Annotated in this window: 53 protein-coding genes, 1 tRNA gene and 1 pseudogene (1 of these 55 running past the window's edge); 18 read left to right on the top strand and 37 right to left on the bottom strand. The window is 61.4% G+C overall.

Annotation, left to right across the window (positions count from 1 at the left end):
* The 6 genes from QZZ60_RS00795 to QZZ60_RS00770 form a co-directional block, all read right to left on the bottom strand.
* On the bottom strand, positions 1-1593 hold the 5' portion of the coding sequence (locus QZZ60_RS00795; RefSeq protein WP_295636439.1) for a proline--tRNA ligase. 147 nt of this gene lie to the left of the window's left edge; 1593 of the gene's 1740 nt are visible here — the first part of the coding sequence; the start codon lies at positions 1591-1593; its stop codon lies off the left edge, out of view.
* Positions 1594-1603: 10 nt separating this feature from the next.
* Positions 1604-2692, bottom strand: coding sequence for a flavodoxin-dependent (E)-4-hydroxy-3-methylbut-2-enyl-diphosphate synthase (ispG, locus tag QZZ60_RS00790; protein WP_295636436.1), 1089 nt, complete (start codon positions 2690-2692; stop codon positions 1604-1606).
* Positions 2689-3738 carry an EamA family transporter RarD gene (gene rarD / locus QZZ60_RS00785; protein ID WP_295636434.1) on the bottom strand — a complete coding sequence of 350 codons (1050 nt, stop codon included), beginning with the start codon at positions 3736-3738 and terminating at the stop codon, positions 2689-2691. The genes ispG and rarD overlap by 4 nt, the downstream gene beginning before the upstream one ends.
* A 97-nt stretch (positions 3739-3835) precedes the next feature.
* Positions 3836-4390 (bottom strand): hypothetical protein, encoded by a 555-nt coding sequence (locus QZZ60_RS00780; RefSeq protein ID WP_295636431.1) that lies wholly within the window; start codon positions 4388-4390, stop codon positions 3836-3838.
* A 59-nt stretch (positions 4391-4449) separates the two neighbouring features.
* Entirely contained in the window at positions 4450-4938 is a 489-nt protein-coding gene (locus QZZ60_RS00775; protein WP_295636428.1) for a glycine zipper 2TM domain-containing protein, read from the bottom strand.
* Positions 4939-5131: 193 nt separating this feature from the next.
* On the bottom strand, positions 5132-5395 hold the full coding sequence (locus QZZ60_RS00770) for an RNA-binding protein (RefSeq protein ID WP_294445761.1): 264 nt from the start codon (positions 5393-5395) through the stop codon (positions 5132-5134).
* 65 nt (positions 5396-5460) lie between these two features.
* Here QZZ60_RS00770 and QZZ60_RS00765 point away from each other — a divergent pair, with 65 nt between their 5' ends.
* Entirely contained in the window at positions 5461-5760 is a 300-nt protein-coding gene (locus QZZ60_RS00765; RefSeq protein WP_295636425.1) for a hypothetical protein, read from the top strand.
* Positions 5761-5928: 168 nt separating this feature from the next.
* Here QZZ60_RS00765 and mutL read toward each other — a convergent pair whose 3' ends face one another.
* The 12 genes from mutL to QZZ60_RS00705 form a co-directional block, all read right to left on the bottom strand.
* Positions 5929-8064: a DNA mismatch repair endonuclease MutL gene (mutL, locus tag QZZ60_RS00760; protein ID WP_295636422.1), complete on the bottom strand. Its 2136-nt coding sequence runs from the start codon at positions 8062-8064 to the stop codon at positions 5929-5931.
* 250 nt (positions 8065-8314) lie between these two features.
* Positions 8315-8998 (bottom strand): 3'-5' exonuclease, encoded by a 684-nt coding sequence (locus tag QZZ60_RS00755; RefSeq protein ID WP_295636419.1) that lies wholly within the window; start codon positions 8996-8998, stop codon positions 8315-8317.
* A gap of 342 nt (positions 8999-9340) precedes the next feature.
* Positions 9341-10756, bottom strand: coding sequence for a tRNA uridine-5-carboxymethylaminomethyl(34) synthesis GTPase MnmE (gene mnmE, locus QZZ60_RS00750; protein ID WP_295636416.1), 1416 nt, complete (start codon positions 10754-10756; stop codon positions 9341-9343).
* Entirely contained in the window at positions 10753-11343 is a 591-nt protein-coding gene (locus tag QZZ60_RS00745; protein ID WP_295636413.1) for a tetratricopeptide repeat protein, read from the bottom strand. Before QZZ60_RS00745 ends, mnmE begins: the two co-directional genes overlap by 4 nt.
* The gene (locus tag QZZ60_RS00740) at positions 11336-11470 is read right to left on the bottom strand and encodes a CcmD family protein (protein WP_294445751.1); all 135 of its coding nucleotides are present in this window, start codon (positions 11468-11470) and stop codon (positions 11336-11338) included. Before QZZ60_RS00740 ends, QZZ60_RS00745 begins: the two co-directional genes overlap by 8 nt.
* Positions 11471-11499: 29 nt before the next feature.
* Positions 11500-12198: a cytochrome c biogenesis protein CcsA gene (gene ccsA, locus QZZ60_RS00735; RefSeq protein WP_295636409.1), complete on the bottom strand. Its 699-nt coding sequence runs from the start codon at positions 12196-12198 to the stop codon at positions 11500-11502.
* Positions 12198-12878, bottom strand: a complete 681-nt coding sequence (locus tag QZZ60_RS00730) for a heme exporter protein CcmB (protein WP_295636406.1) — start codon at positions 12876-12878, stop codon at positions 12198-12200. Before QZZ60_RS00730 ends, ccsA begins: the two co-directional genes overlap by 1 nt.
* Positions 12875-13516 carry an ABC transporter ATP-binding protein gene (locus QZZ60_RS00725; protein WP_295636403.1) on the bottom strand — a complete coding sequence of 214 codons (642 nt, stop codon included), beginning with the start codon at positions 13514-13516 and terminating at the stop codon, positions 12875-12877. Before QZZ60_RS00725 ends, QZZ60_RS00730 begins: the two co-directional genes overlap by 4 nt.
* Entirely contained in the window at positions 13516-15432 is a 1917-nt protein-coding gene (locus QZZ60_RS00720) for a cytochrome c-type biogenesis CcmF C-terminal domain-containing protein (RefSeq protein WP_295636399.1), read from the bottom strand. Before QZZ60_RS00720 ends, QZZ60_RS00725 begins: the two co-directional genes overlap by 1 nt.
* Positions 15433-15516: 84 nt before the next feature.
* Positions 15517-15927, bottom strand: coding sequence for a cytochrome c maturation protein CcmE (locus tag QZZ60_RS00715; RefSeq protein WP_295636396.1), 411 nt, complete (start codon positions 15925-15927; stop codon positions 15517-15519).
* A gap of 163 nt (positions 15928-16090) precedes the next feature.
* Positions 16091-17146 carry a hemolysin family protein gene (locus QZZ60_RS00710; protein ID WP_295636393.1) on the bottom strand — a complete coding sequence of 352 codons (1056 nt, stop codon included), beginning with the start codon at positions 17144-17146 and terminating at the stop codon, positions 16091-16093.
* A gap of 96 nt (positions 17147-17242) precedes the next feature.
* Positions 17243-17638 (bottom strand): helix-turn-helix domain-containing protein, encoded by a 396-nt coding sequence (locus QZZ60_RS00705; RefSeq protein ID WP_295636390.1) that lies wholly within the window; start codon positions 17636-17638, stop codon positions 17243-17245.
* 139 nt (positions 17639-17777) lie between these two features.
* Here QZZ60_RS00705 and QZZ60_RS00700 point away from each other — a divergent pair, with 139 nt between their 5' ends.
* From QZZ60_RS00700 to QZZ60_RS00690, 3 genes are all read left to right on the top strand, one after another.
* The gene (locus tag QZZ60_RS00700; RefSeq protein WP_295636387.1) at positions 17778-17987 is read left to right on the top strand and encodes a heavy metal-associated domain-containing protein; all 210 of its coding nucleotides are present in this window, start codon (positions 17778-17780) and stop codon (positions 17985-17987) included.
* 367 nt (positions 17988-18354) lie between these two features.
* Complete coding sequence (locus tag QZZ60_RS00695) at positions 18355-20646, top strand: heavy metal translocating P-type ATPase (protein ID WP_295636384.1); 2292 nt, start codon at positions 18355-18357, stop codon at positions 20644-20646.
* A gap of 120 nt (positions 20647-20766) precedes the next feature.
* Complete coding sequence (locus tag QZZ60_RS00690; protein WP_295636381.1) at positions 20767-21675, top strand: AraC family transcriptional regulator; 909 nt, start codon at positions 20767-20769, stop codon at positions 21673-21675.
* Here the strand turns inward: QZZ60_RS00690 and QZZ60_RS00685 are convergent.
* The 12 genes from QZZ60_RS00685 to argJ all read right to left on the bottom strand — a co-directional run bounded on the left by QZZ60_RS00685 (position 21663) and on the right by argJ (position 34102).
* Positions 21663-22514: an aldo/keto reductase gene (locus QZZ60_RS00685; RefSeq protein ID WP_295636379.1), complete on the bottom strand. Its 852-nt coding sequence runs from the start codon at positions 22512-22514 to the stop codon at positions 21663-21665. The two genes, QZZ60_RS00690 and QZZ60_RS00685, sit on opposite strands and share 13 nt — an antisense overlap.
* A gap of 190 nt (positions 22515-22704) precedes the next feature.
* Positions 22705-25140 carry an endopeptidase La gene (gene lon / locus QZZ60_RS00680; RefSeq protein ID WP_295636376.1) on the bottom strand — a complete coding sequence of 812 codons (2436 nt, stop codon included), beginning with the start codon at positions 25138-25140 and terminating at the stop codon, positions 22705-22707.
* A 179-nt stretch (positions 25141-25319) separates the two neighbouring features.
* The gene (gene clpX, locus QZZ60_RS00675; protein ID WP_295636374.1) at positions 25320-26561 is read right to left on the bottom strand and encodes an ATP-dependent Clp protease ATP-binding subunit ClpX; all 1242 of its coding nucleotides are present in this window, start codon (positions 26559-26561) and stop codon (positions 25320-25322) included.
* On the bottom strand, positions 26558-27169 hold the full coding sequence (locus tag QZZ60_RS00670) for an ATP-dependent Clp protease proteolytic subunit (protein ID WP_295636371.1): 612 nt from the start codon (positions 27167-27169) through the stop codon (positions 26558-26560). The genes clpX and QZZ60_RS00670 overlap by 4 nt, the downstream gene beginning before the upstream one ends.
* Positions 27170-27238: 69 nt before the next feature.
* A complete protein-coding gene (tig, locus tag QZZ60_RS00665) occupies positions 27239-28555 on the bottom strand; it encodes a trigger factor (protein WP_295636369.1) in 1317 nt (438 codons plus the stop codon).
* A gap of 68 nt (positions 28556-28623) precedes the next feature.
* A tRNA-Leu gene (locus QZZ60_RS00660) sits at positions 28624-28708 on the bottom strand.
* 290 nt (positions 28709-28998) lie between these two features.
* On the bottom strand, positions 28999-29361 hold the full coding sequence (locus tag QZZ60_RS00655) for a DVU0772 family protein (RefSeq protein WP_295636366.1): 363 nt from the start codon (positions 29359-29361) through the stop codon (positions 28999-29001).
* 414 nt (positions 29362-29775) lie between these two features.
* Positions 29776-30651, bottom strand: coding sequence for a 4-hydroxy-tetrahydrodipicolinate synthase (dapA, locus tag QZZ60_RS00650; RefSeq protein ID WP_295636364.1), 876 nt, complete (start codon positions 30649-30651; stop codon positions 29776-29778).
* A gap of 63 nt (positions 30652-30714) precedes the next feature.
* Positions 30715-31551, bottom strand: a complete 837-nt coding sequence (dapF, locus tag QZZ60_RS00645) for a diaminopimelate epimerase (protein ID WP_295636361.1) — start codon at positions 31549-31551, stop codon at positions 30715-30717.
* A gap of 47 nt (positions 31552-31598) precedes the next feature.
* Positions 31599-32600: a bifunctional oligoribonuclease/PAP phosphatase NrnA gene (locus tag QZZ60_RS00640; protein ID WP_295636358.1), complete on the bottom strand. Its 1002-nt coding sequence runs from the start codon at positions 32598-32600 to the stop codon at positions 31599-31601.
* Positions 32590-32880 (bottom strand): DUF503 domain-containing protein, encoded by a 291-nt coding sequence (locus QZZ60_RS00635; protein WP_294445729.1) that lies wholly within the window; start codon positions 32878-32880, stop codon positions 32590-32592. Before QZZ60_RS00635 ends, QZZ60_RS00640 begins: the two co-directional genes overlap by 11 nt.
* A gap of 13 nt (positions 32881-32893) precedes the next feature.
* Complete coding sequence (gene argJ, locus QZZ60_RS00630; protein ID WP_295636354.1) at positions 32894-34102, bottom strand: bifunctional glutamate N-acetyltransferase/amino-acid acetyltransferase ArgJ; 1209 nt, start codon at positions 34100-34102, stop codon at positions 32894-32896.
* Positions 34103-34309: 207 nt separating this feature from the next.
* On the opposite strand from argJ, the gene lepB reads away from it, so the two are divergent.
* The 7 genes from lepB (at position 34310) to lpxC (ending at position 40524) form a co-directional block, all read left to right on the top strand.
* Complete coding sequence (gene lepB / locus QZZ60_RS00625) at positions 34310-34924, top strand: signal peptidase I (RefSeq protein WP_295636351.1); 615 nt, start codon at positions 34310-34312, stop codon at positions 34922-34924.
* A gap of 95 nt (positions 34925-35019) precedes the next feature.
* Entirely contained in the window at positions 35020-35625 is a 606-nt protein-coding gene (recR, locus tag QZZ60_RS00620) for a recombination mediator RecR (protein WP_295636347.1), read from the top strand.
* Positions 35626-35691: 66 nt separating this feature from the next.
* The gene (locus QZZ60_RS00615; protein ID WP_294445723.1) at positions 35692-35898 is read left to right on the top strand and encodes a dual CXXC motif small (seleno)protein; all 207 of its coding nucleotides are present in this window, start codon (positions 35692-35694) and stop codon (positions 35896-35898) included.
* 52 nt (positions 35899-35950) lie between these two features.
* Positions 35951-38056: a sulfatase-like hydrolase/transferase gene (locus tag QZZ60_RS00610; RefSeq protein WP_295636341.1), complete on the top strand. Its 2106-nt coding sequence runs from the start codon at positions 35951-35953 to the stop codon at positions 38054-38056.
* Positions 38057-38059: 3 nt separating this feature from the next.
* Complete coding sequence (gene rnhA, locus QZZ60_RS00605) at positions 38060-38542, top strand: ribonuclease HI (RefSeq protein WP_295636338.1); 483 nt, start codon at positions 38060-38062, stop codon at positions 38540-38542.
* Positions 38543-38753: 211 nt separating this feature from the next.
* Complete coding sequence (gene prmC / locus QZZ60_RS00600; protein ID WP_295636336.1) at positions 38754-39608, top strand: peptide chain release factor N(5)-glutamine methyltransferase; 855 nt, start codon at positions 38754-38756, stop codon at positions 39606-39608.
* 64 nt (positions 39609-39672) lie between these two features.
* Positions 39673-40524, top strand: coding sequence for a UDP-3-O-acyl-N-acetylglucosamine deacetylase (gene lpxC / locus QZZ60_RS00595; protein ID WP_295636334.1), 852 nt, complete (start codon positions 39673-39675; stop codon positions 40522-40524).
* A gap of 219 nt (positions 40525-40743) precedes the next feature.
* On the opposite strand, the gene QZZ60_RS00590 is transcribed toward lpxC, so the two are convergent.
* Together QZZ60_RS00590 and QZZ60_RS00585 are read right to left on the bottom strand one after the other, a co-directional pair.
* Entirely contained in the window at positions 40744-41229 is a 486-nt protein-coding gene (locus tag QZZ60_RS00590) for a ferritin (protein ID WP_295636331.1), read from the bottom strand.
* A 130-nt stretch (positions 41230-41359) separates the two neighbouring features.
* Positions 41360-42190: an SDR family oxidoreductase gene (locus tag QZZ60_RS00585; protein WP_295636329.1), complete on the bottom strand. Its 831-nt coding sequence runs from the start codon at positions 42188-42190 to the stop codon at positions 41360-41362.
* Positions 42191-42415: 225 nt separating this feature from the next.
* On the opposite strand from QZZ60_RS00585, the gene QZZ60_RS00580 reads away from it, so the two are divergent.
* Positions 42416-43594 (top strand): MFS transporter, encoded by a 1179-nt coding sequence (locus QZZ60_RS00580; protein ID WP_295636327.1) that lies wholly within the window; start codon positions 42416-42418, stop codon positions 43592-43594.
* 1 nt (position 43595) lies between these two features.
* Positions 43596-45323, top strand: a complete 1728-nt coding sequence (gene ade / locus QZZ60_RS00575) for an adenine deaminase (protein WP_295636324.1) — start codon at positions 43596-43598, stop codon at positions 45321-45323.
* 146 nt (positions 45324-45469) lie between these two features.
* Here ade and QZZ60_RS00570 read toward each other — a convergent pair whose 3' ends face one another.
* The gene (locus QZZ60_RS00570; protein ID WP_295636321.1) at positions 45470-46414 is read right to left on the bottom strand and encodes a carbohydrate kinase family protein; all 945 of its coding nucleotides are present in this window, start codon (positions 46412-46414) and stop codon (positions 45470-45472) included.
* 544 nt (positions 46415-46958) lie between these two features.
* Between QZZ60_RS00570 and nth the strand changes: the two genes are divergently transcribed.
* From nth to QZZ60_RS00545, 5 genes are all read left to right on the top strand, one after another.
* Positions 46959-47633, top strand: coding sequence for an endonuclease III (gene nth / locus QZZ60_RS00565; protein WP_295636319.1), 675 nt, complete (start codon positions 46959-46961; stop codon positions 47631-47633).
* A 69-nt stretch (positions 47634-47702) separates the two neighbouring features.
* Complete coding sequence (locus QZZ60_RS00560; protein WP_295636317.1) at positions 47703-48416, top strand: hypothetical protein; 714 nt, start codon at positions 47703-47705, stop codon at positions 48414-48416.
* 18 nt (positions 48417-48434) lie between these two features.
* A complete protein-coding gene (locus QZZ60_RS00555; protein ID WP_295636314.1) occupies positions 48435-49235 on the top strand; it encodes an amino acid ABC transporter permease in 801 nt (266 codons plus the stop codon).
* On the top strand, positions 49232-50041 hold the full coding sequence (locus QZZ60_RS00550; protein WP_295636311.1) for a transporter substrate-binding domain-containing protein: 810 nt from the start codon (positions 49232-49234) through the stop codon (positions 50039-50041). Before QZZ60_RS00555 ends, QZZ60_RS00550 begins: the two co-directional genes overlap by 4 nt.
* Entirely contained in the window at positions 50020-50943 is a 924-nt protein-coding gene (locus tag QZZ60_RS00545) for an amino acid ABC transporter permease (RefSeq protein ID WP_295636309.1), read from the top strand. The genes QZZ60_RS00550 and QZZ60_RS00545 overlap by 22 nt, the downstream gene beginning before the upstream one ends.
* A gap of 358 nt (positions 50944-51301) precedes the next feature.
* Here the strand turns inward: QZZ60_RS00545 and QZZ60_RS00540 are convergent, their stop codons facing one another.
* The 4 genes and pseudogenes from QZZ60_RS00540 to dsrA form a co-directional block, all read right to left on the bottom strand.
* Positions 51302-52687: a cobyrinate a,c-diamide synthase gene (locus QZZ60_RS00540; RefSeq protein WP_295636306.1), complete on the bottom strand. Its 1386-nt coding sequence runs from the start codon at positions 52685-52687 to the stop codon at positions 51302-51304.
* A 139-nt stretch (positions 52688-52826) separates the two neighbouring features.
* On the bottom strand, positions 52827-53054 hold the full coding sequence (locus tag QZZ60_RS00535) for a dissimilatory sulfite reductase D family protein (RefSeq protein ID WP_273525181.1): 228 nt from the start codon (positions 53052-53054) through the stop codon (positions 52827-52829).
* A gap of 84 nt (positions 53055-53138) precedes the next feature.
* Positions 53139-54281, bottom strand: a pseudogene (dsrB, locus tag QZZ60_RS00530) (dissimilatory-type sulfite reductase subunit beta); the annotation flags it as partial.
* Between the two features lie 18 nt (positions 54282-54299).
* Positions 54300-55406: dissimilatory-type sulfite reductase subunit alpha (gene dsrA / locus QZZ60_RS00525; protein WP_295636303.1), on the bottom strand; the 1107-nt coding region annotated here is incomplete at its 5' end.

Genomic DNA, 55406 nt, shown 5'->3' with positions numbered 1-55406 from the left:
CTGGATGGGCAGACCGATGAGATCGGCGTCCTTGAACTTCACGCCGGGGCGTTCCTCGCGGTCGTCGTACAGCGTTTCCATGCCGCGGGCGGTGAGGAAGGCGTCGATGGCGTCGCATTTGGCGGCCACTTCGGCATTCTTCGGATCGAGGCAGACGATGTGCGCGTCGAAGGGAGCGAGCTGCGGCGGGAACATGATGCCGTGCTCGTCGAAGTTCTGTTCGATGCAGGCGGCCACCACACGGGACACGCCGATGCCGTAGCAGCCCATGATCATGAGCTTTTCCTTGCCGTTTTCGTCAAGGAACACGGCGTGCAGCGCTTCGCTGTACTTGGTGCCGAGCTTGAAGATGTGGCCCACTTCGATGCCGCGCTTGATTTCCAGAGGACGACCGCAGCAGGGGCAGGGATCGCCGGCCACGGCGTTGCGCAGATCCGCCCATTCGATGGGCAGAGCGACGTCGCGCACAAGGCTTACGTGGCGCACATGGGCGTCGGCCTTGTTGGCTCCGGCAATCCAGTCGTTGGCGGCCATGAGTTCCTTGTCGGCGTAGATCTTTTCCACGCCCCTGAGTCCGACGGGACCGGCAAAGCCCACGGGCGCGCCGGTCATGGCCTGCACCTGTTCGGGCGTGGCGAACTGGATGTCGTCGGCATCGATGAGGTGGGTGAGCTTGATTTCGTTGAGTTCGCGGTCGCCGCGCAGAAGCACGGCCACGGGCTTTCCGTCGGCCATGAAGAGCAGGGTCTTGATGAGCTTGTCCGCAGGCACGCCGAGGAAGGCGCACACTTCCTCAATGGTGTGCTGGCCGGGCGTGGCCACTTCTTCCATGGAGGGGCAGGGCGTTTCGTCCTGCGTGAAGGTCGTGCTGATGGGCGCACGCTCCACGTTGGCGGCCCAGGTGCACTCGGGCCAGTTGGTGCAGGCGGCAATGGCGTCTTCGCCGGTTTCGGCAAGCACCATGAATTCATGGGAGAAGTTGCCGCCGATGGCGCCGGAATCGGCTTCCACGGGACGGAAGTCGAGGCCCATGCTGCTGAATATCTTGTGATACGCTTCCTTCATGGAAGCGTAGCTTCTGTTCGCGCCCTCGTCGTCCACGTCGAAGGAGTAGCCGTCCTTCATGAGAAATTCGCGGCCGCGCATGAGGCCGAAGCGGGGACGCACCTCGTCGCGGAACTTGGTCTGAATCTGATAAAGATTCAGGGGAAGCTGACGGTAGGATTTCACTTCGCCGCGCAGAAGGTCGGTCATGACCTCTTCATGGGTGGGGCCGAGGCAGTAGTCGCGGTCGTGCCTGTCCTGAAAGCGCAGAAGCTCCTTGCCGTACTTCTTCCAGCGGCCGGATTCCTGCCAGAGTTCGGCGGGCTGCACCATGGGAAGCAGCACTTCGATGGCTCCCGCGGCGTTCATTTCGCGGCGGACGATGTCCTTGGCCTTTTCCAGGGTGCGGAGACCGAGCGGCAGCCAGGTGTAGATGCCGCTCGTGAGCTTGCGAATCATGCCCGCGCGCACCAGCAGCTTGTGGCTGATGACTTCGGCGTCGGCGGGGGCTTCCTTCAGGGTGGGGATGTAGTAACGGCTCCAGCGCATAGAGGATCCTTCAGTCGTTAGAGGTAAGAAGTTTGTCGAGTTCTTCAAGAAAGGCCTTGAGCAGCGCTTCCTGACCGTTCACGGAACGCAGGATGCTGCCTTTGCGGAAAATGACGCCCTTGTCGCGTCCGCCGGCCAGACCGATGTCGGCTTCGCGGGCTTCTCCCGGGCCGTTGACCACGCAGCCCATGACGGCGATCTTGAGATGGCTTTTGGCCGCCGCAGGATGGGACTGCACGTATTCTTCCACCTTTTCGGCCATGCCGATGAGGTCTATTTCCGTGCGGCCGCAGGTGGGACAGGAAACGATTTCCGGTCCGCGGCTGCGAAGGCCCGTGGCACGCAGGATTTCCCAGGCCACGGCCACTTCCCGCACGGGGTCGGCCGTGAGAGAGACGCGTATGGTATCGCCTATGCCCTCAAAAAGCAAAAGGCCGAGACCCACCGCGGATTTCACCGTGCCGCGCATGGGCGTGCCCGCCTCGGTGACGCCGAGATGCAGGGGGTAGTCGGTCCGCTCTGCCATGAGGCGGTAGGCGGCTATGGTGTCGGGCACGGAGGAGGACTTGAGCGACACCTTGATGTCGTGGAAACCGCGTTTTTCCAGCATGCGCACATGGGAGAGCGCGCTTTCCACCAGAGCTTCGGGCGTGGGACCGCCGTAGCGCGCAAGGAGATCCTTTTCCACGGAACCGCTGTTCACGCCCACGCGTATGACGGCGCCGTTCGCCTTTGCGGCCGCGGCAAGACTGTCCACGGGGCCTTCGCCGCCGATGTTGCCGGGGTTGATGCGGAGCCCCTTGAGCCCCGCGTCGAGAGCGGCAAGAGCCAGACGGTAGTCGAAGTGGATGTCGGCCACGAGCGGCACGGGAGAGTGGTCCACAATGGTGCCGAGCGCGGAGGCTGCCTTTTCGTCGGGCACGGCGAGGCGCACGATTTCGCAGCCTGCGGCATGAAGCCTTTGTATCTGTTCCAGCGTGGCCGCGGCGTCGCGCGTGTCGGTATTGGTCATGCTCTGCACCACGACGGGCGCGCCGCCGCCGATGAGCACGTTGCCGAGCCTCAGCTGCCGGGTGTGATTTCTGTGGGGAGCGTTCATGATTTCTCCTTGAAGGTGCGCAGATGGTGTAGCGCGTCCCAGGTGTAGATGACAAGAGCCAGCCAGATGACGGGGAAGGATATCATGTCGGAAGGCTTCATGCTTTCACCGAGCACGGTGATGGCCAGAAGGAAGGATATGGAAGGGCTGACGTACTGAAGTATGCCGATGGTGGCCAGAGTGACGCGGCGCGCGGCATAGCCGAACATGAGAAGCGGAAGCCCCGTGAAGGCGATGGTGCAGATGAGAAGCACCGGCCGCAGCGGGCCGTATCCCATGATGCCGAAACCCGGCTCCGTGAAACCGAGCCAGAGCAGCGCGGCGGGCATGAGCATGAGGGCCTGAAGGAAGAGGCTGGGGGCCGAAGCCATGCGAAGAGTCTTCTGCACATAGCCGTACAGGGCGAAGGAGAGCGCGAGAATGAATCCGATCCAGGGAATGTGTCCGTAGGCGAGGATGCTGGCCGCCACGCCCACGAAGGCCAGAGCGATGGCCGCAGCCTGCGGGCGAGAGAGCGTTTCGCCGAGGAAAAGCCGCCCCATGAGCACGTTGAGAAGGGGCGTGATGAAATAGCCGAGCGAAGACTCCACGATGCGGCCGCTTGTGACGGCCAGCAGATAGACGCTCCAGTTGAGACCGAGCAGCAGCGCGGCGGCGAAAAGCGGCAGCAGAAGCCTTTTGTTTTCGAGCGCCGTTCTGACCGCATGGAGCTGACGGGTCGCGAGAAGCACGAGACCGAGGAAAACCACGGTCCATATCATGCGGTGCGACATGATGGAAATGGGATTCAGACCGCCGAGCAGCGGCCAGAAAAGTACGGCGACGCCCCAGAGCAGGTGGGCGAAAAGTCCCGCTCCGGTACCGGCGCAGGAGCCGGAACACTCTTTGGGCAGGAGGGAGGGCAGGTGTGGATGCATCATGGCGGAGAGGGAGAGCGGACGCCCGGAAGAGAGGAAGAAGACGCCCCGCGCGGCGGCTGCGGCTTCGCTGCAATCAGCAAGTCCGCTCCCCCGTCTGACGGCGGAAGAGCGGACTGCAAAAGACAAAGACTGTGGCCCGCGGAAACGAGCGGGAGACTGCTCCGTCAGGGAACCGGCATCATGCGGAACTCCGGACGGAAAGGCAGAGGCTTCGGGCTGCTCGCTAGCGGTTGAAGGAACGGGCGTAGAGTTCCACGATGGCGCGGCGGCCGTTGGCTTCGAGGAAGCGGGTGCCGGTGGCGGTGAAGCGGGAATGCTTGATGATGGGATTTTCCTTCTTCACCCAGTCGTCGTTGATCCAGCGGAACCAGGCGTCGCGCTTCTGGTCGAAGACCAGCAGAGGCTTGTTGCACAGCTTGGCGAATTCGGCGCCCCAGCCCGTGCCGCCCTTGACGGTCTTGTCGTCCTGAATTTCACCGACGACCAGCACTTCGCTGCCGCTGCTCACCTGCCAGCAGATGGACTGGAGGACTTTGCGGAACAGGGGAGCGCGGGTGTACTCGCGGCCCATGAGGCGGGAAACATAGGTCATGCTGACGTCCTTGAGCGCCAGTTCGTCCTGAGTGAGCACGCGAACGCCGCGCGTGCGCTCTATCTGATGGCCTTCAAAGCTGTAGTTGACCTCTTCGATGCCCCAGGCTTCGGCCTGAGCGCCAAAGAACTGTTCCGCGCCGGCCGCGCCGCCGCTGAAAAGAACGCACTGTTTCGGATCAAGCATCTGGTCCTCCCAGAGTAGATAGTGTTGCTGAAAAGGGTAAACATGGATCCTGCGGAGGATCAGTATTCAGGTTCGACGCGACGGGTGCCGTTGGCCCCCACGACGATGCGCACGCGCTGTCCGGGAGTGATGTAGGGGTCCTTGCCCTGAACGATGACTTCTTCGCTGCCGTTGTCGTAGCGCACGGTGATCTGAAGGCCGGTCTGATGGGACGTGAGATCTCCCGCTCCTGCCCCGGCCGCGCCGCCCAGAAGTGCGCCGCCCACGGTGGCCAGAGTGCGGCCGGAGCCGCTGCCTATGGTGCTGCCGATGACGCCGCCGGCGATGGCGCCCACAAGTGCCCCGGCCGTCTGCCGGGAACTGGAATTGCTGTTGATGTTCACTTCCCTCACTTCCGTGGCCGTGGCCCGGTACACGGTGAAGGACTGACGGGCTTCTCCGGCATTGTAGTCGTAACCGCCGAGCTGCGGCCCGCAACCCGGAAGAGCGGGCAGGGCGATGGCCATGACTGCGGCCAGAACAAGGGCTGACGATTTACGAAAAGGCATAAGGGGTCTCCTGTAAAGACAAGGTGGAAACAAGAGTGCTTCCATCATAACCAGCTTGCGGGGAATGTCCAGTTAAGAACACGTCGCAGCCTTGCCGGCAAAGGCCCGGAAGGTATTCACCTCTCCTTCGTGCGTTAAATAAAAGACCCCGGCAAGCCGGGGCGGAAAAAGGCTGACCTGGCAGCCTCAGTGACTAGTAGCGGGGGCGGGGAGCACGGGGCTTCGCTTCGTTCACGCGCAGGGTGCGGCCGCCGAAGTTGGTGTTGTCCAGAGCTTCAATGGCAGCGGCAGCGGCGGGATCTTCCATCTCGACAAAACCAAAACCACGGGCACGCCCCGTTTCACGGTCGCTCACCAGCTTCACGGAGAGCACGTTGCCGTAGGCGGCAAAAAGATTCTGAACCTGCTCTTCGGTGGCGGACCAGGGAAGATTCCCGACATAAATAGACTTGGCCATGAGAAAAACCTCACACAAAAGAAATCTAAAACCCACACCCTGCTCCGGCAAACCGATTGCCCAGAGTGTCTCTCCTGTCTATCAGCTATGCACCAACGGGAAAAGCAAGTCAATGCGTATTTGGTATTTTTTTCTCATTTTATCAGCATAAATTTTTGGGATCTCTTGCAGAATTGCCATTAAATGCAGAAAAATCCGCGCTTCAGAAGCAGAAGGCGCCGTATGTTTTCCCTGCGGCATCCGCTCTTTCCGGCATGGCGGAGAAGAGGGGGACGTCTGATGAAGCCCCGGGCGTCGACAGAATTGCCGAAGCAGACAAAAAATTAAAAATATCTATACTTAATGAAGTGTTATGTGCTTTCTGAACAAGGATTGTGAAGAGGAGTATAATGAGCGCATTTGTCCGTGAAGGGGGAGAGCTCTCGCGCAAGGCGCCGGTGGCTCTGCGTCGGCCCGCTCTCCTTCGGAGCCGACGCAGGGAAAGTCCGACATTTCGACGGCCCGTTCGCTGATGCCGCAGGAATTCCGCTTCGTCAGGCCTGTCTGCGCTTGAACAGCTTTTCGAGATCCGCCTTTTCCAGCGTGACGGCGCAGGGACGACCGTGCGGGCAGAAATCCGGCGATTCGGTGCGAAGCCACTGGCGCACAAGAGTCATGGCGTCGTCTCTCGTGAGGTGCTGGCCTGCGCGTATGGCCGTGGCGCAGGCGTGATGAATCCAGGTTCCTTCCAGATCGTCCACGCGGCCGGAGAGCGCCTCGCGCAGAAACGCGGAGGCCTCGGAACGATCCATTTCCGGGGGAATGCTCTGCACAAGGCAGCGTCGTCCCCGGCAGGACGTTTCAAAACCGAGACGAAGCAGCGTGTCCTTGAGTTCCAGCAGTCTTTCCGCCTCCGCGGGATGGAGATCCATTTCCAGAGGCACGAGAAGAGGCTGCGCCACGCCGCGTGAACCGCCCGAACGGAATTTTTCGTAGAAAATGCGTTCGTGCATGGCGTGCTGATCGAGCAGAAGCAGCGTGTCGTCGTTCTGAGAGAGCACGAGGTAGGTTCTGGCGACCTGGCCGAGATAGCGGAAGCCGCGCAGGGGAGAATCCTCGACGGGCGCATCGTTTTTTTTCTCCGGCATGGGCAGTTCGAGGGATTCGGGAGTCCTTTTCGGCTCAGGGACGGACGGCGCTTCGGAAGTCGGAGCGGCATCCGTTTCTTCGGGAGCCGCCGCGGCGGGAGCGGTGATCTTCGAAGCCGGTGCGTCGGCTTCGGGAAGGAAGTCTTCTTCCGGCATGACGGAGCGCATTTTTCCCTGCCCTTCGTCGAAGTCGCTTTCCCTGTGATCCGGCAGGGGAGGAATGTTCGAAGGCCGGGGAGAATGCACGGCGTGGCCGGACGTTTCGCGGGGATGGTCCGGATTGGGACGTCCGGTGAAGAAGTCGCGTTCCGGCGTGCTGCGTTCGCGCAGGCCTGCCGGGGAAAAGTCGTCATCCCGGTCGGACGGCAGGGGAGCCGGCATTTTTTGGGGCTTCGCCATGACGCGTACGGCGTCTGCCTCGCCCCAGAATCCCAGCGGATGAACGGGGCGTTCTCTGTTGGACCTGGAGACGGCGTCGTGTTCCGTCGCCTCCGCCCTGTGCTCCGCAAAGCGCTCCGAGGCCAGAGGCACGCCCGCAAGCGCGCTGCCGACGGCGCGCAGCACCGCGGAGAACACCGCCTGTTCATCGCGGAAGCGCACTTCGTTTTTGGCGGGATGAACGTTCACGTCCACCTCTTCCGGCGGCATGTCGAGGAAAAGCACGGTCTGCGGGTAGTCCCGGCTGGTGAGCCTTCCCTGATACACCTGACGCACGGCCCGCATGAGCAGTCGGTCGTTCACGGCGCGACCGTTGACGAAAAAGAGCATCCTGTCGGCGCGCGGCTGCGATGAGCGGGGGTCGGAGGTGAGGCCGTGAAGACGCATGCCGCCCGTGGTGACGTCGAAGGGGCGAAGCGCGTCCACGATGGCGGGCGGCCAGAGCAGCGCCATGCGGCGCGCAAGCGTCTGCCCTGCCTCAAAGCGCGCGATTTCCCGGGTACCGGCCTTGAGCGTGAAGGAGGCGTCCGTTCTTGCGAGCGCCATTCGCGTAAAGAGTTCCAGGGTCTTCTTCTGTTCCGTGGCCGGACTTTTAAGGAATTTCAGCCGGGCGGGAACGTTGGAGAAAAGTTCTGAGACCTCGACCACGGTGCCGTGATTGAGGGCCGCAGGAGAGACGCCCTTTATGGTGCCGTAGAGCACGCTGATGCAGTGGGCATCGCCTGTGGAACCGTCGTCTTCCAGAGGGGCGGAGATCATGCGGAAGCGCGACACGGACGCGATGCTGGGCAGCGCCTCGCCGCGGAAACCGTAGGAGCGTATGTTCATGAGATCGCCTATGTCGGCGATCTTGCTGGTGGCATGACGGGTCACGGCCAGTTCGAGCTGGTCTCCGGGCATTCCCCGGCCGTCGTCGGTTACGCGGATGAGCGTCTGGCCGCCGTTTTCAAGCTCCACGAGAACGCTGGAAGCCCCGGCGTCCAGGCTGTTTTCCACAAGCTCCTTGACCACGCTGGCCGGTCGTTCCACCACTTCGCCCGCGGCGATCTGGTTGGAAAGTTCGGGAGGAAGAAGACGTATCGTTTTTCTGGCTGAATCGTTCATGGGGTTCCCCGGCTGAGGTGACGGCGCGGCACAGTGTCCGGAAGTATTTTCCGGCGAATTTTCAGGAAGTCAAGAAGAGGCTCCGCCAGAAGGCTTCTTCGTCGGGAGGCCTCATTTTTGCGGGTGCGGCTCGAAAAAGGCGTCACGAAACCGCTCTATCCGGCGGCGAAGGGAGTTTTTTCGGAGCGAAGAGCGTCGATTGTCGCTGCCGCCTGCGGTCGGAGGAACACGGAAAAGAGAAGGAAAGGCGTCAGGAACCGGCTTTCCTGCTCCGTCTGCGGACGGGACGCGGTGCGCTGGCGCTCTGACGCAGCATATGAAAATAGAGCTCCCGCCCCACCCAGGCGTCGGTGGCGGCATATTTTATCTGCTGCTGCGTAAGCTCGTGGTTTTCCCAGTTGGAACACTGGGCGCTCTTGCTGATGCGGAATCCCAGAAGATTGGCGGAGAGGGTGCGCAGCCCCTGCGCCTGGATGCCGCGGGCCCGGGCCATGGCTGCAAGGTCCACCACGCCGTCGGCCTGAAAGGGATGGATGCGGGCAAGGGCCTTCATGTCGTCGTGAATGGCCACGCCCACCTTCAGCACGCGCGGCGAGGCGAGCAGCTCGGCGATCTCGTCGCAGAAGGCGACGCGGGTGAGCTGGATGAGATAGGCCGTGTCCGCCGTGGCAAGCTGGATGAGGGCGGGACTGCACGTCTTGCCCTTGGTGAAGGTGGGACGCGTTTCGGTGTCGAAGCCGAGCACGTGTTCCGTCCGCAGGTCTTCCAGCGCAGAGGCAAGCGCCTCCTCGGTCTGCACGAGCACGATGGGACCTTCCCACGCGCGAAGAGGAAGAAGATTGATTTCCTCCTTGCTCAGGGACGGCTGAAGAACGACAGGCGAGAGGGCCTGCTTTTGCTGAGTATGTGGTGCTGGCGCGGTGATGACGGACATGAATGATAACCTTCTCGTCAAGAACTAGCATGGAACGCGGCCGCGGGCAAGCCGTTCGTTCCGGCTCCGGGCAAGGGGCGCAAGGGGACGGCGGCATTCGTTCGGATGGGGGCGGGGCTGAACGAAGAACGGAGCGGGAGTCGATTGTTCATCGGCGGAGGAAAAGACCGGACATGCCGGGAGGTTCCGTTCTGCGGGACGTGCATGGGGAGAGAGAGGGGCCGCCGCTCCCCGGGACCTTGTCGCGTTTTTTCCGTGAAAAGGCGCAGAAGCCGCGCCATGAAAAAGCGCTGCCGAAAAAGCTTCGGCAGCGCATAAGGCATGAAGGAGTTGACCGGCCGCTCACTTTCCGATGCAGAAGCTCGAGAAAATGGCGTTCAGCGTGTCTTCCGTGCTGTTCAGGCCGGTGATGTCGGCAAGGTGAGCGCAGGCCGTTTCCAGATGAATGCTGCAAAGATCGGGCGGAACGGACAGGGCGATGGCCTGCCTGAGTTCGTCCAGGGCTTGCAGCGCGCGGCGAAGCTGACTTGCCTGACGGAGGTTGGGCGCGATGTCGCCTTCTTCCGGCGTTTCGTTTCCGAGGCAGAGCGCGCGCACGGCGGCGGAAAGTTCGTCGATGCCCTCGCCCCGTCTTGCCGAAACGCTCATGAGACGCGCGCCGTGGAAGGAGGTCGTCTTTTCGGGCTGCGGTACGAGGTCGGCCTTGTTCCAGATGACGAGGCAGCGTTCCGGTCCGAGTTCCTCCACAAGCCTGCCTTCCGCGTCGAAGACCGAAAGGGGATCGCCGGAAGCGGAGGAAATGCGCGTGCCGTCCAGCACCACAAGAACGCAGCGTGCGCTTTTGGCAAGCTCTTTGCCGCGGCGCATGCCTTCAAGCTCTATGCTGTCCTCGCTGTGCTCGCGAAGTCCTGCGGTGTCCACGAGACGCACGGGCAGACCGGAAAGCGACGTTTCTTCTTCCAGATAGTCGCGGGTGGTTCCCGGCTTTTCCGTGACGATGGCGCGTTCTCGGCCGAGAAAGGCGTTCATGAGGCTGGACTTGCCCGCATTCACCTGTCCGGCAAGCACCACCAGGGCGCCCTCGCGCCAGCAGCGGGCCCGTTCGTATCCGGCAAGAAGGGCGCGTATGCCTGCGGCCACTTCTTCGGTGATGGCGTCGAATTCCTGAGGCGGCAGACATTCTCCTTCCTCGTCCGGAAAGTCGATGGCGAGGCAGATGCGCTGACGCAGGTATTCCAGCCTTCCCCGCAGCTCTTCCACTCTGCGGCCGAGCAGCCCGTCCAGCTTGGCCGCGGCAAGGTGCACGCCTTCCTTCGAGGGCGCGGCGATGAGCTCGGCCACGGCTTCGGCCTGGGAAAGATCCATGCGTCCGTTCAGAAAGGCGCGCCTTGTGAACTCTCCGCGTTCCGCCATGCGCGCCCCGCGCGAAAGAGCGGATTCAAGCAGTGCGGAGAGCACGGCCGGTCCGCCGTGTCCCTGAATTTCGGCGCAGTCTTCGCCGGTAAAGGAGTGCGGTCCCTTGAAGAATACCACAAGGGCGTCGTCGGCCTCGCATCCCTCGGCGTCGAGCACATGACCGTGATGCAGCATGCGCGGCGCAAAGTCATGAAACGAAGGACTCGACGGCCGGAACATGGACAGAAGAATGTCGTGCGACGCAGGGCCGGAAAGACGTATGATGCCCACGCCGCCGGCTCCGGGAGCCGTGGCCACGGCCGCAATGGTGTCGGTCACGTCTTTTTTTTCGTCACCGCTCATTTGTCGAGCTCCGCCCGGATCATGGAGGCAAGAGCCGGATCTTCGCAGATGCGCGCCGCCGTTTCGTAGTTGGCGCGGGCCTTGTCTTCCTGCTTCAGATGATAGCGGTAGATGACGGCGAGGCTGTAGCGGGTGGCGGCGTCGTCCTTGAGAGAGATGGAGCGTTCAAGCTGCGCTGCGGCTTCCGCCCAGTTGCCCTCGCGGGAGAGCAGCACGCCCAGAAGGTAGGGCGGACGGTGATCGGAAGGAGCGGCCACGAGGGCCCGCTGCGCCATTTCCCTGGCGCCGTCGTTGTTGCCCTGTTCGGCAAACAGGCTCGAGAGCTGCAGAAGCGTGTCCACGTCGTTGGGGTTGTCCTTCATTTTCTGCATGAGCCCCATGATGGCCTGTGCCTGCGGGGAGTCTGCTCCCTGCTCCATCATGCTGCGCATGGCGTCGCCGCCGGAAGCGTTCTGCATGGCGGAGGCGGGAGCCTTCTGCCGGATGAGCGGATGATCACCCATGCGCCAGGCCACGGAAAGAACGAACATGGCGGCGAGCCCGAGGGAAAGCGCGCCGAGAACGATGCGGCGGGAGGAATCAGTCATGGTCGGCCTCCCACTGGGAAAGACGGCGTTCAAGTCTTTTCTGCGAGGCGGCCAGGAAGGCCGCATAGAGCCCGAGTCCTATCCAGAGCGCGGCGTTGGCCGCCATGAGCCAGGTAACTGCAGTCATGGTATGTCTCCTCGCCTTTCGGCGTGGTATCAGTGTTGTTCCTTTTCATCCTCTGCCATCATGCGCTCGAACATGAGCACGTCGAGCCTGCGCCCGAGCAGCATCTGCCGGTAGCGCAGCAGGAGCATGGCAAGCCACACGAGACCGAAGCTCAGCACGCAGGCAATGACGGCCACGGCCATTTCCGGTTCCAGCCCGCCTCCTTCCGAGGCGAACACCGCGGGGTGGATGGATCTCCACAGTCTTGCCGAAAGAAAGACCAGCGGAACGTCGAGAAAGCCCGCAATGGCCACCACGGACGAGAGCGCGGCCCTGCGGCTTTCCGGCATGGGCATGGAGCGCACGGCCATGAAGCCAGCGTAGATGAACCACAGGATGAGCGCCGTGGTCAGGCGGGGATCCCATGTCCACCATACCCCCCAGGAGTGACGCCCCCAGATGGAGCCCGTGACGAGCGTGAGGGTGCACAGAAGCATGCCGGTTTCCACGGCCGAGGCGCAGAGCAGGTCGTACTTCGGGGCGCGGGTTTTCAGATACAGAATGCCTGCCGCGCAGGAGAGCGCGAAGCTGATGAGGCCCCACCAGGCAAGCGGCAGATGGATGTAGAATATTTTCTGGGCCAGTCCCATGACCTGTTCCTCGGGCGCGTACACAAAGACGAGCCACTGACAGACGGCCATGGCCAGGCCGCCCAGAAGGGCGAGAACGGCAAGGCGAGAACGAAACATCAGTCATCTCCGCTGTAGACAAAGGGGAAGAGGAGAAGTCCGGCGGCAAGAAAAAGGCCGTCGAACGCCGCGGCAAGACCCATCCAGCGCAAGGCGTCGTCGAGCATGGGATCGGGGTCCATGCCCATGGAAACGAGGCGCACTCCGGCAAGGAGCATGGGCACGAGCAGGGGAAAGAGCACGATGGACAGAAGCGATTCTCTTCCGCCCCTGCCTGTGGACAGCGCGCCGAGCAGGGAGCCGGAAGCGGCCATGCCCACGTCGCCGAGAAGAATGCCGAGAAGGGCCGTGGGCCACGCCTCGCCGAGGTGCTGGCCGAGAAACACGAAGATGGCGGGCACGAAGATGCACTGGGCCGCCATGATGAGCAGCACTCCGGCAAGCGCCTTGCCGAGCCATACGCCCTGCACGGGAGCGGGAAGAAGCACGAGGCCGAGCCTTGCCTGCGCCGTTTCCTCCACGGCGTAGAGCATGTTGAAGATGAGCACCTGACAGAAGGCCGAGGCCAGCCAGAACATGGCGGCCGCCGCCTGGGGGCTGAGTCTGTCGCCCGCGTTCAGGGACAGGCTGAACAGAAACACGAGCAGCAGCCCGAGCAGCAGAGCCTGCATGAGTCCGGCGCCGCGGGAGAGCGTGAGCTTGAGATCCTTTCCGCATACGGCAAGAGCGCACCGCATCATGACAGACCACCTGCCTCTTCCCGGAGGGAACGGTTTTCCAGCGTGAGCACGCGGTCGGCATGACGTGAGTCGCCGGAGGTGTCATGGCTGATCCACAAAATGGCTGCGCCCTCGCTTCGTGCCTTCAACATGAGCTCCATGAGCATGGCTCGGGAGGACACGTCGAGGCCCGTGGCGGGCTCGTCGAGAAGAATGAGCGAGGGCTCTGCGAGAAGAAGTCTCGCAAGGTTGAGTCGCTGCGCCATGCCCCGGGAAAAGATGCCCGCACGCTCATGCGCGTGCCTCAGGAGTCCTACCGTCTCAAGAGCTTTCGTCACTCTTTCCCCGGCATGGTCGAGGCCTGCCGCACGGGCCCAGAACAGAAGGTTTTCCTCCGCGTCCAGCCCGGGATAAAGAAAGGTGGCATGGGCCATGTAGCCGAGTTTTTCATCGGGAACGCGGCGCAGCACCGTGCCGGAGTCCGGCTTCGTGAGCCCCGCCATGACGCGCATGAGCGTGGACTTGCCGGCGCCGTTGGCTCCGGCAAGAAGCGAGAGCGTGCCCGGCATGAGCGCAAGGTCGATGCGGCGGAAGAGCAGCCGCGGCCCGAAGGCCTTGGCCACGCTTTGAAGCTCGAGAAGAGGCCGCGCGCCGTCCATCAGCGTTCCGCGCCTTCCCCGTCGTCGGACGAGCTTTCGGGACGGCGTCTGCGACGCAGACCGAGAAGAGGGGCGAGGCTCATGAGCGCGCCGCCTATCCACAGCCAGTTCACAAGAGGATTGGCGCTCATGCGGAGCACGGCTTTCGAGCCGTTTACGCCGAGAAGCGTGGCGTAGAACTCGCTGCCGAGCGAGGAGTGCGTGGTGGCCTCGGAAAAGGCGTAGCGCGGGAACTTGTCGTACAGGCGGCGCTGCGGCGACACCGTGGCCACCACTTCTCCGTCTTTGGAAAGCTGAAGCTCGGCCTCGATGAAGTCGAAGGCGTTTCCGCGTCCCTCATACATGTTGGAGAGGGTCACGCTGTAGGGGCCGACCTGCGCCGCCTGCCCCTGGGCGAGTTCCAGCTCCACTTCCTGCTTGTACGGACCGGAGAAGGAAATGCCGAGAGCCACGAGCGCCACGCTCAGATGGACGAGGCAGGCCATGAGGGAGGGCATCCATGCGCGGGTGGACTTTTCGGCCAGCATGAGCGCCATGCTCACGATGAGGGCCGCGCTCAGCGAGGCGCTCATGAGCGGCAGGGCCTGCGTGATGCCCACGCGCCAGAAGACGATGAGCGCGCCGCAGAAGGCGGCGAAAACGATGACGAGCTTGCGCCAGTTGCGCATGCCGCCCTGCCATTTGAGCCATGGGCAGGCGAGAAGCAGAGCGAGCATGACGGTGAAGAGCGGCAGGCACACGCGGTTGTAGAAGTGCTGATCGAGGCCCACGGGACGTTCGGTCCACAGCTTGCTTATGACCGGCCAGAGCGTGGCAAGCAGAATGACGAGGCACAGCGCCATGAGCAGCCATACCGTCATGACCACGAAGCCCTCGCGGGTTTCAAGGCCGCCGAGCTCGCGGGGATTTTCTTCCTTAGCGAAGAGGGAGATGAAGGTGATGACCACAAGGAAGGCCAGCACGAAGAAAAGCAGATAGGGGCCGGTGCCGTTGCCGCCGAAGGCGTGCACGGAGTTCACCACGTCGCCGCGCACGAGATAGGTGGCGAAGAAGGCCGAAACCGTGGTGAGGCTCATGAGGAAGATGTTGACCCTGTGCAGCTTGCCGCGCCGTGTTTCCACGATGCCGGTATGCAGGGCGGCGGTGCCGATGAGCCAGGGCAGAAGCGAGGCGTTTTCCACGGGATCCCAGGCCCAGTAGCCGCCCCAGCCGAGCTCCATGTAGGCCCACCAGCCGCCGAGCACGATGCCCGCGGTGAGAAAGAGCCAGCCGGTGAGGGTGAAGGGACGGGCCACGTCGAGCCAGTGCATGGGATCCTTCTGGGAGCTCATGGCCTGGGCGAGGGCGAGGCAGCCGGGAATGACGAAGCCGCCGTAGCCGAGGAAGAGCAGCGGCGGATGGAAGATCATGCCGGGATTCTGGAGCAGGGGATTGAGGCCCTGACCGTCGGCGGGAGCGGGGACGCTCACGAGGAAGGGATTGCTCCAGGTGGAGAGCAGAAGGCCGAAGAAGGCCATGATGGTCAGAAAGAAGATGAGAAACCAGCTTCTTGTTTCTTCGGAAAGGGAGCGATAGGTGCGGGTGAAGAGAAAGGCCGTGCCGCACACGGACACCATGAGCGCCCAGAAAAGCATGGAGCCTTCGTGTCCGCCCCAGAAGGCCGTGCAGCGGTAGAAGAGAGGCAGGGCCCTGTCGGTGTAGTTCGCCACATAGTCCACGGAAAAGTCGCAGACCACGAAGGCGTACATGAGAATGCCGGAAGATATCAGCAGGCAGAGGGAACCTGCGCCCTGCGCGTATTCGAGCCAGCGCAGTTCGGAGTGCTTGCCCTGAAGAAGCTGCGCCGTGCCGATGGCGGCTCCGGCGAGCGCGGCGAACAGTGAGATGAGAAGACAGACATAGGCGGCAAGATACATGGAAGCTCCTGAAAAGGAAAAAGGCGGACGAAAAGGTCTCGGAAACGACGGAAAGGGAACGGCCGGAGGCTCGTTCCCTTTCCGTCAGGCGTGTTCCCGATTGCTTTTTTCGTATTTGGAAGGGCACTTGGTCATGAGCGTCTTCGCCGTGAAGTCCCTGCCGTCCATGCGGCCCTCCACAATGACTTCGGCGCCCTTTTCAAAGGTGTCCGGCAGCGCGCCCCGGTAGTGCACCCGGATGCCGAGTTCCGGCTTCTCCAGATCGCGGAGCGTGAAAACGGCCCCGAGGCCGTTCTCCGGCTTGACGATGTCGTCGGCGGCCACGCCGAACAGCCTCGCGGATTTCAGCTTTTCCGAAGGCATGGCCACGGCTTCGGCAACGTTCAGATGATACATGCTGCCCTCGGAAAGGGCCGACCACAGCATGAAGCCCACGCCTCCGGCCAGAAGGACGAAGGCCGTGAGATATATGCAGAGATTCTTCTTTGCCGACATGAGTTACCTCCTGAGGGATGGTCAAGCATCGGTCAGGTCGCTGCCGTTTTCAGTGACTTGCGTCACCGGGAAGACGGGCCGGAACATTTCATGATTTTCATGACTCCGCCCGTGAGAACTTTGACAGATTTGATATCTTCATGCAAGTAGGAATTGTTCCTGTTTAGCCGTGCTCGGGATGTTCGCTCTTCGCGGAGGCCGCGGTTCTGGCCCGGCGGCTTCTGGCCACGGCGCGAAGGTCGGCGGCCACGTCACTTTCGTCGACGATTTCGCGGCCCAGCATTTCTTCCATCACGTCCTCGAGGGAAATGACGCCCGCAAGGCCGCCGTACTCGTCGAGAACGGCGAAGAGGTGCTGATGGCGTTCCAGAAACTCGGCGAGTACCTTGTCGAGGGTGAGCGATTCGAGCACGAAGTGCACGGGCTGCATGATTTCGCCGAGCGTCATGCTGCCTTCGTGGGCGTCTCTGTGCAGCACCACGTCCCGGCGCAGCACGATGCCCACGATGTCCTCGTTGTCCTCGGCATACACGGGAATGCGGCTGAAGTGCCAGAAGGAGGGAATGGCATGGGCCTCGTCCACGGTGCAGTTTTCCGAGAGGGAGAACACCACGGTGCGGGGCGTCATCACGTCGTGCACGCGTTTCTGATCCAGCGCGAGGATGTTGCGGATGGCGGTTTCCTCATAGCCCTGAATGACGCCGGCCTGACGGGAGATGCGCGCCATGGCGTTGATGTCGTCTTCTGTGGCTTCGGGGCCGGATTTCTTCGGCGTGATGAGCCTTGTTATCTGACCGGACAGCCATGTGGCGGGCCGCAGCACCGTGGTCATGAAAAGAAGCGGAAGCGCGAGAAGACGACCGAGCGCGCCGGGATAGGAAACGCCGAGGGTCTTGGGGATGATCTCGCCGAACAGCAGCACGAGCACGGTGAAGAGCGCGGCGAAGTAGGGCATGTTTTCCGGCCCGAGCGCCACGGCGGCCAGTGCGCCCGCAAGGGATGCGCCCGCCGTGTTGGCGATGGTGTTCAGCGTGAGAATGGCCGATATGGGCTGATCCACGTTGGAGCGCATATGGTACAGGATCTTGCCAGAGCGGGAACCTGATTCCTTCATTTTTTCAAGCGTGGTCCATGGAATGGAGTAGAGCATGGCTTCCATGGTGGAGCAGAGCGCGGAAATGGACAGGGCAAGGACGATGGTGATGATGAGGGCGGTCATGGCAGGGCCGGGGTTGAAGGTTAATCTGCGTCATTCTAGCCGAAGAAGGTCGTCACGGCAATGCCGGACGCCTGCCTTTGACGCGAGGCGGCTTTTTCAGGGCAGCGGCTCCATGGAGCAGTTGGCCGTGAGTCCCTTTCGTTCGAGGTACCGGCTGCCCCAGTCGTACATGGACTCCAGCACGGGACGTATGGTCCGGCCGAAATCCGTGAGCGAGTACTCCACGCGGGGCGGAATGACGGGAAAGATCTCCCGGTGCACGAGGCCGTCGCCTTCCAGTTCCCTGAGCTGCTGGGTCAGCATCTTGGGCGTGGCGGCGGGCACGGCGCGTCGAAGCTCGGAAAAGCGCATGGGGCCGGAAATCAGCTTCCAGAGAATGAGAGTCTTGTACTTGCCGCCTATCATGCCGAGCGTGGCTTCCACGGGACAGTGGAGCTCTGCGCCCGGCGTCGGTGCGGCATGGGAACAGCAGCAGGTGGCCTGGTCGTTCATTGTGGTATCCTTTTGGGTACTATATACCAAAAAAGTACGTTCTTGCTTATAAAATATTCATAGCTATAAAAGAAACGTAAGTCAAACGAAGATGTCCGGAAGGGACGTCTCTTTCCTTCAGGGAAAAAGGAGAATGGTCATGAAGAAAGTCATCTGCATCGAAGGAATGCGCTGCGGTCACTGCACCTCCAACGTGGACAAGGCGCTGCGTGAAATTCCCGGCGTCAGCGACGTGAACGTGGATCTCGCCGCCAAGACCGCCACGGTGGAAGCCGCGGACAGCGTGTCCGACGATGCCTTCAGAAAGGCCGTGGACGATCTTGGCTTTGAAGTTACCGCCATCCGCTGAACCTTTTGACGGCTCCGTCCCGGTCGAAAGGGGCAGGGACGGAGTCGTCGGGCCTGGAAGAGGCGCGCTGTACCTTCATCCGGCGCCGTAAGCGGCCGCGCCGGGGTACAGGTCTTTTCAGGGCCGCGTGCCGCCTCCGTCATGGACGGCGGCACGCTTAAGCCTTTGCCGACCGGCGTCCTGCCGACGTGTTCCGGCGGTCGCCTGCGCCGTCATCTTTTTTTCCTCCGAAGAGGCACGCAGCATTTTCAGAGGACGCCTTCCCTCCGTTTTTCGTCGTTTTCCTGCCCGCGTCTGCCGCCCTGCTCCTCCTGTTGCCCATTCCTCCGGCGGGCGCGGGCACCTCTTTCCAAAGCGAGAAAGCCCTATGAAAAACAATCCCGAGATTCTCAGGTTTCGTATAGACGGCATGGCCTGCGGGGCCTGCTCTGCCCGCTCGCAGAAGGCTCTGTGCAAGATGGAGCACATAGACAGCGCCAGCGTGAGTCTTGCCGACGGCACCGCGCAGGTGCGTCCTGCCGAAGGCGCGCTGGACAACGGTCTTGACGCCTTCGTCAGGGAAGTGACGGAAAGGGTGGATAGGCTCGGCTTCAAGGCTTCCTATCTTCCCCCGGACGTGGATGAACACGACCTGTGGGAGAGCGAGCAGAAAAAGACCCGGGACGATCTTGCCCGGCGTCGTCGCCATCTCGTCACGGAGTTCGTTTTCGCCGTGCCTCTCGTGGTCGTGGCCATGGGCAGTCACTGGGGCCTGCCGCTGCCTTCGTGGCTTTCGCCGCATGACAGTCCTCTGATTTTTGCCCTGTTCCAGCTGCTTCTCACGCTGCCCATCGTCTGGTCCGGCCGAGCTTTCTACCGGCACGGCATCCCGCTGCTTCTGCGCGGCGCGCCCAACATGGATTCTCTTGTGGCCATGGGCACGGGCGCGGCGCTGCTCTACAGCCTGTGGAGCACCGCGGAGATAGCCGCGGCAGTCACGCCCGAAGAGGCGCATCAGGCCGTCATGGGCCTGTATTATGAATCTGCGGGCATGCTCATTGCGCTCATATCCCTCGGCAAGTACATGGAGGCCGTGTCCCGTACGAGGACTTCCGAGGCCATCCGAGGCCTTATGGAACTTACGCCCGAACGCGTGGAGCGCATGATGCCGGACGGAAGCGTGAAGGAGCTTTCCGTAAGTTCTGTCATGCCCGGCGACAGACTGCTCATCAAGCCCGGTTCCCGCATTCCCGTGGACGGCGTGGTGGCGGAAGGCGCTTCCTCCCTCGACATGTCGAGTCTCACGGGTGAATCCATGCCCGTGGACGTGGCCGCAGGCGACGAGGTCAGCGCAGGCACGCTGAACATAAGCGGTTCCTTCGTCATGGAAGCCCGCCGCGTGGGGGCGGACACGGCACTTGCACGCATCATCCATCTGGTACGGGAGGCGCAGGGCTCCAAGGCTCCCATAGCCGGACTTGCCGACCGCATCAGTCTGTACTTCGTGCCCGCCGTCATCGCCGTGGCCACGGCGGCCGCCCTCGCGTGGCTTTTCCTCGGCGACCTTCCCTTCGGGGAGGCGCTCCGCGTCTTTGTGGCCGTGCTGGTGGTGGCCTGTCCCTGTGCGCTCGGTCTGGCCACGCCCATGTCCATCATGGTGGCCACGGGTCGCGGAGCTCAGCTCGGCGTGCTCATGAAGAACGGCACGGCGCTGGAGGCTTCGGGCCATCTCGACACCATCGTGTTCGACAAGACGGGCACGCTCACCGAAGGCAGTCCCCGCATGGTGAGCCTGCGTACGGAAGGCATGGATGAGAACGAGGCGCTCGCTCTGGCCGCCTCGCTGGAGGCCGTGTCCGAGCATCCGCTGGCGCTGGCCGTCACAAAGGAGGCCGGACGGCGCGGCCTTGCCGCAAGAGCCGTGGAGGGCTTTCTTGCCGTGGGCGGAGCGGGCGTGACGGGACGCGTGGACGGACGGGAACTTCTGCTCGGCAACGAAAAGCTGCTCTCGGAGCACGGCGTCCTTCTTTCCGAAGAGCAGAAAACGTTCGTGACGGGTCTTGCCGACGACGGCCAGACTCCGCTTCTGCTTGCCTCGGACGGGAAGCTTCTGGCCGTGATGGGCGTGGCTGATCCGCTGCGCGAGGAAACGCCCGGCGTCATTCGTGAGCTTCGCGCCATGGGCTGCCGCGTCATGATGCTGAGCGGCGACAATGAGCGCACCGCGCGCGCCGTGGCGGCAAGGGCCGGCATCGACGACGTGGTGGCGGGCGTTCGTCCCGACGGCAAGGAACAGGTCATATCGCGTCTTCAGTCCGAAGGCAGACGCGTGGGCATGGTGGGCGACGGCATCAACGACGCTCCGGCCCTTGCCCGCGCCGACGTGGGCATGGCCATGGGCTCCGGCATCGACGTGGCCATGGAGGCCGGGGACGTGGTGCTTCTGCGAGGGCTGCCCGGCGTGAAGACGGCGCTCGGCCTTGGGCGCGCCACGCTTGCGAACATCCGCCTCAGTCTGTTCTGGGCCTTCGGCTACAACGTGTTGCTCGTGCCCGTGGCCGCAGGCGTGCTGCTTCTGTTCGGCGGCCCGGCCATGTCGCCCATGCTGGCGGGAGCGGCCATGTCGCTTTCGTCCGTGTCCGTGGTGCTCAACGCCCTGCGCCTGAGAAACTTCCGCTGAGACCGGAAAAACTGTTTCAAGAGCCCCCGTCAGTTCGTCTGACGGGGGCTCTTGCCGTCCTGCCGTTTGTATTTTCCTGCCGTTTCGTTGTAGAGTGCCGTACATGACGGGAGAATCTTCATGGACGTTTCATCTGGCCTGAAGGAACTTGGAGAGCGGCTTTTGCGCCTTTTGCCGGAAGACGGCATGAGGGATACCGGTCTTCCCGGCGTCCGCATGGGACGCCGAAGTACGGCCAGCAGGCCGGAGCGGTGCCTGTATGTTCCCGCGATGGCTCTTCTGGCCGGAGGAAGAAAGCATTCAGCCGTGGGGGCGGAAGAATACGACTACGGGCCGGGCGACTGCCTTATGGTGGGCATGGACATGCCTGCTCTCTTCTATGTGAGTGAGGCTTCTCCCTCGTCGCCGTATCTCGGCGTGTCTCTCAGACTTGATCCGGTCATGCTTGCGGAGCTTGCGCGGGAGGCGGGACTTTTTTTCTGTTCGGAGGAAAGACGGGCCGTTGCCCTGATTCATGCCGACGATGCGTTCGTTGATGCCTTTGTCCGCATGATCCGGCTTCTGGATTCTCCAAAGGAGGCGCCGTATCTTGCTCCGCTCATTGCGCGGGAGATCCATTACCGGGCATTGCTTTCCCCTGCGGGGCCGTGGCTTGCACAGCTTTGCAGGGAGGGTTCTCCCGGCAGGCAGGTGGCGCGGGCTGCAGCGTGGCTCAAGGAGAACTTCCGACAGCCCATGAACGTGGAGTCTCTGGCGAGGCTGGCGGGCATGGGCGTTTCCACGCTTCATCATCAATTCCGTTCCGTCACGTCCATGAGTCCTCTTCAGTATCAGAAAAGACTGCGCCTCATGGAGGCGCGCAGGCTTATGATTCTGGAAGAACACGATGTCTCTTCGGCGTGCTTTGCCGTGGGCTATGAAAGCGAGTCGCAGTTCAGTCGAGAATACCGGCGTCTGTTCGGCGTGTCGCCGGGGCGCGACGCGGAGCGGGGACGGAAGATGAGAGGCGGAGCCGGTCAGATGTCGTAGCGCATGGAGCACAGGGCCTTGACCACGGCCGGATCCCGGTGGTCGAAGAAAAGGCTCTTTCCCGTATCGAGCGAAGCTATGCATTCCATGTCCTCGTCGTCCAGAGAAAAGTCGAAGACGGCGAGGTTTTCGGCCATGCGCTCGGGGCGCACGCTTTTGGGAATGGCAATGATGCCGCGCTGATTGAGCCAGCGCAGCACCACCTGTGCCACGCTTTTCCCGTGCTTTTCCGCCAGAGAGAGCAGCACGGGATTATGGAAGAGATGGTTTCTGCCTTCGGCAAAAGGCCCCCACGATTCCGTGCGCACGCCGTACTCCTTCATGACGGTCACGGCCTGACGCTGCTGACAGAAGGGATGAGTTTCCACCTGATTCACGGCCGGAGCGATGCGGCTGTGCAGGATGAGGTCAACCAGTCTGTCGGGCGGAAAGTTGCTCACGCCTATGGCCCGGACTTTACCTTCCTCAAGCAGCTCCTCCATGGCGCGCCAGGAACCGTACACGTCTCCGAAGGGCTGATGAATGAGGTAGAGGTCGGCATAGTTTGTGCTGAGACGCCTCAGAGAGGCGGCAAACGCAGCCTTCGTTTTTTCGTATCCCGTGTCCTGAATCCACAGCTTGGTGGTGAGAAAGACATCCTCGCGCGCAATCCCGCTTTCTGCGACGGCTTTTCCCACGGCTTCCTCATTGAGATAGGCGGCTGCGGTGTCGATGTGCCTGTAGTCGGCCGCAAGGGCGGCTGATACGCATGCCTTGCAGGTGTCGGCGTCGCTTATCTGATAGACGCCGAATCCCAGCATGGGCATGACGACGCCGTTGTTCAGGGTAACGTTCTGCATGAGAGCCCTCCGTGATCGTTTTGGGGTAAAGCGTTTCGGCGGCGCTGCCGCCTTTGGGAAACAGAGGGCATGATACGGGATCGGAGAGCGGAAGCCCATGCCCGTTTCTGTCGTCAGCTTGCCTTTTTCTGCCGAAAAAAAAGTCCGTCCGGCTTTTGCCGGACGGGCTTCGGAAGAGAACGTCGGGGATCTACAGCACCGCGCCGCCGAGATCCTGACCGAGCGCGCGATGGGCGCGCAGGGAGTGGGTCAGCGCATGGGATGCCTCGCCGGAGAATATTTCTTCCTTCGAGGCCATGAGGGCAAGGGGCAGCACTTCGTCGGCATCGCGCACGAAGTGGATGTCCAGCGTCCTGCGGATCTCTTCGGGCACTTCCTTGAGATCCTTTTCGTTGTCGGCGGGCACGAGCACGGTCTTCATGCCGGAACGGCTTGCGGCAAGCAGCTTTTCACGGAGTCCGCCGATGGGGAGCACGCGGCCGCGCAGGGTGATTTCACCGGTCATGCACACGTCGTCGCGCACGGCGATGCCGAGCAGTGCGGAGGCGATGGCCGTGGCCAGCGTGATGCCTGCCGAAGGTCCGTCCTTGGGTACGGCGCCTTCGGGCACGTGCACGTGAATGTCGATGTCCTTGTAGAAGTCGGGACGCAGACCGAGCTGGCTGGAGCGGGAACGGATGTAGGAAAAGGCCGCCTGAGCGGATTCCTTCATGACGTCGCCGAGCTTGCCCGTGACCTGCACCTTGCCGTTGCCGGGCATGATCACGGTTTCAATGTACAGGATGTCGCCGCCTGCGCCGGTATAGGCAAGACCGGCCACCACGCCGACCTGCGGCGCGTTTTCCTTTTCGTCGTACCGGTACTTCTTGACGCCGAGGAAGTCTTCGAGATCCTTGTCCGTGATGGTCACGCAGAGGTTCGTGTCGTCTGCGTCCACAAGACGGATGGCCGTCTTGCGGCACAGGGCGGCAATCTGCCGCTCCAGATTGCGCACGCCGGATTCGCGGGTGTAGGAGCGGATGATCTCAAGGAGAGCCTCGTCCGTAAGATTCATGTTCTCGGCCCGAAGGCCGTGCAGCTTCCACTGCCGCGGAAGCAGGAATTCGCGGGCGATGTGCACCTTTTCGCCTTCAAGGTAGCTTGAAAGCTCGAGCACTTCCATGCGGTCGAGAAGGGGCGCGGGGATGCTCTGCATGGAATTGGCCGTGGTGATGAAGAACACCTGCGAGAGGTCGTAATCCATGTCGAGATAATGATCGTTGAACGCGCTGTTCTGTTCCGGGTCCAGCACTTCGAGAAGGGCGGAGGCCGGGTCGCCGCGGAAGTCCACGGTCATCTTGTCGATTTCGTCGAGGCAGAAGAGCGGGTTGTTGGACTTCGCCCTCTTCAGTGCCATGATGATCTTGCCGGGCAGAGCGCCGATGTAGGTGCGGCGATGACCGCGGATTTCGGCCTCGTCGCGCACGCCGCCGAGGGAAATGCGCACGAACTCTCGGCCCGTGGCCTCGGCTATGGACTTGGCGAGCGAAGTCTTGCCCACACCGGGAGGGCCCACCAGGCAGAGAATCGGGCCCTTGAGGGAGCCGGAGAGCTTCTGCACGGCAAGGTATTCAAGAATGCGGGTCTTGGCCTTTTCAAGGCCGTAGTGACCGCCGTCGAGCACCTCTCTGGCCTTCGCGAGATCGATGTCTATCTTTTTCAGCTCGTTCCACGGCAGATCGATGATCCAGTCGACGTAGTTTCTGGCCACCACGTATTCCGAGGATGCGGGAGGCATCTGACGGAGCTTGCGCACTTCGCGAAGAGCCCGTTCGCGGGCTTCCTCGGGCATGTTCTTGGCCTTGAGCTGCTCCTCCAGTTCAAGGATTTCGGCCTGAATGTCGTCATGGCCGAGTTCCTTGTTGATGGCCTTGAGCTGCTCGGTAAGGTAGTATTCCTTCTGGTTCTGCTCCATCTGGGCCTTGACGCGGCTCTTGATGGTCTTGTCGATGCTTGAGGAGATGAGCTCTCCGCCGAGCGACTCATAGACCTGGCGCAGTCTCTGTCCCTGATCCAGCGTTTCCAGAATGGCCTGCTTGTGCAGATAGTCCGCCTTGAGGCAGGGGGCCACGGCATCGGCCAGCGTGCCGGGGTCTTCGATGAGGGCAAAGGCCGCGAGCTGTTCGGGCGTGATGCGGCGGTTCTGCCGGCAGGCTTCCGAAAGGGATTCCTGCAGGGCTTCCACCACGGCGGGAAGCTCGTCGTCCCTGTTCAGCGTTTCCTCCACGCGCACGGTGCGCAGGCGCGGAAAGGCTCTGTCGCCGAAGGTGGAACTTGCGTTCAGGGGCAGCCACGAGGCGCGGTACAGCCCTTCGCACACAAGCTTGATGGTGTTGTCCTGAAGACGGTCGGCGCGCAGAACCCGGCTGACCACGCCTATGCGGAACAGGTCTTCGGGACCGGGCCGCTCGATGGCGGAGCTGGTCTGCGCGACCAGAAATATCTGTTTGTCGTATTCGGTGACGGCGCTGTTGATGGCGCTTACCGAAGCCGAACGCCCGACATGGAACGTCATGACGGCGTGCGGAAACATCACCACTTCGCGAAGCGTGATGATGGGCAATTCCAGCGGAGTCTGTTCAGCCATAAGGAACCTCGTATTCCCGTTACGGAATTGCGTTCCTGTCCGGCCGGAAGACCGGAAAGACAGGAACGCAAGACCCGGGACCGGGGATGTCCCCGGAGAAAGTTTTTGTCCCGTGACGCGTGCGACGAAAAGAATTCTCTTCCGTCTTGGCGCGCCGGTTGAAGCGCCCCGCGCAGCCGTTACCGGCTTTCTGCGGAACGCTTCAGAACGGGCTTGTCCGTCCCCTCGATGACGCCGCGGGTGATGATGCACTCGGTGACGTCCTTGAGGGTGGGAAGTTCATACATGATGTCGAGCATCACGTTTTCCAGCACGTTTCGAAGGCCGCGGGCGCCGGTCTTGTTTTCCAGCGCCTTTTCCGCCACGGCCCGCAGCGCGTCGTCCTCGAATGTCAGCGTCACGCCGTCGAGCTCGAAGAGCTTCTGGTACTGTTTGACCAGCGCGTTCTTCGGCTCGGTCATGACGCGCAGAAGATCGTCCACGTCGAGCTCTTCCACATGGGTGATCACCGGAATGCGGCCGATGAATTCGGGAATGAGCCCGAACTGCACGAGGTCGGAGGGGAGCACCCTGTCGAGCAGCTCGCCTATGCGATGTTCGGTCTTCTTTTCGATGTGCGCGCCGAAGCCCATGCTGGTGCCGCGCGAACGCGCTTCCACCAGCTTTTCCAGCCCGATGAACGCGCCGCCCATGATGAACAGGATGTTCGAGGTGTCCATGCGGATGAACTCCTGCTGCGGGTGCTTGCGTCCGCCTTTGGGCGGAATGTTGGCCACGGTGCCTTCGATGATTTTCAAAAGAGCCTGCTGCACGCCCTCGCCCGAAACGTCGCGGGTGATGGACGGGCCGTCGGCCTTGCGGGAAATCTTGTCGATTTCGTCGATATAGATAATGCCCTTGCACGCGGCGTCAAGGTCGTAGTCGGCGTTCTGCAGAAGCTGGACGAGAATGTTCTCCACGTCCTCGCCCACATAGCCGGCCTCGGTGAGGGTGGTGGCGTCGGCTATGGCGAAGGGCACCTTGAGAATGCGCGCCAGCGTGCGGGCAAGCAGCGTCTTGCCGCTGCCCGAGGGGCCGAGCAGCAGAATGTTGCTCTTCTCGAGCTCCACGCCTTCGATGGCTCCGGCGTGGAACACCCGCTTGTAATGGTTGTGCACGGCCACGGAAAGAATCTTCTTGGCGCGTTCCTGTCCGATGACATAGTCGTCGAGCCGTGCCTTTATCTGCTGGGGGGTGAGCAGTTCGCCGGAAGCAGAGGCGGAGCTTTGTCCTTCCTCGGCATCCTCTTCCGCCATGATGCGGGAACAGGCGGCCACGCACGCATCACAGATGCACACGTCGCCCTGCACCACGAAGTGGCGTGCCTGGGTGCTGCTCTTGCCGCAGAAGGAGCAGTGGAGTTCCTTTTCTTCGTCGCTCATGCCTGTTTTCCTGCAAGGGCCGCCACGTCGTGGCGGGAGCTGAGGATGCGGTCGATAAGACCGAACTTGAGGGCCTCCTCGGCGGACATGAAGTTGTCGCGCTCGGTGGCGGCGGATACGCGGGCGAGAGTGTTGCCGGTGTTTTCGGCAAGGATGCGGTTCAGATTCTTCTTGAGACGCATGCCTTCACGCACGTGTATGTCCATGTCGGTGATCTGCCCCTGCACGCCGGCGGAGGGCTGATGGATCATGATGCGGCTGTTGGGCAGGCTGTAGCGCATGCCCTTCGCGCCGCCGGCCAGAAGGAAGGCTCCCATGCTGGCGGCCTGGCCTATGCACATGGTGGCCACGGGAGGCGCGATGAACTGCATGGTGTCGTAAATGGCCATGCCAGCGGTGACCGACCCGCCGGGGCTGTTGATGTACAGGCTGATTTCCTTCTCGGGGTCCTGCGATTCCAGAAACAGAAGCTGGGCGCAGATGAGAGACGCCGTGGCATCGTTGACCTCGTCGCACAGAAGCACGATGCGGTCCTTGAGCAGACGGGAGTAGATGTCGTAGGAACGTTCTCCGCGTCCGGTGGATTCGATAACGAAGGGAATAGTCACGTCTGGACTCCTTAAGAAAGGAATTCCCCAGCCCTGGGGGCCGGGGAATCGTTCCTTGTTCCTGATTCTTTATTCGGCCTTGGCTTCGGCGGCGGGAGCGACCTTCTGGGCCTTGTCGAACATGAGGTTCATGGCCTTGCTGTTCACCATGCGGTCCTGAATGTCGTTGACGGCGCCGTTCTGATAGAGCGCCTCGCGCAGCTTGTGGAAGTCCTGCTTGTACTGGTGGGCCATCTGCATGATCTGCATGTCCACTTCCTGAGCGGTGACTTCGATCTTTTCGCGGCGGGCGAGAGCGGTGAGGAACAGCTGGATGCGGGCGCGTTCCTCGGCCTGCTTGCGGCTGTCTTCGGCCATGTTCTTGACGGTCTCGTCGACGGCTTCCTTCTCAAGTCCCTGCTGGCTGAGGTACTCGCGCACTTCGTTTTCGTACTCTTCCTGCTGGGCCTTCACCACGGCTTCGGGCAGGGGGAAGGTCTGACCTTCGAGCACCGAGGTCATGAGCTTGCGCTCGGCTTCGCTGCGGGCATTGGTCAGCTTGTTGTGGTTGGCCTGATCGGCGATCATTTTCTTGAGGGCGTCGAGATCCGGGAAGCCGAGCTTCTTGGCGTAGTCGTCATTGAGTTCGGGCAGAATTTCGCGGCTGATTCTGTTGAGCTTCACGCGAAGGTTCACGGTCTTGCCGCGCAGGGTCTCGTCCACATGGTCTTCGGGGCAGACCATGGAGCCGGTGCCTTCTTCGCCGGCGTGCAGTCCGCGGATGATCTTGTCGAGCTCGGAGAGTTCCTTGCCTTCCGCGGGTTCGGAGAGCTGAATGCTGTAGTTCTCCACTTTCATGCCGGGCACGCTCTTGCCGTCCACTTCGCCGTCCACGTCAATGGTGACGATGTCGCCGTTTTCGGGAAGACGGGCTTCCTTCACTTCTTCCAGCGTGGCGGTGCTCTTCAGCAGGCGGTTCGTGAAGGCGGCCAGCTCTTCTTCCGTGGCTTCGGAAGAATCCATTTCCACGGTGAGGGCGGAAAGGTCTTCGGGCAGCTTGATGTCGTCGGGCAGGGTTTCAAAGCTGAAGGAGAAGGAAAGGTCCTGGCCGCGGGTGATCTGTCCGCCTTCGTAGTCGAGACGGGAGAGGGGCTTTAAGTCTTCTTCCTTCAGAATGTCGGCCACGCGGCGCTCCACCAGCGTTTCGGTGGCGCGGGAAATCACTTCCCCGGCAAAGCGCTTTTCAATGACGGAAGCGGGAGCCTTGCCCTTGCGGAATCCGGGCAGCGTGACGGAAGCGCCCACTTCGCGGGCGGCGGCGGAAAGCGCGGCGTTGACTTCCTCGGCGGGGACGGTCACGCTGATTTTGCGGGAAACGGGGGAAACGACTTCAATGCTGTGAGCCATATCGGTAAAACTCCTTATGAATAAGCCGCCGAACCTCGCGTGTCCGGCGGAGGAAATGGCGCAAGAGGTGGTGCGAGAGGAGAGGCTTGAACTCTCAAGGATTGCTCCGCTGGATCCTAAATCCAGTGCGTATGCCAGTTTCGCCACTCTCGCAGAAAAGTTCCATATACTGCAAGGCGATGAATTTAACACAGCTTCGCGCCGGAGGCAAGAGGAACGGCGCTTGTCCGGCGGCCTGCGGCGCAGGCTTTCCGCCCTTGAGCGGCGGGAGATTTCCCTTCGTCGCTTCCGACGCTCGTCCCCTTTGCGGTCAGGGAGGAGAGCTCCGTCAGAAGTGGACGAAGAGCCGGGACTTTTTCCGCCGGAAGAAAAGCGCGGAAGACGTTCAAAAAAAGGCCCGCCGGAGGATGTTCCGTCGGGCCCTGGTCGAGGGATGCGTATGACTACGCGGCGTAAAGCTGTTTTTTCAGCCAGTCCTTCATGGGATCGGAGGGCATGAACACGCCCTTCAGCGAACCGAATTCCTGCTTGAAGTCGCCTTCAAGCTCTCTGGGCAGCGGATACACCCACAGGTCCTCCGTGGCCTCGGAGTTGCGCATGACAAGGCGCAGCGTGGGATGATCGGTCCAGTTGTCGAGCACGAAGTAGTGCGCAAAGTCGTCCTTGGAGCGGACGGGCGGATGCTCGGCCCTCCAGTCGTTGTTTCCCCATTCAAGGTACAGGGTCACGGCGTCGGCGGGGTCGAGGTTCCATTCTATGGGCAGGCGGCTGAAGGCCTTGAGCTGATCGGGGGTATTGTACTGCATGGTCAACTCCTTTATGGGAGAAAACTCGGAGCGGCGGCGGAATCGCCTCTCCATAAGCATGGTCGTTGAAGACAGTATGGGCATGAATTTTTCTCTTGTCAAGAATAATTCCTGATAAGAATTTTAGGCAGTGTGCAAAAATAGGACGTTTTATTTTTTTTGATGATTATAATTATTTGATTATAATAATGTTTTTTAATGATTCCCCGCATCCTGGGACAGAAGACGGATGTTTTTTGTGCTGAGCGCCGGCGAGAACAAAGGGGGGAGCGGCAATCCTTGGATAGCGCGGCCGAGCAGGCCATGAGCGTTCTGAATACGGGAGGAGACGAGCTCTTTTTGCCGGGCGTGAGGGACAAAAAAGGGCGTCCCCCTAAAGGGAGACGCCCGAAGCCTTTCACTCGGAGCCGGAAGCTAGATTCTGCCGTAGGAGGCAAGAACCTCGCGCAGAAGCGCGACGGTCTTTTCGCTGGCGCTGCAGAGCGGCAGACGAACGTCGGGTTCCATGCGGCCCATGAGGGACAGCGCGGTCTTGCAGGGGATGGGGTTGCTCTCGGCAAACATGGCACGGTTCATGGGTTCGAGCTTGTAGTGCAGACGGCGGGCTTCCTCGTAGTCGCCGCGCTCGCAGGCCGCGGTGAGGGCGGACATCATGTCGGGCAGCACGTTGGCCGTCACGGAGATCACGCCCTTGCCGCCCACGGCGTAGGTGGGCAGAACGGTGAAGTCGTCGCCGGAGAGCAGAATGTAGTCAGCCGGGCACTGTTCGAGAATGTTGGAGATCTGCACCAGGTTGGCGGTGGCTTCCTTGCAGCCTATGACGTGCTCGAGCTCGCGGGCCATGCGGGCCTGCGTGGCGGGCAGCACGTTGGAGCCGGTGCGGCCGGGCACGTTGTATACGAACATGGGCAGGGCCACTTCGTCGTTGATGGCCTTGAAGTGCTGGAAGATGCCTTCCTGCGTGGGCTTGTTGTAGTAGGGGGAGATGAGCAGGGCCGCATCGGCGCCGGCCTTTTTGGCGAAGCGGGTCAGGCTGATGGCCTCTACGGTATTATTGGAGCCTGCGCCGGCGATGACGGGGACGCGTCCCTTCACCTGATCCACGCAGATGCGGATGGCGGACTCATGTTCGGCATGGGTCATGGTGGCGGATTCGCCGGTGGTGCCGCAGGGCACCACGCCGTTCACGCCCTGTTCGATCTGCCACTCGATGTGGGCGCGGTAGGCCTCTTCGTCGATGGTGCCATTCTTGAACGGGGTAAGCAGAGCAGTTATCGTACCGTGAAACATGTTTTTCTCCGAGCGGGATGAATTGAATGAAGAGAGATTTCCAGACGACTGGGCCCCGGACGGTCAGAATTTCAAAAGGCTGAACATGGAGGGATCGATGATGCCCGTGAACACGCGGGCCACGGCTCCGGAAAGGAAGACCGAGTCGCCCTGAAGTTCAATGCCCAAGAGTTCCCTACCTGAAGTAGTGACATTGACGCAGCTGTCCGTCAACCCAAGTGCATGAGCGATACAAGTGGAAGCCGCCGCGCCGGTACCGCAGGCGAGCGTTTCCCCTTCCACGCCGCGCTCGTAGGTGCGCACATGGATGGCGTCCTTTCCGGTGACGGTGATGAAGTTCACGTTGGTGCCTTTGGGGGCGAAGTGCTCGTGATAGCGGAAGATGCGGCCGAGACGGTCCACGTCCACCTTGTCGCAGTCCTCGCACACGATGACGGCGTGCGGCACGCCCGTGTTCACGAAGTTGACGTCCCAGGTCTTTCCGTCGGCTTCCAGCGGGGTGTGCAGCACCATGCCTTCGGGATGGGTGAGCTCCACGCGGGAACGCATGTTTTCCACGTCCACCTCGGCATGGATGAGTCCGGCGTCGGTGCCGAAGCACTGCGTGCGTCCGGCAAGTCCGAGATCCACGGCCAGCCAGGAGGCGCAGCGGGAGGCGTTGCCGCACATTTCCGCGCGGGAGCCGTCGGCATTGTAGAAGTGCCAGATGAAGTCGCCCTGCCTGTCTGCGGGGGTGCTGTCGAGGAAGAGCAGCCCGTCGGCGCCTATGCCCGTCTTGCGGTTGCACAGGATGACGGCCCAGGAGGCCATCTGCGGCACGCTGACTTCGGCCTCCCTGTTGTCGATGAAGATGAAGTCGTTGCCGCAGCCGTGCATTTTATGGAAGCGTATGTCTTTCATGGTAGTGATCCGGGGAAGGGCCGCGTGTGCGGCCCGCAGGAGATGCTTTACTGGAGCCGGTTCCATACGAACCGGATATAGGGTTGCATGACGGCGAGCGCCTTTTCGGCGTCGAGAGCGATGGTGGCTCCGGCGGCGTTGCGGTGTCCGCCTCCGCCGAACTGGGCGGCCACTTTCTGAACGTTGTCCCTGCCGGAGGAGCGCAGGCTTGCCTTGACCTGAATTTTGCCGTCCTTTTCCTCCTCGCGCAGCATGAGCGCCACGCGGACGCCTGAGAGTCGGCGCAGCTGTTCCACAATGCCTTCGGAGTCCTCGCGGCTGGCATTGCAGGATTTCATGTCTTCAAGCGTGATGAGCGCGGCAGCGAGTTTCCCGTCCTCGAGGATGCGGACCTTCTGCATGATGCGGCCCCACAGACGCAGCCTGGCTTCGGTCCAGTTGTTTTCCATGGCTTCGCGCAGCCGCGGCAGGTCGAGGCCCTCTTCCACCATTTCCGCCACGAGACGCAGGGCTCCGGGCGTGGTGTTGCCGTAGCTGAAGTTGCCGGTGTCGGCGGAAATGGCCACGTAAAGCGCTTCGGCCAAGGCTCCGTGCAGAGGGGCGCGAAGGGCTTTCGCGATGTACGCCACAAGCTCGCCCGTGGCGGCCATGCCGGGTTCCACCCAGTTGGCCTCGGTGCCGAAGAGGGGATTGTCGAGGTGGTGGTCGATGTTCACGCTGGGCACGCGGTCGAGCAGAGGCTGGATGGTCTCGCCGAGACGGGCTCTGTCGCCGCAGTCGAGGCAGACCACGAGGTCGGGATCGCAGGGCAGGCTGTCGAGGCTCGTGAGCACGGGTCCGGGGAGCGTGAGAAAGTGCAGGAAGGGAGGCAGACCGTCTTCGTTGAACACAAGCGCGTCCAAGCCCGTGGAACGCAGCGCCCAGGCCATGGCCAGACTTGAGCCCATGGCGTCGGGATCGGGGCGGGCGTGGGCGGCGATGAGCACGCGCTTGTGCCTACGCAGAGCGGAGAGCAGCTCTTCAGGAACGGAAATGTTTTCAGTCGTCATAGAAAAACTCAAGGTCGCTGTAGACCATTTCTTCTTCGCACACGGCTTCCATCATAAGCAGGCACTTGTCCATGCGGGACTGCATGTGTCGTTCGCTGTTGCTTACCGACACGACCTGCAGCCGCAGCCTGACCAGAGATTCCTCGGTGCCGGCTTCGGCTATGGCGACGTTGAAGGTGTTGCGCACCTTCTGCTTCAGGCTGTTCGCCACGCGGCGCTTGCCCTTGAGCGAGTCGTTGCCGTGCAGTGCGTATTCCACGGTGAGAACGCCTATGACCATGCCGTGCGCCTTTTTAAGAGCGGTAGTCGGAGTTGAGGGACACGTAGCCGTGGGAAAGATCGGAGGCGAGCAGACGCGCTTCGCCGGGTCCGGAACCGAGCACGATGTCGAGAGGCAGATCCACGTTCTTGAGCGGTTCCTCAAGCAGGGCGTCGAAGTCGAGATCCGTGGGGCGTCCGTTGCGGAACAGTTCCACGCCGCACAGTGTCACGCGCAGCGCCATGGGATCGAAGTTCACGCCCGCACGGCCTGCGGCGGCCACGATGCGGCCCCAGTTGGGATCGCGGCCGAACATGGCCGTCTTCACGAGCTGGGAATGCCCCACGGTGCGGGCCACCTTTTCGGCGTCCTCGTCGCAGGCGGCTCCCGTGACGTGGATGTGCATGACCTTGGTGGCGCCTTCGCCGTCCTTGACGAGCATGTAGGCAAGTTCGCCGAGCACTTCGGTGAGAGCCTTTTCCAGAATCGGAAGTTCGCTCTCACCGACCGCGACGCCGGAAGCGCCGTTGGCAAGGCCGTAGAGCGAGTCGTTGGTGGAGGTGTCGCCGTCGACGCTCACGCGGTTGAACGTGGCATCGGCCGCGCGGCGGAACATGGCGCGCCATGCGGAGGGCTCCACGGAGGCGTCGCACATGACGAGGGAAAGCATGGTGGCCATGTTGGGGCATATCATGCCCGCGCCCTTGGCCACGCCTGCAAGACGGACGGTTCCGCCTTCAAGAGAAAGTTCCCGGCCGGACATCTTGGGATAGGCGTCCGTGGTCATCATGGCGCGGGCAAGGCCTTCGATGTCCACCGTGCCGAGGGAAGCCACAAGGGCGGGGACGGCGGCTTCCCACTTGTCCATGGGCATCTGTGCGCCGATGACGCCGGTGGAGGCGGGCAGAAGGTCGTTTGAAGACACGTTCACGCCGGCATTCTTCAGGGCGTCCCGCACCATGTCGAGCGTGCGCAGACAGTTTTCCCTGCCGGTCTCGCCGGTGCAGGCGTTGGCCTGGCCGGAGTTGAACAGCACGCCGCGCACACCCCCGTCTCCGGCTTCTTTGATGTGCTCCTCGGAGACGAGGACGGGGGCGGCCCGGAAAAGATTGGTGGTGAACACGCCCGCGACGGTGGCGGGCACGTCGCTGAAGGCAAGGGAAAGATCATTGCGGTCGAGATGCTTGCCCCGGAAATCGGCGTTGGCCGCACCGAGACGGAAGCCCTGAGGTATCTGAATCATGAGAAGTTCTCCGTTCCTTTGGAATGCGTCACCAATTTGCCACACTTGTCTGGCAGGTGCAAGCAGCGCAAGGAATCGGAAGAAGATTACCATTGGAAAAAACAGCGGAAAATGCCGCCTTGCGCGTCCTTTCCCGCCGTGCTAATCTCCGCTGGTTCCCGACCCCCCTCCTTTGTACTTCAACCCGGCCTTTGGCCAGTGACGACCATGTCCGAATCTTCTGAAAAGAAAGGCAAATCCATCTTATACGATTACGGCGAAGCGCTGCTCGTGGCAGTGGTGCTGGCTCTCATCATCCGAACCTTTTTGTTTCAGGCCTATACCATTCCTTCCGGTTCCATGCTTCAGACCGTGCAGATCGGCGACTATGTTCTGGTCAACAAGTTCGTGTACGGCGTGAAGATTCCCTTCACCGACAAGTATCTCTTCCGCGGCGCCGATCCCAAGATCGGCGACATCATCGTGTTCAAGTATCCCCGCGATCCCGGAACCGACTACATCAAGCGCGTCGTCGGTCTGCCCGGAGACGTCATCGAAATGCGCAACAAGCAGTTCTACCGCAACGGCCAGCCCGTGAAGGAAGACTACATTCAGCAGCTTTATCCCGACGTCATCGGCAGGCTGGACAACATAGGCCCCGTGACCGTGCCTGAAGACTCCTACTTCGTCATGGGCGACAACCGCGACAACTCCGAGGATTCCCGCGCCTGGGGCTGCGTGCCTCGTTCCTACATTCACGGCAAGGCCTGGCGCATCTACTGGTCGTGGGACGGCGACACCCATACGCCGAGGCTCAGCCGTCTCGGTCATCTCGTCCAGTAGCATTCCTCCTTTTTTCCGCCTCATGCGGCCAGTCTCTCCCGGGGCGCCCCCCCGGGGGAGACGTTGTTTTTTCTGACATACCCAAGGACGTTTACGTGCAGCGTATTCCCGAACCTTTGAAAAATCTCGTGGATCAGCTCGCCCGGCTGCCCGGGCTCGGGCCGAAGTCCGCCATGCGCGCCGCCATGACCCTGCTCAAGTGGCCTGAAGCCGAAGTCCGGCGTCTGGGCAAGGGCGTGTACGAGCTGCGGGACACCCTTCATCTGTGCAGCCGCTGCGGCGGTCTTTCGGATTCCGATCCCTGCCCCATCTGCTCCGATCCCGGACGGGATGAGAGTCAGCTTTGCCTCGTGGCGGAATGGGACAGCATGCTCACCATGGAGGAGGGCAATTTCTACAAGGGCTACTACATGATTCTCGGCGGTCTTCTCGCGCCTCTCGACCACAGTCCGGCCGAAACGCTGGAAATGGACCGCCTGCGCTCCCGTCTTGCCGAAGGCAGGGTGAAGGAGCTCATTCTGGCCCTCGGCGCCACGGCCGAAGCCGAGGCTACGGCCACCTTCGTCAAGGAACAGGTGAGCGCGCGCTTTCCCGACGTGCGCGTCACCAGGCTTGCCCAGGGCATTCCGCTGGGCGCCGAAGTGAAGTACATGGACAGGGAGACGCTGCGCCAGTCGCTGCGCTATCGTCAGGCCCTGTAGCGGTTTTGCGGCCGCGTCTGCCGGGCGTTTTCCGGCCCCCTCTGAAAAACTCATCACGGAGACAACATGGCTTTCTATTTCGCTCCCCGCGAGGCAAGAACCACGCTGACCTGCCCGGAATGCGGCAAACCTCTGGACATACGCCGCACCTGTCATGAAGCGTACATGCAGTGTTCCTCCTGCCGCCGCACCTTCAAGCTGACGCAGTTCATCAGTCAGATGGACGACGTGATGGAAGAATTTCTCGAACGGCTGTACGCCGACCGCGTGTAGCCTCTTTTGCGGAAGACGCCCATGAGCGGCGCCTTCCGCCCAAGGAGCAGTCATGAGCTCTCGACGCACTCTTTTCTCGGCCTTCCAGCCGCTTGTGGACATAGCGCTGTTCGTTCTCTTCAACACGGCGCTTTTCTTTGCCGCCAGACTGGCGCTTCTTCATTTTCTTCTGCCCGACATCACCGAGCAGGGCCATATTCCCCACGCGCTCTACATCGGTCTCAAGTTCGACGCTCGCATGGCGGTGTTCATGACGCTGCCTCTGGCCTTCTGCCTGCTCTGGCCGCGTCTTGAGCGTGCCGTTTCCAAGGAAGGTCCGTCCGCGGCGCGACGGGTGCTCTGTCTTCTCACGGGACTCATGGCCGCGGGAGCCATGCTCGTCTACATCTTCGATTTCGGCTTTTTCTTCTATCTGCACCAGCACATCGACATGGGCGCGAAGATTTTTCTGGAAGATCCTTCCGAGTCCGTACGCATGGTGTGGCAGAGCTATCCCGTGGTTCTCATCGTCGTGGCCTTTGCCGCGGCGGTGGCGCTCTACGTGTGGATCCTGACCAGATTCCTGCGTTCCCATGCTGCGTACCCCATCCGTCCGAAGACGGGCGGCGAAGGCTGCTCCCGCAAGTGGCGCGCCCTCGTCACGGTGCTCTCGCTCGTCATGCTCTTCATCGTGGGCTACGGGCAGATAAGCTCCAACTTCTTCCCCCTGCGCTGGAGCAATGCCTATTTCAGCGCCGACAAGAACATCGCCCTCCTTGCCGTGAATCCCATCCAGAACCTGTACGACACGCGCAACTACGGCAAGGCCATTCCCCCGAACTTGGAAGCCACCCGCGAGGCCTGGCCCCGCATGGCCGCCTATCTGCGCCTGCCCGAAGGAACGCCTCCGCTCACCTATGTGCGGCATTTCCCCGGCAGGGACATGGCAAAGCGTCCCAACATCGTCATACTCATCATGGAGTCGCTCTGCTGGGAACGCACCTCTCTTGCTCCTTCCATGCCCGCATCGATGGGCAAGGACATAGACCCTACGCCTTTTCTTAAGGAACTTGCGCCCAAGTGCCTGTACTATCCCAATTTCTACGCGCCTACCCGCACTACGGCGAGAGCCGTGTTCACCACCATAAGCGGCGTGCCTGACGTGAACCATTCCGGCGGCACCACCTCGCGCAATCCCAAGCTGGTGGATCAGTCCTCCGTGCTCAACGAGTTCGCAGGATACGAAAAATACTACATGATAGGCGGAAACGCCAACTGGGCCAACATCCGCGGAATGCTTCAGCACAACGTGGAAGACCTGCATCTTCTGGAGGAATCGGCCTGGGAGGCTCCCAATACCGACGTGTGGGGCGTGTCGGACATCGCCATGTTCCGCGAGGCCGTGGACGTGCTCACGGGCAGCCGCAAGCCGTTCATTTCCGTGATACAGTCCGCTTCCTTCCATCGTCCCTACACCATTCCCGACGACAATGAAGGCTACGTCTCTCCGCCCGACCCCTCGCCCGAAGCTCTTGCCTGGTACGGCTACGAGAACGCGGAGGAATACCGCTCCCTGCATCTTTCCGATCACGCCCTGCGCCGCTTCTTCGACAAGGCCTCGAAGCAGCCGTGGTTCAACGACACGGTGTTCGTCATCTTCGGCGACCACGGTCTCAACTTCAACTCCACCAACATCACGCCCGCCGTGCGGGCCTGCAATCTTCAGGCCTGGCACGTGCCGCTTCTCATCTACGCGCCGGGCGGGCAGGTGAAGCCCGGCGTGAATCCGGCCCCGCACGTTCAGCCAGACGTGCTGCCTTCCATGGCGTCCCTTGCCGGTCTGGACTTCTACACTAACACATTGGGCCGCAATCTGTTCGATCCGGCCAACGACGCCGACGCCGTCGCCTTCATCAGCGACACCGACAGCGTGCATTACCTTGTCGGGGACGGCTACGTGTACGCCGTGCGTCCCGCGGGCAACGCCCTGTACCGTCTTGATGAGCGCACCCCGGACAACAACGCCCGCGATCTTTCCGCCGAGCAGCCGGAAAGAGCGGCAGCCATGCGCCGACAGCTCATGGACTTCTACTACACCTCGCAGTACCTGCTGCACAACAACGGCAAGGAGCACATCGTCGAAGCCCGCCGTGCCGCGGAAGACGCGGCAGGAAAGTGATCCATGAAGACGGTGACCATTCATACCGACGGCTCCTGTCTCGGCAATCCCGGCCCGGGCGGATGGGCCGCCGTGCTTGCCTGTGAGGGCGCAAACGGACCGGCACGTCGCGAAATGAGCGGCGGCTTTGCCCGCACCACGAACAACCGCATGGAGATTCTTGCCGTGCTGGAAGCGCTCGGCGCGCTGAAGGAACCCTGCATAGTCGAGCTTTATACCGACTCCCAGTATGTGGCGAAGGCCATCAAGGATCGCTGGATTGCGGGGTGGCTGCGCAACAACTGGCTGACTTCGGCAAAGAAGCCCGTGAAGAATCAGGATCTGTGGAAGAGAATGCCTCCGCTGCTTTCGCGTCATGAGGTGCATTTTCACTGGCTCAAGGGACACGCGGGACATGAGGAAAACGAGCGCTGCGACGAGCTGGCGCGGGCGCAGGCATCGCGGAAGGATCTTCCCGAGGATGCAGGCTTCTTGGAAGGAATGTGATCAGCGGCGCGTCGGAAGGCGCGTCTTCTGAGAAAGGCGGCGTTTCCGACGTGCCGAGGCGGATCGGCAGAAGGTTTTTCCGACGGCTTTTCCGCAGTTTCGGCGTCGGAAGGACCGGCCTTTTCAGACTGAGGCGGCAGAACTGAGAAAAACAGGAACGTCGCTGGGGCTGCTTGTCCTGTCCTTTTTCCTGTGTTATATTCGTGACGTTATGACCAGACGTGAATGGAAAATACGCGCGACGGCCCGACTTGCCGGAACGGAAGCTCCGGCGGCGGTCGCCGGCCTTCTGCTTTGTCATGTGCTCGGCATAGACAAGGTGGCGCTTGTGGCCCATTCCGAAGAGACGATCCCCCCAGAGGCCGAGGAAAGACTTGAAGCGCTTGTGGAGCGTCGCCTTGCCGGCGAGCCCGCGGCGTATCTTCTGGGACGTCGGGAATTTTTCGGTCGTGATTTTCTTGTAAACTCCAGTACGCTGATCCCCCGCCCTGAAACGGAGCATCTTGTGGAAGAGGCGCTGGAGTTTTTTCATGCCCGCAGAGACGTCCGATTTCTCGATCTCGGCACCGGCAGCGGCTGCATTGCCGTGACGCTTGCGGCGGAGCGCCCCGCGTGGCGCGGCGAGGCCGTGGACATATCGCCGGAGGCCCTGGCCGTGGCCCGAAGGAACGCCGAACGGAACGGCGCGGCGGAGTCCGTGACGTTTCTTGAGGCCGACTTTACGAAGCCTCTGCCCTTCGCTCCCCGCAGCTTTGATCTCGTCATCTCCAATCCTCCCTACATAAGCGAAGAAGAATATGCCGGGCTTGACCCCGGCGTCAGGAATTTTGAGCCGCGCTCCGCGCTGGTGCCTGGACCGGAAGGCCTGGAACATCCCCGCGCGGTGGAAGCGGCGGCCCGCGCCCTGCTGAAGGAAGGCGGCCTGCTGCTCATGGAGCATGGGTACCTTCAGGGCGAAGCGTGCCGGGCATTGTGTCCGGACGCATACTGGATGGATATGCGCACGGGGCGCGATCTTGCCGGAAAGGATCGATATCTTTTTGCGGTGAGGCGCTTCGGCGTGTAAACCCCCGGCCATACCGGGGAAGCCGCGGCGGAATGTTCCGCCGGGCGCTTGGGAGAGTGTCATCATGCCCCAGACCACTCTTGGCGGCACTGTCAGATGCAAGGGAATTTCCCTTCATTCCGGCCATGAGGTCAGCGTGGAGTTCCGACCTGCTGCGGAAGATTACGGCATCGTTTTTCATATTCATTCCGAGGACGGCGTGCATCTGCTTTCGCCTCGTCCCGAGGCGGTGAGCACCACGGAACTTGCCACCACCGTCAGCGACGGCAAGGTGAGCGTGTCCACCATAGAACACGTGCTTGCCGCACTGAACGGTCTTGCCGTGGACAACGTGGAAGTGCACGTTTTCGGAGGGGAGGCCCCCATTCTCGACGGTTCGGCGATGGTCGTGGTGGATTCGCTGCTCAGCGTCGGCCTTCGTTCGCAGAATGCGCCCCGGCGCGTGGCCAGAGTCATGCGGGAATTTTCTCTGGAAAAGGACGGAAAATCCATCGTGGTCCGTCCCTTCGACGGCTTTCGCGTGGACTACACCATCCGTTTCCCCAGTCCGGTCATCGGCGAGCAGCATTTTGCCCTCACCGTCACGCCCGAAACCTTTGAAAAGGAAGTGGCTCCTGCCCGCACCTTCGGTTTTCTGAGGGAAGTGGAGTACCTGCACAGCCGCGGTCTTGCCCGCGGAGGATCGCTGGAAAACGTGGTGGTCGTGGGAGATGACGGCGTCATCAACAAGGAAGGCCTGCGCTTCCCCGACGAGTTCGTGCGTCACAAGATGCTGGACTTCATAGGCGACATGGCCATGCTCGGTCGTCCCATGCTGGGAGACTTTACGGTTTCCTGCTCCGGTCACGGGCACAACAACGCCTTTCTGCGCGAGCTTGTGCGGGGAGAGGGCCTTCTGGAAGACGTGGAGAGATGACCGGTCAGGGCAATTCTCAGGTGTCAGGACGAAGGCGCGGGGCATGTCGGAAAGAGCCGATATGCAGCGCACGTCCCGGATGTTTTCGTCATGAAGACTGAAAAAAGGGAGCGGTGAAGCCGCTCCCTTTTTTGTCCTTATCCGAGAATGCTGCCGATTCAGGCCCGAGCGCCGGGTGAGCCGCGAGAATGTTCAGGCCGGGACTCTCCGGCCTGAGAGTCAGGCCCTTGTCTTGAGTTCGGCGTTCAGCAGGTACAGGCTCCGTGCGTCTTCACCGAAGAGATCGAACCTCGCGATGAGGTCCCCGGTATTTTTTTCTTCTTCTCCCTGTTCGGCAATGAACCATTCCATGAACTGGCAGGTGCGGAAGTCGTCGGCGTCGCGGGCCTCCCGGTAAATGGAGTGGATGAGTTCCGTGATGTGCTGCTCATGTCTGAGCGTGGCGGCAAGAGGTTCCCTGTTGTCCTTGAAGTCCACGACCGGGGCCGCAATGGGGGCGAATTCCACGTTTATCCTGTTGTCCTGAAGATATTTCAGGATCTTCAGAGCATGGCTTTGCTCCTCGCGGGCCTGCGCTTCAAACCAGTGGCTGAAGCCGTCCAGACTTCTGCCCTGGTATAGCCCGGCAATGGCCAGATAAAAATAAGCGGAATAAAGTTCCTGATTGACCTGTTCCTTCAGCAGGGCTTCCACCTGTGGGTCCATGATGCCTCTCCTTTGTTGCGGACGGTGCGGAATTGCACCTTCCCATTCCATGGTGTAGAGGCTTTTTTCTGAGATGTCTCGGCTGAGAGGAAAAATACTCATGCCCCAAGGGCCTATTGGAACAGCGGGGTCAGGCTTTCGGACGCAGAGGACCGTAGCGCCAGGACGCCGTCGCTCCTCCGTCGGCGAGAATGTCCGCACCGGTGATGAAGGCACCTCTTTCGCTCAGCAGCAGTTCCGCCACGTTGGCAATTTCATCCGCCGTGCCGGGACGTTTTGCGGGGCAGCGGGCGAACATGTCCTTGTAGAAGCCGCCTCGGGGCCCGTTGAATTCATCCAGAGCAAGAGGCGTGACGATGATGCCGGGAGAAATGGAGTTGATGCGCGCTCCTTTTTCTCCCCATTTCACGGCTTCCGACATGACGCGCTTTACGTTGCAGCGCTTGGCAAGCTGATAGGCATGCAGGCTGTCGCGGATGTTTTCCGGGCGCAGCACGTCAAGTTCGAGCAGTTTGTCCACAGGAGTAAGGGCAAGCTCTTCGTCCACGGTCTCGCCCAGAGCGGGAAGCCTGTGGCCGGACTGGCTGGAAATGGTGACTCCGGCGCCTCCCTCGGCAATGACTTTTCCTACCTCTTCAAGAAGCATGGCCGTGCCGTACAGATCCACGGAGAGTATGGTTTCAATGGAAGCCTGACTCGGCGATACGCCGGCGGCGTTTATGAACGTGACGAGCCTGCCCAGGGACAGAGCGCCGTCGATGAGGCGCAGAACGCAGTCGCGGGAAGCAATGTCCACATGTGCCGCAGTCGCGTCGAATCCGGCGTCGAGCAGAATTGCGGCCGTTTTCCGCGCGTTTTCTTCCTTGTTGTCCGCCACAATGATTTTTTTGCCGTACCCCGTGCGTCTGGCGATGGCCATGCCGATTTGTCCGGCTCCGGTCAGCATTACGACATCTTTCATGGATGAGTCTCCTTTTTAGAGAGGCAGATGTTCTGGTCGTTATGTCATAGTTCCGACAGGCTGCGGCGTACAGGTGCGATGCTGCCTTTTTCTTGCCTTTTCCTTTCCCTGAGAGCCTGAGCATTCGGGAAGGCTTCATGAAGGGGCAGCGCTTGTACCAACCTTTGACGCAACGGAGGATAAGGCTTACACCTGAATTTTATTTCTTATGAGGTCAGGTGAACAATGGCGCTTTTTACAGGTCTTCCCGCATCCAAAAAACATGAGCTGCTTTTCATGGCCATGCTCAACTTCGGCTCCACCGTTGCCATGCAGGGCTGGACCATGCTGTACAACAACTTCGTGGTGAACTACGCCGGACTTACTCCCGCACAAAGCGGCCTTGTGCAGGGACTGCGCGAACTGCCCGGTCTTCTGGGCGTCACGCTCATTCTTTTTCTTTTTTTCATCAAGGAACACAGACTGGCGGCGCTTTCGGTCATGGCGGCGGGACTCGGCACCATGCTCACGGGCTTTTTTCCTTCCTTCGTGCCCATCATCTTCACCAGCATGCTCATGTCCTTCGGCTTCCATTATTTCGAGGCCATGAACAACTCGCTGGCCATACAGCACTTCGACCTCAGACAGACCCCCATAGTCATGGGGCGGCTCCGCGGACTGGTGGCGGGCGGCAGCCTCATGATTTCCGTGTTCGTGTTCATGTTTTCCGAAAGGCTGAGCTTTGTCTGGCTGTTCTTCGTGCCCGGAGCCGTAGGGCTTCTGCTCGGCTTCCTCGGTCTCGTGCATCCGCTCACGGGAAGCAGCGCGCCCAGACAGCGCAAACGAATGCTTCCGCAGAAGCGTTACTGGCTCTTCTATGTGCTCAATCTCCTCATGGGCGGACGGCGCATCGTGTTTTCGGTGTTCGCCGTGTTCCTCATGGTGGAGCAGTTCGGCTTTTCGGTGCGCAGCGTATCGCTCATGTTCATGTTCAACTACGCCGTGAACTGGCTGTTCAATCCCATGGTGGGGAAGATCATCAACCGGCTCGGCGAACGGCGTCTCATGACCATCGAGTACATTGCGGCCTTCATCATATTTCTTGGCTATGCCACGACGAAGAACGAGTATCTCATCGTGCTTCTCTATGTGTTCGACAGTCTGACCTTCAACTTTTCCATTGCGGTGCGCACCTTCTTCCAGAAGATAGCCTTCCCAGAAGATGCTGCCCCCAACATGGCCATAGCCCAGACCATCAACCATATTCCCGCCGTGACCATTCCCGCCGTCGGCGGCTGGATGTGGACAAGCTTCGGATATCAGTCCGTGTTTCTTTTCGGAGCCGGACTTACGGTGATGTCACTTCTGCTCGCGCAGCTTGTGGACAGGGAAATCCGCATGAAAAACACGCAGACGAGAGGATAGCATGAACAAACGATTCTGGGCCATGGTCACGGGCCGCGAGCCTGCGGACGTGCGCATCGACAACGTGCGCATCGTGGATGTGTTCAGCGGTGAGATACGGGAAGGTTCCGTAAGCATAGGCGAGGGCCGCATTCTCGGTTTCGGCCCTTTTGAGGCCGGAGAGGTCGTGGACGGCGAAGGGCGCTGGCTTCTGCCGGGGCTTATCGACGGCCATGTGCATATTGAGTCTTCCATGCTCTGCCCGGCACGTTTTGCCGAACTCGTGCTGCCCTTCGGCACGACCACCGTGGTGGCCGATCCGCATGAGATCGCCAACGTGAAGGGCATGGAGGGCATACGTTATATGCTTGAGGCGTCGAGGGACCTTTCTCTCGACGTGCGCATCATGCTGCCTTCCTGCGTGCCTGCGCTTCCCGTGGAGGACGCCGGGGCCGTGCTGCGTGCCGAAGACATTGCACCATTGCTTTCCGAGGCACGGGTGGGGGGACTTGCGGAAATGATGAACGTCCCCGGACTCATGGCCGGAGACGACGACGTGCTGGCAAAAATGGCCATGACGCGTGCCGCCGGCAAGGTCATAGACGGTCATTCTCCCCTGGTGTCCGAGGAAACGCTGGAGGCCTGTGCGGCGCTCGGCATAGGCACCGATCATGAATGCACCACGGTGGAGGAACTGGAAGCTCGCGTGGCCTGCGGCATGTATGTGCTTCTGCGCGAAGGCTCGGCCTCGCGGGACCTTCTTCATCTTCTGCCCGGACTTACGCCGGCCAATCAGCGCCGCTGTCTTTTCTGCACCGACGACAGGCACCCCTCCGACATTCTTGAGAGGGGACACGTCATCAACAACGTGCGCATGGCCGTCCGTTTCGGTCTTGATCCGGTGAGCGCCGTGCGCATGGCCACGTTGAATGCGGCGGAGTGCTACGGCCTGAGGGATCGCGGAGGCATTGCGCCGGGACGTCGCGCCGATCTTGTGCTTGTGGAGGATCTCAAGGACTTTCGCGTGATTTCCTGCTGGGCGAAGGGAGAGCTCGTGGCCGGGGAGGGCGGAATGCGGCGTTCTCTGCCTGTTCGTGACGCCGGAGAGCTCTGCTCCAGCGTGGTGCTCGCGCCGCTGCCGGAGCGTCCGTTTTCCGTGCGCGTGCCTTCCGGAAGGGCGAGAGTCATCGGTCTTCGCCCGCATTCACTCATCACGGACTGTCTGCAGCGTTCCGTAAAGACCGGACCGGACGGAGAGGTGGAGCTTGCCGACAATCCCGGACTTCTGAAGATGGCCGTGCTGGAGCGCCATCACGCCACGGGCAAAATGGGCGTGGGACTACTTGACGGCAAATACGGTTTGAGAAACGGGGCCATAGCCACCACCATTGCCCATGACTCGCACAACATCGTGGTGGCGGGCGACAATGAGGCGGACATGCTTGCTGCCGTGCGCGAGGTCGAGAAGATACAGGGCGGCATCGTCATGGTGTCGGCGGGCCGGGTGATCGCCGAACTGCCTCTGCCCGTGGGCGGACTCATGAGCGAACGACCGGCCGCGGAAGTTTCCGCAAAATTGAACGAGCTTCTTGCGCTGGCCTCGTCGCACTACCATATATGGGAAGGCGCGGACGCCTTCATGACGCTGAGCTTTCTGGCGCTGCCCGTCATCCCGAGTCTCAAGCTCACGGCCCGTGGACTCTTCGACGTGGACAGATTCGCCTTCGTGGACGTGGACGCTTCACGCTGACAGCGCCTTCGGCGCTCGGTCCTTCTGTCGGGCGCTGCCCGGAGGTGAGACTGATGGCGGCGCTTCGGCGTTGGTTCTTGCATGAGCATGAAAAACGGCCCGCGTGCACATTGCACGCGGGCCGTTTGCGCATACGGACGCAGAAATCAGTTCAGCACGGGCATGGGGCCGAAGCAGGACTCGTAGCGGGCCTGGAATTCTTCCGGCGTGAAGGTGTGAAGCTGGGTGCCGTACTGCTCCACGCAGAAGCTGGCCGTCACCGTGCCGAGTCTGGCGGAAAAGGCCATGCCCATGCCGTGGTGTAGACCCTTGAGCAGTCCCGCACGGTAGGCATCGCCCGCGCCGGTGGGATCGGACACGTTTTCCACGGGCACCGCGGGCACTTCGTAGGGGCGGGCGTCCTTGTGCAGAATGACGGATCCCTTGCCGCCGAAGGTGACGATGAGAAATTCGACGCGGTCGAGCAGATCTTCACGACTCAGGCCGGTCATTTTTTCAATGCGGTCGATTTCATAGTCGTTGCCGATGAGCACATGGGCTCCGGTAAGACCTGACGTGAGCTGATCTCCGCCGAGCACGGTGATCTGCTGGCCGGGATCAAAAATGTAGGGAATGCCGTGCTCCCGGTAGAAGGCAGGCAGATTTACCATGTCGTCCACGTTGCCGGGGGCCACGAGTCCCCAGTCGCCCTTGTCCGCGGCGGGAGTCTTCTCCGGGAAGGCGGGAGTCTTCATGGCCGAGGGGGAGAAGGCGTTGATCTGGTTGCTGCTTTTGTCGGTCATGATGTAGCAGCAGGCCGTAAAGTCGTTTTCGTCGGTCTTTATGCCGGAAAGATCGATGCCCATGGAGGCGAGGCGGCGGCCGTAGCCTTCAAAGTCCTTGCCCACCGTGCCGTAAATGGCGGAGCGTTCGCCGAGCAGCGCGAGGGAATAGGCAATGTTGCCCGCCGTGCCGCCCATTTTTTCCTCAAGACGGTCGATGGGGAAGGAAACGTTCAGAAAGTGCAGCTTTTCGGGAAGAATATGGTCTTCAAAGTGGCCGGGAAAGGTCATGATGCGGTCGAAGGCGAGAGATCCGGAAATATGAATCATGCATGGCTCCGTAGGGTAGGTTCCCATGCCGTTCGGCATGGCGTTTCTTCTGTTTTTAACGGCAGGACGGAGGGTTTGACAAGTATGTCTTCCCGGCGCGCGCAGGGTGCGCGGAAAGAGCCGCGCCGGAGTGAGGCCCGGAAAAGTCTCCGCTCGGGACATGACGGGAATGAAGAGCGGCCATTCTGGTTCGATGCGTGTTTTTCTGCCGCAGCGGGACCGTGAAGGCCTCCTTCTTTGCATGGCGGGGCCTGAGAGAAAACGCGGCGCGCGTGACTTGTTTTTTGCCGGATAATTTGATATCAAAATATTTATGGATGGACGGGGAGGGGAACGTCCGCGTCGCTGCGGACGCTTCTTCGGGAGGCCCGCGGCGTTGCGGGAACAAAATAACTGTTGATTTGCGCTGTTGAAAATAGGATGATTTCCCGCGCAGCCAGCGGGGGCCCGCGTCGTTTTCCTGACATGGTCTGCACGTTCCGGGAATGCGTCGGCAAAAGAGCGCCTTCCGCCTCAGGAACGGACGGAACTCTGGAGAAAAGCAATGAAAAGGAAGGAAACAACAGACCGTGCCATGGCCATACTGGCGCGTTTGAAGAAACGTTACCCCGTGCCGGAAACCATGCTCGTTCATGAAAACCCGTGGGAACTTCTGGTGGCTACGGTGCTGGCTGCCCAGTGCACCGACGCCCGGGTGAACACCATAACGCCTGAGCTTTTCCGCCGCTGGCCCGATCCGGCATCGCTGGCCGGAGCTTCGCAGGAGGAGCTTGAAGACGTGATACACGCGGCGGGCTTTTATCACAGCAAGGCGAAAAATCTCATCGGTGCGGCGAAGCGCGTTGTCGAGGCCTACGGCGGCGAAGTGCCGCATACGCTGGAAGAGCTCGTCACCCTGCCCGGCGTGGCGCGGAAAACCGCCAACGTGGTGCTCTGGGGCAGCTTCGGCATTAACGAGGGACTGGCCGTGGACACGCACGTCAAGAGGCTGTCCTTCCGGCTAGGGCTCACGAAGAACACCGAGCCTGTGAAGATAGAGCAGGATCTCATCAGAATTTTTCCTCGCGAAGAGTGGGGGGACGTGAATCACCGGCTGGTCTGGTTCGGTCGCGACGTGTGCGACGCGCGCCGTCCCGCCTGCTCCGAATGCGAACTTTACGATCTGTGCCCGCGCAAGGGCGTGAAAACGCCGCCCGAACCGCCCGTGCGGAAAAAATAACCGACATTAACCGCAAATAACGGACGCGGCCATGCGCCCCGGTTCGTTCATCGAAGAAGGTTGTAGAACATGAAGAAGCGTTATGCCGGCCTGACGCTGGCGGTCTGTCTTTCTCTTTTTGCGGGATGCGCTCCGCAGAACTGCCGTATGGTGGAGGCCCTGGACGGCGGGCAGTTTGTGGCCATGTCCCGGGCGATGCGTCCCGTGATGCTGAAAAAGAACATGGTGGACAAGAACGGCGACTGGTATTCTCCCATGTTTCCTTCCCGTCCTTCCGATGCGGGAAAGACGCTGGTGGACAGGCTTTCCCCGGCCTTTCGCTTCCCCGGTTCTCGTCTCGCGGTGGCTCCCACGTTCCGGGCCATGCTCACTCCCGACGCGAAGGTGAAGCTTGAGGACAACAGGGCCGTCATCGATCAGGGCATGAGCCGCGTGACGCTGGAACTTGTGGCCGTGACCGACTGGAACAATGACGGCGTCGACGACTGGCTGGTGAACTGCCGTGTCGGCTATGCCGACACGCCGCAGCGCTTTCGGGAATACTATCTTGTTGTCATCGATCTGACGACGCCCGTGCTCAAGCCGTATGTGCTCATGGTGCTTGATCATGTCTACAGTCGCGTGACCGTGCGCAACGACGCGTCGGGCGGAGAGCTGGCGGAGACAAACGTCATGGAATTCATGCAGGGACAGTCCACCATGACGGAAGCGGCGGACAGCCGCACCGTTCACCGGAAGCTGGAGGAGGGATCTTCGCTGAAGCAGACCTCCCTGAGTCATTGACGGAAGCGCGGGGGAGCCATGCCCGATTCCTGCGTCGTTTTTGCCCGAAGGCAGCGCATCAGAGCCCTGTGGCGGCCGCTGCTGCTGCTCGCCCTCATGCTCGCCCTTGTCTGGTGGTTTGCGGATACGGCTTCGGAACAGTACCGCTGGCAGTGGTATCGGGTATGGCGCTATGTGGGCGTGTGGGATGAGGAAGGGTTCCATTCCGGTGTGCTTCTTGAGGCGCTCGGCGTGACCTTTCAGCTCACGCTGGCTTCCCTTGCCCTGTCTCTTGTCTGGGGGGCGCTGCTTGCCGCCATGCGTCTTTCGGCTTCTCCCGTGGCCCGACTTCTTTCTACGCTCATGCTCGGGCTTCTGCGCAACACGCCGCTGCTCATGCAGCTTTTCATGGTGTACTTCGTGGCGGCGCCCGTGCTCGGCGTGGGGCCGTTCACGGCGGCAGTGCTTGCGCTCGGGCTGTTCGAGGGGGCGTACATTGCGGAAATCTTCCGCGCCGGCGTCATGGGCGTGCCGCGCGGTCAGTGGGAAGCGGCGATGAGCCTGGGCATGCCCGTGGGCATGGCGGCAAGGCTCGTGGTGATTCCCCAGGCCCTCCGGCAGTCCCTTCCCGCGCTGGCCGGGCAGATGGTGTCTCTCATCAAAGATACCTCGCTTGTGAGCGCCATTGCCGTGGCCGATCTCACCATGCGCACGCGCGTGGTCATTACCGACACTTTTCTGAGCTTTGAGCTGTGGCTGCTCGCCGCGGCCGTCTATCTCGTCCTCACGTCGCTGGTCAGCATTCCTGCCCGGCTCATGGAACGAAAGGAGCAATCATGAAACGCTTTTTCACCGTTTTTCTTCTGGCGATGACGATGGCATTCTGCCTGCCTTTTTCCGGACACGCGGCTCCGCGCGACAGCGTCATAGACAAGGTCGTGCAGCGCGGCACGCTGCGGGTGGGATTTTCCTCCTTCGTCCCGTGGGCCATGCAGGACAAGGAGGGCAAGTACATCGGCTTTGAAATCGACGTGGCGGAACGTCTGGCATCGGATCTCGGGGTCAAGCTGCAGCTTGTGCCCACAAACTGGGACGGCATCATTCCTGCGCTTCTTTCCGGCAAGTTCGACGTCATCATCGGCAGCATGAGCATCACCCCTCAGCGTCTGCTGTCCGTGAACTTTTCCATTCCCTACGATCACGCCTATGTGGACCTGACTCTGAACAGGGAAAAGTCGGCGTCCATCAACAGAATTGAGGATCTGAACAGGGAAGATGTCGTCATCGCCGTGCGTACCGGCACCACGGCCGCTGCGGCAGCGGCAAAGCTGTTCCCGAAGGCCTCGCTGCGCATGTTCAACGACGAGGCTCCCGCCGTGGAGGAAGTGCTTTCGGGCCGGGCCCATGCCTTCGTGTCCAGCGCACCTCTGCCCGCCATGGAAACGCTCAAGCACGGCGACGTGCTGGTGCAGAAGTTTGAAACGGGCCTTGCCATGCAGCCCGTGGCCTTCGCCGTGCCCAAGGGCGATTTCGACACGCTCAACGTCTTCGACGGCTGGATTCGCCTTGTGGAGGAGGAAGGCTGGCTTCAGGATCGCCGCAACTACTGGTTCAAGTCCGACGCATGGCAGAGCAGGCTCAACTGAACCGCATTCCCGGCCATGTCGGGGAGCGTTCCTGGCGGGAGCTGAACTCCTGGGACGTCGTGCTGGCGATTTTTGCCGTGCTTCTTGTCGCGGCGTTCTGCTGGCGTTCCATGAGCGTGACGCGTCATGACTGGGACTGGGGAGCGCTTCTTCCGTACATCGTTTCGCGCGACGCTTCCGGCTCGTGGCGGGCGGGAATGCTTCTTACGGGGCTTTTCGGCACGTTGCGGCTCGGTTTCTGGTCTCTTGTCGTCGCGCTTGTGTCCGGTGCGCTTGTGGGAGCGCTTTCCGCCAATCAGCGGGGGCTTGCGGCATGGCCTGCCGCCATGTACATCACGGTGCTGCGCAACACGCCGCCGCTGGTACTGCTCTTTCTCGTGTACTTTTTTGCGGGCTCCTTCTTCACGGAGCCGTTTCTTCAGCTGGAAGCTGCCGTCGCTTCCCTGCCTTCGTGGGCGCAGTCGTTGTGCGCCGCGCTTTTTGCCCCGGCCGGTCAGACGGATCGCATGGCTGCGGCCGTGCTTACGCTGGGACTGTATTCCGGGGCCTATGTGGCGGAAATCGTGCGCGGCGCTCTGGAGGCCGTGGACAGAACGCAGTGGGATGCGGCAGCTTCGCTCGGCATGAACGGATGGCAGCAGATGCGCTGGATCATCGCACCTCAGGCCTTCCGGCTCATGGCTCCGCCCCTCACGGGACAGTGCATTTCCGTGTTCAAGGAAACGGCGCTGGCTTCGGCCATTTCCCTTCCTGAACTTACCTTTCAGAGCCTTGAGGTCATGGCCGTTTCCCGCATGACCTTTGAGCTGTGGATCGTCACCGCGGCCATGTATCTTTGCGTTTCCTGCTTCTGGGCATGGCTTGGCCGCCGATGGGAGAAGAGAAGCAGAAAGGCGTCCTGAGAGGGCTGCCTGACGTGGACCTCTATTCGTGCGGCATGAGGTCGTTGACCGACCTTGTCGAGTTTTTTGCCCTGCAGAAACGCGCTTTGCGGAATATTCCGCAGAGCGCGTTTTCAATCTTCTGCAGCAGGCTGAATGATGCGGCGGATCAGGCGCATTTTTCTGTTCAGGAGACAGACGGTACCTGCGGAAAGCGTTTGTCGCCTGAGGCGTCGGACGAGGCGCGGCAGTGTCGCTTTTTGTTTTTCGGATTCGACCCGAGCTCGCTGCCCCTTTGCCGCTTCCGTGAACGGCGTTCGCAAAACGGGTGAAGTCGGGAAAGAGGCGTTTTTCTATGGGACGTTTTGCCCGCAGATTCCTACGTTCTGCATGCCTCAACGAAGTTTTTTGCCCAGTGGGGCACGGCAGGCGCGAAAAGGTGGGTCCAGCAGGCAAAGGTCCGGCGTACCAGAAGGCCGTCGAGTCGGACGCCGTTTTCCTCGTACATGCCGACGCCCGGCGAGAGCGTGAGGCAGCAGGCGGGTTTCGGGCCGCTCGGCCACTCGCAGCGGGAATAATGGAACTCATGTCCACGCCATGCGCTTCCCTTCGGGTGAAAGGGATTGTCTGCCGTTACGCGGGCAGTGACATAGCCTAGCCCCTGAGGACGGCGGAAGAAACGGGAACGGGGAGAAAAAAGCCCGGCCATGGGACGTACGCCGTCATCGAGAATGAGCCCGTCGCAGAGCAACATGAACCCTCCGCATTCGGCGTATATCGGACGGTTTGCCAGCGACATGGCCCGGATTTCGGCAAGGTGGGGAGAGATGCTGATTTCGTCGGCAAAGAGCTCCGGATAGCCTCCTCCGAGGTAAAGGCCGTCAAGTTTCGGCCAAGGTTCGTCGGCAAAGAGGTCGAGACGCACGAGATTTGCTCCGGCATCGCGCAGCGCCTCGAGATTCTCCTCATAGTAGAACCACATGGCCTTATCCTGCACGTAACCGATGAGAGGCTTTGATGCGGAGGGATGCACGGGGGCGGAGGGCACGTCCGGCAGGTCGTCAAGCGCTGGGGCGGAGCGGGCGAGAGACAGAATTGCGCCGGTATCGGCATGCTCTTCCAGCATGTCGGCAAGGGCGTCGAGCACGGCGTCCGTCTCATGGTCGGCAGCGTCCAGAGAAAGGCCCATGTGCCGCTCTGGAAGAGGATTCTTGCCGAGTCTCGGCAGAACGCCGAGCACCGGAATGTCGGTATAGCTTTCAATGGCACGACGGAGCATGGTGCCGTGTCGTTTGCCTGCCACGTTGTTCAGCATGACGCCGGCAAGATGCAGATCGGGCTCGAAATTCGCCAGGCCGGACACGATGGCGGCCGCCGTGCGCGTCATTTTGGCGCAGTTCATGGTCAGCACCACGGGGGCCTTGAGAATCCGCGCCACATGGGCCGTGGAACAGGAGCCCTGAATGTCGCGGCCGTCGAAGAGCCCGCGGTTTCCCTCTATGAGAGCGAGGTCCGTCGAATGTCTGGCGCAGACGCGGCAGAACTGCCGAAGCAGATGCCTGTCATCCAGAAAATAGGGATCCAGGCATGCGGCGGGACGCTTCGAGGCCAGAGCCAGCCAGGCATAGTCGATGTAGTCCGGGCCTTTCTTGCAGGATTGAACGGCAAGACCGCGCCTTTGGAAAAGTCGGGAGAGGCCGAGAGAAACAAGGGTCTTGCCGCTTCCGCCGGAGAGCCCGGAAATGACGAGTCGTGGCTGATTCATGGAGAGGAAGAAGGAAAAAGGGTAAGGAAAAGGGGAAGAACCCGAAAGTTCTTCCCCTTGAATTTTCCAGCATGCTGGAAAGGTGCCGTGGGCTGCCGTCAAGCGGCCCGTCGGAATCCCGCCTTACGCGGGGGCGATATTATTCGCCTTCTTCAGTGGCACCCTGCTTGCCGGCACCCTTGAGGCCGTACATGGTGGTGGAACCGGAGGACCAGTAAGCCACCTTTTCGTCGTCCACCAGAGCGGTGAGGACGTTCTTGACCTTGCGGGGGCTGGCGCCGGGGAACAGTTCGAGGAACTGGTTGAAGTAGAACTTGGTCTTGGCGCCGGGCTTGCTGGTCTTTTCGACGAGCCAGTTGTACACCAGGGCCTTGTCTTCTTCAGTCACGCCGGCGGCAGAGGCTTCAGCGTGGGCTTCGGCGCCCTTGTAGGCTTCGGCGGCCAGTTCAGAGAACTTGAACTGGGTGGACTGACGCCAGCTGAAGTAGGCCTGTTCGCGGAAGTCGTCGATGAGCTGGGGGGTGAATTCCAGATCGGTGAGTTCGAAGAACTTTTCCCAGCCGATGCGTTCGGCCCAGTCACCCAGACGTTCGTACTTGTGAGCGTTTTCGGCGTAGACGTCGAGGATGCGCTTCACAGTGGCGCACAGCGTGGGCCAGCGGGGCGGTTCGTTTTCGATGTAGGAAACGACGACCTTGGAGAACTTGGGACGGCTGATGCGGTTGGAGATCTTACCGCCGACCATGATGATCACGCCGTCGCCTTCACCATCGGAGATGGGCAGGGCGGGGCACATGGTGTAGCAGTTGCCGCAGTACATGCAGCGTTCCTTCTTGATGGCCACGGTGTTGATCTTCTTGCCGTTGAAGTCTTCCTTGGCGGGACGCACGGCGGCCACGGGGCAGGCGGCGACGGCCAGAGGAATTTCGCAGAGCTGATCAACCCATTCCTGGTCGATCATCGGGGGCTTTCTGTGGATGCCCACGATGCCGATGTCGGACACGTGCACGGCGCCGCACATGTTGAGGCAGCAGGCCAGGGAGATGCGCACGGGGGCGGGCAGACGATGGTTCTGGAAGTCGGAGAACACGGTGTCCATCAGGGCCTTAACCGGGCCGGAGGCGTCGGTGGCGGGGGTGTGGCAGTGCAGCCAGCCCTGAGTGTGGATGATGTTGGTGACGCCGGCGCCGGTGCCGCCGATGGGGAACTTGTAGGAACCGGCAGCGAACTTGCGGGAAGCCAGGTCTTCCTTGAGGGCCTTGAGGGTCTCAAGGTCGGTCACCATGAATTCCACGTTGGAACGGGTGGTCCAGCGAACATGGCCGCCACAGTACTTGTCGGCGATTTCGCAGATTTCGCGGATGTGCACGGTGGTCATGGTACGGGCGCCGCCGCAACGGACGGTGTACACCTTGTCGCCGCTTTCGGCAACGTGCATGAGCACGCCGGGTTCCAGAATTTCGTGGTACAGCCACTTGCCGAAGTTCTTGGCAATGACCTCAGGGAAGAAGGAGTCGTACTTGCGGGGTCCGATATCGGAGATACGACCTTCCATGGGTTTTGCAGGATTGTAACCGGAAGAAATAAAAGCCATTTTTGCTCTCCTCTCTGATTAGCGCAGGTGACGCTGACGGTAAGCAGCGATGTCACGGGTCCAGCCGCCGGGCACTTCCTCTTCCTTGAAGAGAATGTAGGGGTTCGTGCGGGGCGCGATGACGTGCTGAGGAATGGCCGGAATTTCGGTCACTTCAAGCAGCTTCTGGAAGGAGAGACGCTTGATGGTTTCGCCAACACGTTCGCGGTTCTTGCCTTCTTCCATCCACCAGTCCCAGATCTTTTCGATGACGGACTTGATTTCGTCGAAGGGTTCTTCCGCGGGGATGAAGGGAACGAGCAGGGAGCCCATCTGAGCGCCGTCGAGAATGGGGGCCTTGGCGCCGACGAGGATGGAGGCACCGCGGTCATCGCCGACGTGCAGAGCACGAGGCATGGTGTTGATGCAGTGCATGCAGCGCACGCAGTTGGCGGTGTCGATGGACAGCTTGCTGCCGTCCCAGCTCATGCAGTGGGTCGGGCAGAGGTCGATGACTTCCTTCTGCAGATCGAACTTGCCCCAGTCGCGGCCGGAGTGGGCGCCAGCATTGGGCTTGAAGCCTTCTTCACCGGCCACATAGGCCTTCACGGCTTCCTGATCGATCTTGATGTCGTCCTTCCAGGTACCGATGACGGCGAAGTCGGAACGGGCCATGGAAGCCACGCAGCCGTTGGGGCAGCCGTCGAACTTGAACTTGAACTTGTAGGGGAACGCGGGACGATGCAGTTCGTCCTGGTAGTCCTGGGTCAGCTGGTAGCAGGCGAGCTGAGTGTTGTAGCAGGCGTATTCGCAGCGGGACATGCCCATGCAGGCGGCGGGGGTACGCAGGTTGGAGCCGGAACCGCCGAGGTCAACGCTCATCTTGTGGGTCAGTTCGTAGAAGATTTCTTCGAGCTGAGGAGTCTGGGTGCCGATGAGCACCATGTCGCCGGTGGAACCGTGCATGTTGGTCAGACCGGAACCGCGCAGATCCCAGATGTCGCAGATGCCGCGCAGATATTCGGTGCTGTAGAACTTGCCGGAAGGCTGAGCCACGCGGACGGTATGGAAATGGGCCACGCCGGGGAACTTTTCGGGCTGGTCGCAGTAACGGCCGATAACGCCGCCGCCGTAACCGAACACGCC

Source organism: uncultured Mailhella sp. (assembly GCF_905187505.1).
GTDB lineage: Bacteria > Desulfobacterota > Desulfovibrionia > Desulfovibrionales > Desulfovibrionaceae > Mailhella.
Note: the sequence above shows the minus strand (reverse complement) of the source record. Positions and strands in the feature narration are given on the sequence as shown.

What these genes read in the sequence shown, in the direction of transcription:
- ispG (WP_295636436.1), bottom strand. Translation starts at nt 2,692, where the DNA reads ATGAACGCTCCCCACAGAAATCACACCCGGCAGCTGAGGCTCGGCAAC.
- QZZ60_RS00780 (WP_295636431.1), bottom strand. Translation starts at nt 4,390, where the DNA reads ATGCTTGATCCGAAACAGTGCGTTCTTTTCAGCGGCGGCGCGGCCGGC.
- QZZ60_RS00775 (WP_295636428.1), bottom strand. Translation starts at nt 4,938, where the DNA reads ATGCCTTTTCGTAAATCGTCAGCCCTTGTTCTGGCCGCAGTCATGGCC.
- QZZ60_RS00770 (WP_294445761.1), bottom strand. Translation starts at nt 5,395, where the DNA reads ATGGCCAAGTCTATTTATGTCGGGAATCTTCCCTGGTCCGCCACCGAA.
- mutL (WP_295636422.1), bottom strand. Translation starts at nt 8,064, where the DNA reads ATGAACGATTCAGCCAGAAAAACGATACGTCTTCTTCCTCCCGAACTT.
- QZZ60_RS00755 (WP_295636419.1), bottom strand. Translation starts at nt 8,998, where the DNA reads ATGTCCGTCATCACCGCGCCAGCACCACATACTCAGCAAAAGCAGGCC.
- mnmE (WP_295636416.1), bottom strand. Translation starts at nt 10,756, where the DNA reads ATGAGCGGTGACGAAAAAAAAGACGTGACCGACACCATTGCGGCCGTG.
- QZZ60_RS00745 (WP_295636413.1), bottom strand. Translation starts at nt 11,343, where the DNA reads ATGACTGATTCCTCCCGCCGCATCGTTCTCGGCGCGCTTTCCCTCGGG.
- QZZ60_RS00740 (WP_294445751.1), bottom strand. Translation starts at nt 11,470, where the DNA reads ATGACTGCAGTTACCTGGCTCATGGCGGCCAACGCCGCGCTCTGGATA.
- ccsA (WP_295636409.1), bottom strand. Translation starts at nt 12,198, where the DNA reads ATGTTTCGTTCTCGCCTTGCCGTTCTCGCCCTTCTGGGCGGCCTGGCC.
- QZZ60_RS00730 (WP_295636406.1), bottom strand. Translation starts at nt 12,878, where the DNA reads ATGATGCGGTGCGCTCTTGCCGTATGCGGAAAGGATCTCAAGCTCACG.
- QZZ60_RS00725 (WP_295636403.1), bottom strand. Translation starts at nt 13,516, where the DNA reads ATGGACGGCGCGCGGCCTCTTCTCGAGCTTCAAAGCGTGGCCAAGGCC.
- QZZ60_RS00720 (WP_295636399.1), bottom strand. Translation starts at nt 15,432, where the DNA reads ATGTATCTTGCCGCCTATGTCTGTCTTCTCATCTCACTGTTCGCCGCG.
- QZZ60_RS00715 (WP_295636396.1), bottom strand. Translation starts at nt 15,927, where the DNA reads ATGTCGGCAAAGAAGAATCTCTGCATATATCTCACGGCCTTCGTCCTT.
- QZZ60_RS00710 (WP_295636393.1), bottom strand. Translation starts at nt 17,146, where the DNA reads ATGACCGCCCTCATCATCACCATCGTCCTTGCCCTGTCCATTTCCGCG.
- QZZ60_RS00705 (WP_295636390.1), bottom strand. Translation starts at nt 17,638, where the DNA reads ATGAACGACCAGGCCACCTGCTGCTGTTCCCATGCCGCACCGACGCCG.
- QZZ60_RS00700 (WP_295636387.1), top strand. Translation starts at nt 17,778, where the DNA reads ATGAAGAAAGTCATCTGCATCGAAGGAATGCGCTGCGGTCACTGCACC.
- QZZ60_RS00695 (WP_295636384.1), top strand. Translation starts at nt 18,355, where the DNA reads ATGAAAAACAATCCCGAGATTCTCAGGTTTCGTATAGACGGCATGGCC.
- QZZ60_RS00690 (WP_295636381.1), top strand. Translation starts at nt 20,767, where the DNA reads ATGGACGTTTCATCTGGCCTGAAGGAACTTGGAGAGCGGCTTTTGCGC.
- QZZ60_RS00685 (WP_295636379.1), bottom strand. Translation starts at nt 22,514, where the DNA reads ATGCAGAACGTTACCCTGAACAACGGCGTCGTCATGCCCATGCTGGGA.
- lon (WP_295636376.1), bottom strand. Translation starts at nt 25,140, where the DNA reads ATGGCTGAACAGACTCCGCTGGAATTGCCCATCATCACGCTTCGCGAA.
- clpX (WP_295636374.1), bottom strand. Translation starts at nt 26,561, where the DNA reads ATGAGCGACGAAGAAAAGGAACTCCACTGCTCCTTCTGCGGCAAGAGC.
- tig (WP_295636369.1), bottom strand. Translation starts at nt 28,555, where the DNA reads ATGGCTCACAGCATTGAAGTCGTTTCCCCCGTTTCCCGCAAAATCAGC.
- QZZ60_RS00655 (WP_295636366.1), bottom strand. Translation starts at nt 29,361, where the DNA reads ATGCAGTACAATACCCCCGATCAGCTCAAGGCCTTCAGCCGCCTGCCC.
- dapA (WP_295636364.1), bottom strand. Translation starts at nt 30,651, where the DNA reads ATGTTTCACGGTACGATAACTGCTCTGCTTACCCCGTTCAAGAATGGC.
- dapF (WP_295636361.1), bottom strand. Translation starts at nt 31,551, where the DNA reads ATGAAAGACATACGCTTCCATAAAATGCACGGCTGCGGCAACGACTTC.
- QZZ60_RS00640 (WP_295636358.1), bottom strand. Translation starts at nt 32,600, where the DNA reads ATGACGACTGAAAACATTTCCGTTCCTGAAGAGCTGCTCTCCGCTCTG.
- QZZ60_RS00635 (WP_294445729.1), bottom strand. Translation starts at nt 32,880, where the DNA reads ATGGTCATAGGCGTTCTCACCGTGGAATACGCACTGCACGGCAACGAC.
- argJ (WP_295636354.1), bottom strand. Translation starts at nt 34,102, where the DNA reads ATGATTCAGATACCTCAGGGCTTCCGTCTCGGTGCGGCCAACGCCGAT.
- lepB (WP_295636351.1), top strand. Translation starts at nt 34,310, where the DNA reads ATGTCCGAATCTTCTGAAAAGAAAGGCAAATCCATCTTATACGATTAC.
- QZZ60_RS00615 (WP_294445723.1), top strand. Translation starts at nt 35,692, where the DNA reads ATGGCTTTCTATTTCGCTCCCCGCGAGGCAAGAACCACGCTGACCTGC.
- QZZ60_RS00610 (WP_295636341.1), top strand. Translation starts at nt 35,951, where the DNA reads ATGAGCTCTCGACGCACTCTTTTCTCGGCCTTCCAGCCGCTTGTGGAC.
- rnhA (WP_295636338.1), top strand. Translation starts at nt 38,060, where the DNA reads ATGAAGACGGTGACCATTCATACCGACGGCTCCTGTCTCGGCAATCCC.
- prmC (WP_295636336.1), top strand. Translation starts at nt 38,754, where the DNA reads ATGACCAGACGTGAATGGAAAATACGCGCGACGGCCCGACTTGCCGGA.
- lpxC (WP_295636334.1), top strand. Translation starts at nt 39,673, where the DNA reads ATGCCCCAGACCACTCTTGGCGGCACTGTCAGATGCAAGGGAATTTCC.
- QZZ60_RS00590 (WP_295636331.1), bottom strand. Translation starts at nt 41,229, where the DNA reads ATGGACCCACAGGTGGAAGCCCTGCTGAAGGAACAGGTCAATCAGGAA.
- QZZ60_RS00585 (WP_295636329.1), bottom strand. Translation starts at nt 42,190, where the DNA reads ATGAAAGATGTCGTAATGCTGACCGGAGCCGGACAAATCGGCATGGCC.
- QZZ60_RS00580 (WP_295636327.1), top strand. Translation starts at nt 42,416, where the DNA reads ATGGCGCTTTTTACAGGTCTTCCCGCATCCAAAAAACATGAGCTGCTT.
- ade (WP_295636324.1), top strand. Translation starts at nt 43,596, where the DNA reads ATGAACAAACGATTCTGGGCCATGGTCACGGGCCGCGAGCCTGCGGAC.
- QZZ60_RS00570 (WP_295636321.1), bottom strand. Translation starts at nt 46,414, where the DNA reads ATGATTCATATTTCCGGATCTCTCGCCTTCGACCGCATCATGACCTTT.
- nth (WP_295636319.1), top strand. Translation starts at nt 46,959, where the DNA reads ATGAAAAGGAAGGAAACAACAGACCGTGCCATGGCCATACTGGCGCGT.
- QZZ60_RS00560 (WP_295636317.1), top strand. Translation starts at nt 47,703, where the DNA reads ATGAAGAAGCGTTATGCCGGCCTGACGCTGGCGGTCTGTCTTTCTCTT.
- QZZ60_RS00555 (WP_295636314.1), top strand. Translation starts at nt 48,435, where the DNA reads ATGCCCGATTCCTGCGTCGTTTTTGCCCGAAGGCAGCGCATCAGAGCC.
- QZZ60_RS00550 (WP_295636311.1), top strand. Translation starts at nt 49,232, where the DNA reads ATGAAACGCTTTTTCACCGTTTTTCTTCTGGCGATGACGATGGCATTC.
- QZZ60_RS00545 (WP_295636309.1), top strand. Translation starts at nt 50,020, where the DNA reads ATGGCAGAGCAGGCTCAACTGAACCGCATTCCCGGCCATGTCGGGGAG.
- QZZ60_RS00540 (WP_295636306.1), bottom strand. Translation starts at nt 52,687, where the DNA reads ATGAATCAGCCACGACTCGTCATTTCCGGGCTCTCCGGCGGAAGCGGC.